This is a genomic window from Paenibacillus alginolyticus DSM 5050 = NBRC 15375 (assembly GCF_000422905.1).
GTDB classification, from domain to species: Bacteria; Bacillota; Bacilli; order Paenibacillales; family NBRC-103111; genus Paenibacillus_E; species Paenibacillus_E alginolyticus.
Window position 1 is genome coordinate 57,672 of sequence record NZ_KE383949.1, and the last position, 57,671, is coordinate 115,342.

44 protein-coding genes and 2 pseudogenes (2 of these 46 cut by a window edge) are annotated in these 57,671 nt (G+C 45.6%); 25 read left to right on the forward strand and 21 right to left on the reverse strand.

Going from position 1 to position 57,671, the window contains the following annotated elements; translation table 11 throughout:
- The 5 genes from G519_RS0139505 to leuB all read left to right on the forward strand — a co-directional run.
- A protein-coding gene (locus G519_RS0139505) for a GerAB/ArcD/ProY family transporter (RefSeq protein WP_029199218.1) crosses the window boundary here: on the forward strand, positions 1-565 show its 3' portion. Its footprint begins 536 nt before the window's first position; the window shows 565 of its 1,101 coding nt (coding positions 537-1,101); its start codon lies beyond the left edge, outside the window; it ends in the stop codon at positions 563-565.
- Complete coding sequence (locus G519_RS0139510) at positions 562-1,680, forward strand: Ger(x)C family spore germination protein (protein WP_029199219.1); 1,119 nt, start codon at positions 562-564, stop codon at positions 1,678-1,680. The genes G519_RS0139505 and G519_RS0139510 overlap by 4 nt, the downstream gene beginning before the upstream one ends.
- Before the next feature lie 32 nt (positions 1,681-1,712).
- Positions 1,713-2,813, forward strand: coding sequence for a GerAB/ArcD/ProY family transporter (locus tag G519_RS0139515; RefSeq protein ID WP_029199220.1), 1,101 nt, complete (start codon positions 1,713-1,715; stop codon positions 2,811-2,813).
- Complete coding sequence (locus tag G519_RS0139520; protein WP_029199221.1) at positions 2,810-3,925, forward strand: Ger(x)C family spore germination protein; 1,116 nt, start codon at positions 2,810-2,812, stop codon at positions 3,923-3,925. The genes G519_RS0139515 and G519_RS0139520 overlap by 4 nt, the downstream gene beginning before the upstream one ends.
- 150 nt (positions 3,926-4,075) lie before the next feature.
- Positions 4,076-5,155: a 3-isopropylmalate dehydrogenase gene (leuB, locus tag G519_RS0139525; protein WP_029199222.1), complete on the forward strand. Its 1,080-nt coding sequence runs from the start codon at positions 4,076-4,078 to the stop codon at positions 5,153-5,155.
- Positions 5,156-5,249: 94 nt separating this feature from the next.
- Here the strand turns inward: leuB and G519_RS0139530 are convergent, their stop codons facing one another.
- Complete coding sequence (locus G519_RS0139530; protein ID WP_029199223.1) at positions 5,250-6,041, reverse strand: DUF2935 domain-containing protein; 792 nt, start codon at positions 6,039-6,041, stop codon at positions 5,250-5,252.
- A gap of 283 nt (positions 6,042-6,324) precedes the next feature.
- On the opposite strand from G519_RS0139530, the gene G519_RS0139535 reads away from it, so the two are divergent.
- The 9 genes from G519_RS0139535 to G519_RS0139575 all read left to right on the forward strand — a co-directional run bounded on the left by G519_RS0139535 (position 6,325) and on the right by G519_RS0139575 (position 16,936).
- Positions 6,325-6,873 carry a peroxiredoxin gene (locus G519_RS0139535; protein ID WP_029199224.1) on the forward strand — a complete coding sequence of 183 codons (549 nt, stop codon included), beginning with the start codon at positions 6,325-6,327 and terminating at the stop codon, positions 6,871-6,873.
- 85 nt (positions 6,874-6,958) lie between these two features.
- A complete protein-coding gene (locus G519_RS0139540) occupies positions 6,959-7,348 on the forward strand; it encodes a glycine cleavage system protein H (protein WP_029199225.1) in 390 nt (129 codons plus the stop codon).
- Positions 7,349-7,497: 149 nt separating this feature from the next.
- The gene (locus tag G519_RS0139545) at positions 7,498-9,243 is read left to right on the forward strand and encodes a sensor histidine kinase (protein ID WP_029199226.1); all 1,746 of its coding nucleotides are present in this window, start codon (positions 7,498-7,500) and stop codon (positions 9,241-9,243) included.
- Positions 9,236-10,921, forward strand: coding sequence for a response regulator transcription factor (locus tag G519_RS0139550; RefSeq protein ID WP_029199227.1), 1,686 nt, complete (start codon positions 9,236-9,238; stop codon positions 10,919-10,921). The genes G519_RS0139545 and G519_RS0139550 overlap by 8 nt, the downstream gene beginning before the upstream one ends.
- A gap of 139 nt (positions 10,922-11,060) precedes the next feature.
- Positions 11,061-12,767 carry an extracellular solute-binding protein gene (locus G519_RS0139555; protein ID WP_029199228.1) on the forward strand — a complete coding sequence of 569 codons (1,707 nt, stop codon included), beginning with the start codon at positions 11,061-11,063 and terminating at the stop codon, positions 12,765-12,767.
- Between the two features lie 118 nt (positions 12,768-12,885).
- Complete coding sequence (locus G519_RS0139560; protein ID WP_409372039.1) at positions 12,886-13,755, forward strand: ABC transporter permease; 870 nt, start codon at positions 12,886-12,888, stop codon at positions 13,753-13,755.
- A gap of 18 nt (positions 13,756-13,773) precedes the next feature.
- Positions 13,774-14,664 (forward strand): carbohydrate ABC transporter permease, encoded by an 891-nt coding sequence (locus G519_RS0139565; protein ID WP_029199230.1) that lies wholly within the window; start codon positions 13,774-13,776, stop codon positions 14,662-14,664.
- Between the two features lie 19 nt (positions 14,665-14,683).
- Positions 14,684-15,943, forward strand: a complete 1,260-nt coding sequence (locus G519_RS0139570) for a Gfo/Idh/MocA family protein (RefSeq protein WP_029199231.1) — start codon at positions 14,684-14,686, stop codon at positions 15,941-15,943.
- A gap of 12 nt (positions 15,944-15,955) precedes the next feature.
- Positions 15,956-16,936: a metallophosphoesterase family protein gene (locus tag G519_RS0139575; protein ID WP_029199232.1), complete on the forward strand. Its 981-nt coding sequence runs from the start codon at positions 15,956-15,958 to the stop codon at positions 16,934-16,936.
- A 309-nt stretch (positions 16,937-17,245) separates the two neighbouring features.
- On the opposite strand, the gene G519_RS0139580 is transcribed toward G519_RS0139575, so the two are convergent.
- Entirely contained in the window at positions 17,246-17,956 is a 711-nt protein-coding gene (locus G519_RS0139580; protein WP_029199233.1) for a TetR/AcrR family transcriptional regulator C-terminal domain-containing protein, read from the reverse strand.
- Between the two features lie 111 nt (positions 17,957-18,067).
- On the opposite strand from G519_RS0139580, the gene G519_RS46905 reads away from it, so the two are divergent.
- From G519_RS46905 to tnpB, 3 genes and pseudogenes are all read left to right on the forward strand, one after another.
- On the forward strand, positions 18,068-18,778 hold the full coding sequence (locus G519_RS46905; protein ID WP_051254151.1) for a DUF6022 family protein: 711 nt from the start codon (positions 18,068-18,070) through the stop codon (positions 18,776-18,778).
- Positions 18,768-18,914 (forward strand): annotated as a pseudogene (locus G519_RS50995) (DinB family protein); the annotation flags it as partial. The gene G519_RS46905 and the pseudogene G519_RS50995, both read left to right, overlap by 11 nt.
- A gap of 202 nt (positions 18,915-19,116) precedes the next feature.
- Positions 19,117-20,219: pseudogene (gene tnpB / locus G519_RS46910) on the forward strand (IS200/IS605 family element RNA-guided endonuclease TnpB).
- Between the two features lie 95 nt (positions 20,220-20,314).
- Here the strand turns inward: tnpB and G519_RS0139610 are convergent.
- The 10 genes from G519_RS0139610 to G519_RS0139655 all read right to left on the reverse strand — a co-directional run bounded on the left by G519_RS0139610 (position 20,315) and on the right by G519_RS0139655 (position 35,534).
- Entirely contained in the window at positions 20,315-21,070 is a 756-nt protein-coding gene (locus tag G519_RS0139610; protein WP_029199237.1) for a YheC/YheD family protein, read from the reverse strand.
- A 99-nt stretch (positions 21,071-21,169) separates the two neighbouring features.
- Positions 21,170-22,315, reverse strand: coding sequence for a cytochrome P450 (locus tag G519_RS0139615; RefSeq protein ID WP_244280369.1), 1,146 nt, complete (start codon positions 22,313-22,315; stop codon positions 21,170-21,172).
- Positions 22,316-22,376: 61 nt separating this feature from the next.
- Positions 22,377-22,955 carry a TetR/AcrR family transcriptional regulator gene (locus G519_RS0139620; protein WP_029199239.1) on the reverse strand — a complete coding sequence of 193 codons (579 nt, stop codon included), beginning with the start codon at positions 22,953-22,955 and terminating at the stop codon, positions 22,377-22,379.
- Between the two features lie 277 nt (positions 22,956-23,232).
- Positions 23,233-25,194 (reverse strand): glycoside hydrolase family 15 protein, encoded by a 1,962-nt coding sequence (locus G519_RS0139625; protein ID WP_029199240.1) that lies wholly within the window; start codon positions 25,192-25,194, stop codon positions 23,233-23,235.
- A 221-nt stretch (positions 25,195-25,415) separates the two neighbouring features.
- Entirely contained in the window at positions 25,416-28,511 is a 3,096-nt protein-coding gene (locus G519_RS0139630) for a 1,4-alpha-glucan branching protein domain-containing protein (RefSeq protein ID WP_051254153.1), read from the reverse strand.
- Positions 28,508-29,065, reverse strand: a complete 558-nt coding sequence (locus tag G519_RS0139635; RefSeq protein ID WP_127528267.1) for a DUF4912 domain-containing protein — start codon at positions 29,063-29,065, stop codon at positions 28,508-28,510. The genes G519_RS0139630 and G519_RS0139635 overlap by 4 nt, the downstream gene beginning before the upstream one ends.
- A 120-nt stretch (positions 29,066-29,185) precedes the next feature.
- A complete protein-coding gene (locus G519_RS0139640) occupies positions 29,186-29,398 on the reverse strand; it encodes a hypothetical protein (RefSeq protein WP_052228876.1) in 213 nt (70 codons plus the stop codon).
- Between the two features lie 66 nt (positions 29,399-29,464).
- Positions 29,465-31,879, reverse strand: a complete 2,415-nt coding sequence (locus tag G519_RS0139645; protein WP_029199244.1) for a sugar phosphate nucleotidyltransferase — start codon at positions 31,877-31,879, stop codon at positions 29,465-29,467.
- A 304-nt stretch (positions 31,880-32,183) separates the two neighbouring features.
- On the reverse strand, positions 32,184-35,018 hold the full coding sequence (locus G519_RS46915; protein WP_051254155.1) for a 1,4-alpha-glucan branching protein domain-containing protein: 2,835 nt from the start codon (positions 35,016-35,018) through the stop codon (positions 32,184-32,186).
- Positions 35,019-35,027: 9 nt separating this feature from the next.
- Positions 35,028-35,534, reverse strand: coding sequence for a DUF4912 domain-containing protein (locus tag G519_RS0139655; RefSeq protein WP_029199245.1), 507 nt, complete (start codon positions 35,532-35,534; stop codon positions 35,028-35,030).
- Between the two features lie 215 nt (positions 35,535-35,749).
- Between G519_RS0139655 and G519_RS0139660 the strand changes: the two genes are divergently transcribed.
- Positions 35,750-36,172, forward strand: a complete 423-nt coding sequence (locus G519_RS0139660; RefSeq protein WP_029199246.1) for a hypothetical protein — start codon at positions 35,750-35,752, stop codon at positions 36,170-36,172.
- A gap of 395 nt (positions 36,173-36,567) precedes the next feature.
- On the opposite strand, the gene G519_RS0139665 is transcribed toward G519_RS0139660, so the two are convergent.
- A complete protein-coding gene (locus G519_RS0139665; protein WP_029199247.1) occupies positions 36,568-37,341 on the reverse strand; it encodes a LytR/AlgR family response regulator transcription factor in 774 nt (257 codons plus the stop codon).
- A gap of 179 nt (positions 37,342-37,520) precedes the next feature.
- Between G519_RS0139665 and G519_RS0139670 the strand changes: the two genes are divergently transcribed.
- A complete protein-coding gene (locus tag G519_RS0139670; RefSeq protein WP_029199248.1) occupies positions 37,521-38,150 on the forward strand; it encodes a hypothetical protein in 630 nt (209 codons plus the stop codon).
- On the opposite strand, the gene G519_RS48325 is transcribed toward G519_RS0139670, so the two are convergent.
- Entirely contained in the window at positions 38,121-38,762 is a 642-nt protein-coding gene (locus G519_RS48325) for a helix-turn-helix domain-containing protein (protein ID WP_051254157.1), read from the reverse strand. The two genes, G519_RS0139670 and G519_RS48325, sit on opposite strands and share 30 nt — an antisense overlap.
- Positions 38,763-38,959: 197 nt before the next feature.
- Here G519_RS48325 and sigI point away from each other — a divergent pair, with 197 nt between their 5' ends.
- Complete coding sequence (sigI, locus tag G519_RS0139680) at positions 38,960-39,739, forward strand: RNA polymerase sigma factor SigI (protein ID WP_029199249.1); 780 nt, start codon at positions 38,960-38,962, stop codon at positions 39,737-39,739.
- A 29-nt stretch (positions 39,740-39,768) separates the two neighbouring features.
- Entirely contained in the window at positions 39,769-41,163 is a 1,395-nt protein-coding gene (locus G519_RS48330) for an anti-sigma factor domain-containing protein (protein WP_051254159.1), read from the forward strand.
- 93 nt (positions 41,164-41,256) lie between these two features.
- Here the strand turns inward: G519_RS48330 and G519_RS0139690 are convergent, their stop codons facing one another.
- Positions 41,257-42,408, reverse strand: a complete 1,152-nt coding sequence (locus tag G519_RS0139690; RefSeq protein ID WP_029199250.1) for a PepSY-associated TM helix domain-containing protein — start codon at positions 42,406-42,408, stop codon at positions 41,257-41,259.
- A gap of 234 nt (positions 42,409-42,642) precedes the next feature.
- Here G519_RS0139690 and G519_RS0139695 point away from each other — a divergent pair, with 234 nt between their 5' ends.
- Both G519_RS0139695 and G519_RS0139700 read left to right on the forward strand, forming a co-directional pair.
- Positions 42,643-43,656 carry an aldo/keto reductase gene (locus tag G519_RS0139695; RefSeq protein WP_029199251.1) on the forward strand — a complete coding sequence of 338 codons (1,014 nt, stop codon included), beginning with the start codon at positions 42,643-42,645 and terminating at the stop codon, positions 43,654-43,656.
- Between the two features lie 183 nt (positions 43,657-43,839).
- Entirely contained in the window at positions 43,840-45,348 is a 1,509-nt protein-coding gene (locus tag G519_RS0139700) for a leucyl aminopeptidase (RefSeq protein ID WP_051254161.1), read from the forward strand.
- A gap of 355 nt (positions 45,349-45,703) precedes the next feature.
- Here G519_RS0139700 and G519_RS0139705 read toward each other — a convergent pair whose 3' ends face one another.
- The gene (locus tag G519_RS0139705; RefSeq protein ID WP_029199253.1) at positions 45,704-46,261 is read right to left on the reverse strand and encodes a hypothetical protein; all 558 of its coding nucleotides are present in this window, start codon (positions 46,259-46,261) and stop codon (positions 45,704-45,706) included.
- A 125-nt stretch (positions 46,262-46,386) separates the two neighbouring features.
- On the opposite strand from G519_RS0139705, the gene G519_RS0139710 reads away from it, so the two are divergent.
- Both G519_RS0139710 and G519_RS0139715 read left to right on the forward strand, forming a co-directional pair.
- A complete protein-coding gene (locus G519_RS0139710) occupies positions 46,387-47,670 on the forward strand; it encodes an MFS transporter (protein WP_307720129.1) in 1,284 nt (427 codons plus the stop codon).
- A complete protein-coding gene (locus tag G519_RS0139715; protein WP_029199255.1) occupies positions 47,667-48,590 on the forward strand; it encodes a Gfo/Idh/MocA family protein in 924 nt (307 codons plus the stop codon). The genes G519_RS0139710 and G519_RS0139715 overlap by 4 nt, the downstream gene beginning before the upstream one ends.
- Positions 48,591-48,663: 73 nt before the next feature.
- Here G519_RS0139715 and G519_RS48335 read toward each other — a convergent pair whose 3' ends face one another.
- From G519_RS48335 to G519_RS0139740, 5 genes are all read right to left on the reverse strand, one after another.
- The gene (locus tag G519_RS48335; RefSeq protein ID WP_051254163.1) at positions 48,664-53,715 is read right to left on the reverse strand and encodes an OmpL47-type beta-barrel domain-containing protein; all 5,052 of its coding nucleotides are present in this window, start codon (positions 53,713-53,715) and stop codon (positions 48,664-48,666) included.
- A gap of 114 nt (positions 53,716-53,829) precedes the next feature.
- A complete protein-coding gene (locus G519_RS0139725) occupies positions 53,830-55,503 on the reverse strand; it encodes an extracellular solute-binding protein (RefSeq protein WP_029199256.1) in 1,674 nt (557 codons plus the stop codon).
- A 66-nt stretch (positions 55,504-55,569) separates the two neighbouring features.
- A complete protein-coding gene (locus G519_RS0139730; protein WP_029199257.1) occupies positions 55,570-56,445 on the reverse strand; it encodes a carbohydrate ABC transporter permease in 876 nt (291 codons plus the stop codon).
- An 18-nt stretch (positions 56,446-56,463) separates the two neighbouring features.
- The gene (locus G519_RS0139735) at positions 56,464-57,405 is read right to left on the reverse strand and encodes an ABC transporter permease (RefSeq protein WP_029199258.1); all 942 of its coding nucleotides are present in this window, start codon (positions 57,403-57,405) and stop codon (positions 56,464-56,466) included.
- A 253-nt stretch (positions 57,406-57,658) separates the two neighbouring features.
- Positions 57,659-57,671: the final stretch of a helix-turn-helix domain-containing protein gene (locus G519_RS0139740; protein WP_029199259.1), read on the reverse strand. The gene runs 2,225 nt beyond the window's last position; only the last 13 of its 2,238 coding nucleotides appear in the window; its start codon lies off the right edge, out of view; the stop codon is at positions 57,659-57,661.

The following is a 57,671-nucleotide window of genomic DNA, read 5'->3' on the forward strand; positions in this document are numbered from 1 at the left end:
AGGCTTTTTTCCCATTCTGTCTACCGTAAAATCAACCATCCTCTCTTTCCTTGGGTTTGAACTGGCTTTCATTCTATATCCGTTTCTTACGGACAAGAAATCCGCGTCCAAAGGAATTTTGATTGCAAATTCTTTATCCATGATTATTTTTGTAACCGTGACCGTAATCAGTTTTGTCAGGTTTTCACCAGATGAGATCAAAGATTACGCCTATCCTACGCTCAACTTATTGAAGCTCATCCAATTGCCGTTCTTGGAGCGGTTGGAAATCATTTTTCTTTCCATTTATCTGTGTACACTATTTATGACGATCATTCCCTACCTGTATACTGCTGCGCTGGGCGCAAGTCAATTATGCGGTAAGCAGGATCATCGAAATGTGTTACGAATATTGATGTGCCTATGGGTCTTGTCGTCATTCATATTCATCCCTTCTTCTTCCCAGATAAATCAAATGGGCAAATCATGGGGGGCTGCAGGTACATATGTCGCGTATGTGTTTCCGATTCTCCTTTGGATCTACGGGAGGCTGTTTCATCACGCTGGAAAGGAACCAAAGCAATGAAGAAGTGGAGGGGCATTTTCTTAACTTGGGCAGCTCTATTATGTATTACAGGGTGCGGTAAGACTGCTTATATCGAGGATCAACGGTTTATTGTTGCTGAGGGTCTTGATCTTGATGACGAAAAGAAGTTGGTCATGTACACAGCATCTCCTATCTTCAGCAGAGAAGCAAAGGATAAATTTAAAATAACAAAAGCTACTGCGGAAACAGTGCGTGAAGGCAAGAAAAATCTTGAGGCAAAACTAAATGGTAAATTTGGGCCTGGAAAATTGCAAAGTATGCTGTTAGGAAAAAAATTGCTGAAGGAAACCGACGCATTAATCTACTTGGATGTCTTCTTTCGCGATCCTAAATATGAAATAAATGCGTATATGATTGTGGTTGATGGGGCTTTGGAAGACGTCGTGCATATGAACATGAGTGATAAAGGCCAAATAGGCGACGTGATCAAATCAATGGTTGAAAGCTCATATAAAAGCAGAATTTCAGTGCAAACCTCCATGCAGAAATACCATAAACAAATGATGGATAGTGCTTTAACGCCAAGCTTAACTGAAATGAGAGTGGAAAAGAATGATCTTGTTATTTCAGGGACCGCACTTTTACATAAAGATGGCACCTATGCTGCTTCTTTGGACAATCAAGAAAGTTCCTTACTGCTATTGCTGCAGCGCGATACGAGTAATCCCATACCGTTAACATTTCACCTTCCTCCTGAGATGTTTCATACGAAAGAAGAAATGTCTTATGTGAGTGTCAATATTAAAAAGGGAAAAGTTGAATTCAAGACTAAACTCGAAGAAAACCTTCTTACGATCGATATTCAGATGAAGGTTCAGATTGATTTAGTAGAACGCATGTTTACTCTAGATATGGCGCAACAGAGTGAACAGCTGGAACAAGCGATTGAACAAGAACTAACAAAAGAGTGCCAGGACTTAATCAAAAAATTTCAAAAGCATCAACTCAGCCCCATCGGTGTGGGGATTCATATGCGGGCACATGATTATAAAAACTGGAGGAAGGTAGCGGATAACTGGGGAAAGGCGCTATCTGAAGCAATTGTAAATGTTTCAACGGAAGTTGCAATCAAAAATATCGGAGTTTCCGAATAAAGCTAAGCTAGCAGAGAAGGGGATGATTAGCCATGAACAAATATTCGTTTAATCAAATCTCCTTGATACAATACATCTTTATTATATTCGAAACCCAGGTAGGGATCGGTGTATTATCCTTGCCTCGCGATTTAGCCTATACAGCTGGTACCGATGGATGGATAACTGTTATATTGGGGGGACTTGTTTCCATGCTGCTAAGCATAGTCATCATACGAATAATGGAGAAAAATCCCGAGTATACCTTATTCGAGCTTTTATCCAAATACTTTGGTAAGTGGGTGGGAAAAGGCTTAGCAGCAGCATGGATTCTGCTTGCGGCATATGCGGCAAGTACGGTTATGTTTTCAGCGATTCATATCATAAAAATATGGATCATTCCGGATATACGGAACTTCATCTTAATGATTCTTTTTTCCATTCCCATCTATATGATTACCAAACAGGGGATAAGGGTGATTGGAATCTTTGCTGAGCTTGTTTTTATTGTTACTTTGTGGATGCCGTTCTTTTTGTTACTAGCACTTAAGGATACTCAATGGACGTATCTTCTTCCCATTGGGAAAGAAGGAGTGCTTCCCATTCTGTCTTCCCTAAAATCAACCATCTACGCTTTCCTTGGATTTGAACTGGCTTTTATGTTGTATCCTTTTCTAAAGGATAAGAAATCAGCAGTGAAGGGAATTGTTATTGCAAATTTATTATCGATAATTACTTATTCAGCGACTACAATCGTTTGTTTTATTAGATTCTCCCCAGCTGAAGTTACAGATTACGTTTACCCTATGCTTAACTTGTTGAAGCTTATCCGATTGCCTTTTTTGGAACGGCTGGAGATCTTTAGTCTGTCTTTTTATTTGTTTATCATATTTATGACGATCATTCCTTACCTTTTCACAGCCGTATTAGGAATAACTCAATTATTAGGAAAGCAGGATCATCGAATTGCTTTACGTATACTCATACTCTTATGGATACTATTGTCATTCTTTTTTATCCCTACTTCTTCCCAAATCACAAGTATGGGCAAATCGTGGGGGATAGCAGGTTTACTCAGCGCTTTTGTATTCCCTATTTTTCTTTGGGTGTACGGATGGATTTTTCATTTCGTTAGAAGGGACCCGCGACAATGAAGAAATTTTATTTTTCTTTGATATTGGCAGTTTTAATGTTTGTAACTGGATGCGGTCAAGCTGTATATATAGAGGATCAACAGTTTGTTCTTACAGAGGCCATTGATTTTGATGAGAATAATAAGTTTGTCGTGTATACGTCAAGCCCTGTCTTCAATAAAGAAGCCGGAAAGTTCTTTAAAATTACATCCTCAAAGGCGAGTACGATGCGCAAATCAAAAGATAAAATTAATAGTAAGACGAGCGGCAACCTTGCATATGGAAAATCGCAAAATGTTCTCATAGGAAAAAAACTGCTGCAGCAAAAAAATGCATTGCCCTATATGGATGTTCTCTTCCGCGACCCCCGGAATGAGATTAATGCGAATGTGATTGTGATTGATGGAAGAGTTAAAGATGTGATGTATACGAACATGAATGATAAAGGCCGAATCGCCAGCGTGATTAAAGACCTGGTAACAAGCACTTATAAGGACAGGAGTACAGTGCAAACTTCACTACAGCAATTTCATCTGCAAATGAAGGATAAAGGAATGACGCCTTTTTTAACTGAAATGAAAACAGATAAACAGGAACTCACCATTACGGGTACTGTTCTTGTACATAAAGACGGCACCTATGCGGTTTCATTGGATCATCAAGAAAGCTCACTGCTCCTATTATTGCAGCGTGATACGAAGAGTCCTATACCGCTAACGATTCACTTTCCCCCTGGAATGTTTCATACGAATGAAAAAATGTCCTATGTGAGTTTCAATATCGTAAAGGCAAAGCCTAAAATCATGGGAAAATTCGAGGACGAGCATTTGACAATCGATATCGATATAAAGGTTCAGATTGATTTGACGGAGCGATTGTTTACCTTAGATTTAGAGGAGAAGAAAAAACAGCTGGAACAAGCCCTTGAAAAAGAGTTGAAAAAACAATGCGAGGCTTTAATCAAGAAAGCTCAAAAATATGAAGTTGATCCCTTTCAGTTTGGCGTCCACGTACGCGCATATCACTATAAAAACTGGAAGAAGGTAGAGGATAACTGGGTGAAAACGCTATCTGAAGCAACAGTAAATGTTTCTCCTAAAGTCATCATCAAAAGTATTGGGGTTCTCGAATAGTCGTTTAGCATTGTTGATAGGTGATACCTATAAATGCGATAGCTTTTATATCTAAAGAGAAGAGTCTACTTATGATACAATAAATGCAGCATATAACGATAGCAAATGCTTGCATGAGTAGGTTGCTAATCTAAGGAGTGAATGGTAGTCATGGCAGATGTGAAGAAAATTGCTGTAATCGCCGGAGATGGTATTGGTCCGGAAGTCGTTGCAGAAGCGGAAAAAGTATTAAAACGTACCGAAGAATTATTCGGTTATCAATTTGAAACAGAACACGCCCTATTCGGCGGTATTGCGATTGATGAGAAAGGGACTCCGCTTCCGGAAGAAACGCTGAAAGTTTGCCAGTCCGCAGACGCTGTACTTTTAGGGGCTGTTGGTGGTCCTAAATGGGACAACAACTCCAAAGAGCTGCGTCCTGAAACTGGTCTTCTAGGTATTCGCAAAGCGCTTGGACTGTTCTCGAACATTCGTCCGGCTTTCATCTTCGATTGCTTGAAAGAAGCTTCCACGTTGAAGCCTGAAGTGCTGGAAGGAACGGACTTGATCGTTGTTCGTGAATTGACTGGCGGTATCTACTTCGGTGAGAAATTCCGTCGTGAAACAGCGAATGGTCAAGAAGCTGTCGATACTTGCGCTTATAATGTTACTGAAATTGAGCGTATTGCTCGTCAAGCATTTGAAATTGCACAAACACGTCGCAAGAAGCTTGCATCTGTAGACAAAGCGAACGTTCTGGAAACTTCCCGTCTATGGCGCGAAACTGTGAACCGCATTGCGGTTGATTATCCGGATGTTGAGCTAGAGCACGTGCTCGTTGATAACTGTGCAATGCAATTGCTGCGCCGCCCATCCAGCTTCGACGTCATCGTGACGGAGAACATGTTCGGCGACATCCTGAGTGATGAAGCAGCTATGCTGACAGGCTCTATCGGGATGTTGGCATCCGCTTCTCTTGGCGAAGGCAGCTTCGGCTTGTACGAGCCGGTACATGGCTCCGCTCCCGATATTGCTGGTCAAGGAATCTCCAACCCAATCGCAACCATTCTTTCGGTAGCCTTGATGTTCCGTTTGACCTTCGGTTACCACGAAGCGGCGGATTCCATCGAGCGTGCAGTGAAAGAAGTGCTGGATGCGGGTCACCGTACAGGCGACATCGCTGTTGATAAGAGATCAGCAATCGGTACTCTTGCAATGGGCCAACTGATCGTAGACGCTATGCGTAAATAATAAAATAAGCTTGCCCGACGAGGCCTTCGAGGCTTCGGAGGGCGAGCTTTTTTTGTAGGTCGACCTCTGACAGATAGAGTATCTAGTGTTAAGTTTATTTTCTTGTTAAGCTGGCTTCAAACATATCAATGATAGATAGGAATCTTTCTGCCTCACGAAACACATGGTCAGCAAGTAACGGATGGATGATACTTTTTATACGACAAGCATCGATTAGATCCCTTGCTGTTTTTTTGAAATCACGCAGAGACACGACAGAAACTCGATTCTGATCAAGGAATTGACCCAGAAGCGGCTCTGTTTGGGACCCAGGACGCATTCCGCTTAAATCAATGGCTTGAAAGAGCAGCTGGTCGAAATCTTGACTAAAGTTGCGAGCTTGCTCAACGAGTTTTCGTTCGGAAGGATCAAGAAGATGTCCGATGAACTTCGCATGGTCAGCCATTATTCTCAAGAAGAAAACATTTTCATCAATGATCGCATCGGGCAGCGGTTCTAATCGACCAGCATTCAATTCCTCTAATCGATTTCTAAAATAATTGGCCTCTCTGCTGGTATGATCAACTAATAAAGGCAAATTGTTGCCGCCAGGAAGTTTACATTGGATAATGAGACCCAAAACCCTTCGTTTAAAAGCCCAAATATGGGTTGCGGCAAAGTGAGCTTCCATGTTAAAGCGTTTGATTTGCTCAGGATCAGTTAGCTCCGTAAATGCATGGGATTTGGCTTCTATTTGTTCAAAAGTATGATAAAAATGGTCGGCTTCTTGGATTAACTGCGTATCCTCACACCGAAATCCCAGCTTCAGAAATAAAGAATGCTCTTTCATAATGCGTGACCAGAATCGTATCTCATCCAACGAACGACTAACAAATTCATTTGACAATTCCGACACACTCCTCCAGAAGTTCTAATACTCTATGTATAATCTTAGGAGATGGCGCTTATGCAGATGTCGTGAAAATAGGACAGCGAGTGACTTTCATCAGCCATGCCGCGGCGAACAGGGCAACCAAATACTTACATAGGAAAGCGGAATCGTTCATGTTCATCAGCTCTCCATATATTATAATAATTATTATGTTGTATCCGATCTAATTATTGACTTTCATCTAGTCCAATGTTACCATTTTATACGAATAAGATAGATTTGAGGAGGAATTATACCCATGGCAGAGCGTTTAGTTGGTAAACAAGCTCCAGATTTTACAATGGAGACAGCTACAGGTGACGGTAAAGAATTTGGTAAAGTTTCTTTGTCTGATTACAAAGGAAAATGGTTAGTATTGTTCTTCTACCCATTGGACTTCACATTCGTTTGTCCTACAGAAATCACAGCTTTGAGTCATGCTGCTAGCCAGTTCAAAGAACTGGACACTGAGATTCTTGGTGTTTCCATCGACAGTATCCACACGCACAAAGCTTGGATCAATACGCCAATCAATGATAATGGTCTTGGCCAATTGGAATTCCCCCTTGCTGCTGACATCACGAAATCCGTAGCACGTGACTACGGCGTTCTGATCGAAGAAGAAGGTATCGCGCTTCGCGGTCTGTTCATCATCGATCCAGAAGGCGAATTGAAATACGAAGTTGTTAACCACAACGACGTAGGCCGCAGCGTAGAAGAAACACTTCGTGTGCTTCAAGCGCTTCAATCCGGCGGATTGTGCCCAATGAACTGGAAACCAGGCGACAAAAACCTGGTTGTAAAATAAGTTTGATATCAAGATGACGAAGCTCCTCTTGCCCTCATGCGAATGCGGGCAGAGGAGCTTTTCCTTAGGCTTGGAGGAATTGGGCGTGTCAGTGTCAGTACAACTAAAATATACAAGAGATCATTACTGGATTCGGCTGGATGGGGAAAAAGCGGTTGTCGGGTTAACGGAGTACGGCATTAGCGAGCTGGGTATGATTGTTTATATCGAGCTCCCAGATCAGGATACGCATGTGAGAAAAGGGGAATTCATTGGCTCTGTTGAGACTGTGGCGGATGACGAACACGATCTCCTAGTCCCTTTATCCGGTCAAATAACAGCAGTTAATCGGCTGCTGGAAAGAGCGGTAATGCTGATTCACGAATCCCCCTATGACAAGGGCTGGCTATTCACGATTCAGTGGAGTCAAGAAGCCGAACTGGAGCAGCTATGGGAAGAGGAAGCTTATACACGAGAGTTTTCGTTGGAAGACTGAGTACGGGGTCTTAAAAGTCAAGAATGCAAGACCGCTTCATTGGGGTCCAGCATTCTTTTTTTATTTAGCATATAAGGTAGACGCTTCCATAAAAATTTTTGGTATGATGAGAGGTGATCGAAATATGAAGTGTCCAACCGGGAGGAAATGTGAAAAAACCAATAAAGCTGCCCAAATTGTACGTTTTTCAAAAAGTCATTATCGTGTTCACCGCATTGATTATTCCTGTCTACCTGGTAAACCTGTTGATGAATATGATGGGGCAATCCTTTATCAAACAGGAATTTTCGAATTCAATCCAGTCCAAAGTACAATTTTACTCAAACCAGTTAGATGATCAAATTTCATTCATCCGAAACCAGCAGCTGCAGGTCATCAACGATTCCGATCTCCAGAAGCTAAACTTTTTATCAGGCACACTTGATGACTATGAAGAAATTCAACTCGTAAAAAGAGTAAAGGAACGATTGGCCACCATCCAGAACTCCAGTGAGTATTTGCTCAATACCGGGGTATATTTGAAATCATTTGGTAGAACGATCTCTACGCAAAGCGGAATCACTGAGCTGCCGAATCAGGAGTATGAGGTGATTGAACAATTTTTTAATTATTCGCCTAAACCATCCTTATACTACAGCAATGGCCGATTGTTTTTTATCGAGTTTGCAAATAATTCAAGTGTCATCGTCTATCTGGAGCTATCCGTTAAAAAATTGGAAAAGACACTGAACCAACTAGTAGGAAATTATGGCGATGCCGGTGCTGTTCTAACAAATGAAACATTTCGTTTCGATATATCACCTAAGCATGAAGACGCCATTGTCCAAAGTATATACAATACCGTTTCTAAAGAGCAGAATAACAAAACTTTGGATAGCAATGTCCTTACTGTCAGAGATCAAAGTTACTGGGTCGCCTACAACCGAATAAGTACGCTCGGACTAACACTTTACTCCTATGTAAATCAAAATGAACTCACCGGGTCTCTCAAGAAATTCAATGTTTGGCTAATCATTATGTCTGTGGTCTCGATGGCCATCATTCTTGTTTTTTCATTTTCAGTCAAAATGATGATTCACAATCCGCTGAGAGAGTTGATTGCGGCGTTCAAAACGCTGGAAACGGATAACCTGAACATTTCGATAAGGCCGAAAAATGACATTGAGTTCGGTTACCTCTATAGAAGCTTTGACAAGATGATAGACAAGCTGAAACAATCGATTCAACAAAATTATGAACAAAAAATAGCGCTGCAGCATTCCGAATTAAAGCAGTTGCAGTCGCAGATCAATCCACACTTTCTCTACAATGGATTTTTCAATATTTACATGATGTGTAAGGCTAGAGATTATGAAACGGTTGCCACATTTGCTCAGAAGCTGGGCAGTTATTATCAGTTTGTTACAAGAAGCGGTGAGGATGAGGTACCATTCGCCAAGGAATATCGACATGCCATGGATTATGTGGAAATCCAACGTATTAGGTTCTCCAATCGGATTCAAGTCATAGCGGATGAAATTCCCGATGCGTGCAAACATCTCATGGTACCGCGACTGATTCTGCAGCCTATTATCGAAAACACATTTGAGCATGCTTTTGAGAACGAACGCAAAGGCGGCAGTATCCATATCACAGTGACGTGTGAGAATCATAGATTGTGCATGTGTGTGGAAGATGATGGAAATAAAATCACGGATGAGCAGATTCATTCTCTGGGAGAAAATCTTGCGAATTCCTTCAATGTGCTTGAGAAGACAGGCATCATCAATGTTTGTAATCGAATCCGGCTGAAATATGGCGAGCACAGCGGGCTATTCGTATCCCGTAGTGAATATGGAGGCCTTAAAGCAGAAATCATTATTCAATTCAATTATGGGGGCGGCAGCGATGCATAGACTATTAATTGTTGACGACGAGCCGGCAATTGTCGAAGGACTTGTCCAGATGTTTCAGGAAAGAGAGGAGCTCGATCTCGACATCTGCAAGGCTTACTCCGCATTTGAGGCGATTGAAATTATCAAAAAAACGAAGATTGATGTCGTTCTCAGCGATATTCGCATGCCGGAGAAGAACGGTTTGCAGTTGATGGATGAGATTTTATTTTATTGGCCTTCCTGTAAAATTATTTTCCTGACGGGGCACAACGAGTTTGATTATGTGTACACGGCCATTCAAAAAAATGTGGAAAGCTATATTTTGAAAACGGAAGAAGACAAGGTTGTCATCGGTGCGGTTACCAATGCGTTATCGAAAATAGAGGATGAGCTCATGAACAATGATCTTGTGGATAAGGCCCGGAAGCAAATGCTGGTCATGGCACCGCTATTGAATAAGGAAATGTTCGAGGCATTACTTTTAGGCGAAAATGTAGCCGATCTTTTATCTGAAGACCTATTTGCGGGACAAGCATTAAAGCTGAAGGGGGATGCCCCTGTATTGATCCTTGTTGGCAAAATGGACTGTTGGCCGGAAGGCATGTCGTACGCCAATAAACGAAACACGCTGTACTCCGTTAGGAACTTAGTTGAGCAATACTTGCCTTCCTCGATGATAAATGAAGATATTGTGTATGAAAATTCGACGATTGTTTGGTTCATTCAGCTGAATTCGGATACGGACAGGTTTCGAAGTGAAGACGATGCCATCGATTGGGGAGGCCTTGTCACCTATTGGAAAGGAATACTCGAATCGGTTCAAAATGCGTGCCGCGATCTGCTTCAAATGGACGTTTCTTTCATCATTTCAAGGGGAGCAGTCGAATGGGACAGTATCCATAAGGAATTTGAACTTATGAAAGCGATGATGAAGAAAAGATCCGCTGCTGGGCTCAAAATGACGATCATGGACCTCGGTATGACGAACGAATTTTTCAAAGTAGAACCTGCGAAGGTTTCCGCTTACTCGGATGAGTTCAGCAAAAAACTGCGATTGCTTGAAAAAAGGCTGGATGAAGGGGACGTGCAGCAAGCTGAAATCGTCAGTAGGGATTTGATCAACAGCTTGAAAGATGAAATAGCTCAAAACTACCTGGTCGGTCTAGAAAGGTACTATATGTTCGTGCTTGTTTTCTTAGCCTATATCAATGGGCAAAACATTACGGAAAGAATCAAGGAGCACAGTCATTTCGAAAATTTTGCCATGATGGACATTCCCGGTGATTGGCTAACTACGGAAGCCTTTTATTTAGAGCTGGGTAAACAGATATGCATGGAGAAAAAAGAGCAAGTTGACAAGGGCGAGAATTTGTTAGTTGAGCGCATTCACAGGTTTATTAACGAAAACTTGGGTGGCGATCTTTCCCTTGCGAGAATCGCTGAAGTGGTCTATTTTAATCCTTCGTATCTCTCACGATTTTATAAGCAGCTTACCGGGCGGAATCTTTCCGACTACATCAATTCAGCCAAAGCGGAAGCAGCGGTGAGCATGCTTGAGGACATGCAGGTGAAAATCAATGAAATTGCTTTGAAATTGGGATTTGAATCTCCTTCCTACTTCACGGCATTTTTTCGGAAAATGAAAGAGATGTCACCACAGGAATTTCGGGATGCAATCATTCATAAAACGAGGAAGTAAACAAAACAGAACGATGTAAATAGTTTATTATAGCGGCTATTCGCCCCACGGCATTACAATAAAAGTGTAAAGCTCGAGCCTTTACCATAGATCGTTAACAACATTAGTTCTCAATTCGCGAAAATATGGGGGGTAAAACATGAAAAGAAAGCTGGTCAGTTCTGTTCTCATGACTACACTGATGGTTACATCGTTAGCGGCTTGCAGTACCAAAAATGAAAGCGCTTCAAGCTCTACAAGTACGCCGCAGCAAACTGCCAATACCCAAAAGAACGAAACCGTAGATCCGTTGGGTAAATACGCTCAACCAGTCACCGTTACCGAAGTGCTAGGTTTCCGTCCTCCGGAAGACCCTAAGACGCCAAAGGGAATTACGCCCGATCAGAATGCTTATCTGAAAGATTTGAAAGAAATGCTGAATATTGATTTGAAATATTTGTGGAGCGTACCGACCGAACAATACGAGCAAAAGTTTTCTCTTGCTCTTGCTTCCGCAGATTTGCCGGACATCTTAGATTTGGATGCACTGCAATTTGAGAAATTGAAAAGTCAGGGCATGCTTGCAGATCTGACGGATGTTTATAATAAATACGCTTCGCCTGCTTTGAAAACGTATATGCAGGTGGACGGCGGGTTTGCTATGAAGACCACAACAACCGATGGCAAGCTTTTGGGTATTCCTGGTTTCGAGGATCCGTATTTATCGACACAGCTATTGTGGATTCGAAAGGATTGGTTGAATAATCTCAACCTGCAGCCTCCAAAAACAATTGACGATTTGGAAAAAATAGCAGATGCATTTGTCAAAAATGACCCTGGCAAAACCGGCAAAAATGATCGGTATGGCATTGCGATGCAGAAAACCCTCATTGGTTGGGGATTTGATGCGCGGGGTGTTTTTAACGGCTATGGTACGGCTCCAAAAGCTTGGATCAAAGGAAAAGACGGCAAGCTTGCAGCGGGTGAAATCCAGCCTGAAACGAAAAATGCTTTGGCCAAGCTTCAGTCCTGGTATCAAAAAGGGCTAATTGATAAGGAATTTGCGCTGAAAGACGAGAACAAGGTTGTGGAAGATATCGTTGCCGGCAGGGTCGGTATTTCGTACGGTGAATGGTGGTACCCGAACTGGCCGCTCAATATAAACAAGGATAAGGATCCCAATGCGGAGTGGGAAGCTTATCAAATTCCTTCGCTGGATGGTCAGCCAGGGAAATCGATGGTGGGCAAAGTACGGATGAGCCACATTATTGCTGTAAACAAAAAAGCGAAAAATCCGGAAGCTGCGCTCAAGATGATAAACTTCTACCTCGAAATGGGTAAAAAGCAGTATCTGGAGAAAAACAAAGCGGAAAACGGGTATGTCTATAACTGGTTCGTACCTAGAATCTACAATCCTGCTCAAATTGAAACCATTTACACAGAGGTTAACAAGGCCTTGGATGCCAAACAAGATGCGATTACACTCAATGATGATAACTATAAAAATGTCGCGGACGTATTTAAGGCAACCAAAGAGTTCCTTGCAGGCGATACGACGAACGCAACCAAAGGCTCCAACTGGGGTCAATACTACAGCCGTGCAGCCAAAAATGGCGGTTGGGGCATAACGCGCCAAATTCGTGACAGCAAGCAAGTGTTCTTTAACGAGTTCTACGGTGTTCCGACGGAAACGCAGGTCGAAAAGGGAGCGCAGCTGGATAAACTTCTCGACGAAACGTATACCAAAATCATTATGGGTGCACCTGTAAGCGAGTTCGACAAATACGTTGAGAGCTGGAAGAAGCTTGGCGGAGACGATATTACGAAGGAAGTCAACGAGTGGTACACGAAGAATGCCGTAAAATAAGGTGAACCATAGAACGGGGGGGAGAGGAGTGTCTTATAATCTCTCCCCTATTTTATGAAAAAGGAACGTTTGAATTTGTATGCGATTGGAGGCTTCACAGTTGAGAATAAAAACAGAAATGCCGCTGCATCTGATGCTGCTGCCCGGCGTGTTGGTAACACTTGTATATGCTTACGGCCCTATACTGGGCGTGGTGATGGCTTTTCAAAAGTTTGAGCCCGTGCTTGGTTTTTTTAAATCGAAATGGGTCGGGTTCAAAAACTTTAAATATGTATTCAACCTGCCGGACTTTCATCAGGTCATGTGGAATACGATACTCATATCATCTTTGAAAATTGTATTTTCCTTACTCGTTCCGCTCGTATTGGCGCTTTTACTGAATGAAATTACAAAAAAATGGTTTCAGCGAATGATCCAGACGAGCATTTTTTTACCATTTTTCCTCGCGTGGACCGTGTTGGGCGGGGTCATTCTTGAGTTATTTTCTTTAAGGGGACCCGTTAATGACCTGATGTCAAGCTTCGGTCTGGAACCGATTATGTTCATGGGCAGCAACAATTGGTTTCGAGCTATCATGGTCGGTTCGGATGTTTGGAAAGGTATGGGCTATAATATGATCATTTTCCTGGCTGCTATTACAGGCATCAACGCAAGTCTTTACGAGGCTGCAGAAGTAGATGGCGCTGGCAAATGGAAACAAATGATCCATATCACTTTGCCGGGAATGATGCCTATCATTATTCTAATGAGCACATTAAGTTTGGGCAATATTTTGAACGCAGGATTTGATCAAATCTTGATCATGTATAATCCAACCGTTTATCAGGGTGCTGATATTATTGACACGTTCACTTACAGGCTCGGTCTATTCAGCCAACAGTTCGCCCCTGCTGCGGCGGTGGGGTTATTTAAGTCTGCCATATCCGTCGGATTGGTATCGTTATCGTACTATCTTGCGTACAAATTCAGCAATTATCGAATATTTTAGACGGCTGGGGGATTTCATATGGTTTATAAACCATCGCTAAGCAGGAAGCTTTTCGTCGTGATGAATGCTTTGGTACTGACATTCATAACAATTATAGGGATTGTGCCGTTCATTCACCTTTTGGCCGTATCGTTAAGTTCCAATACGGCGGCGATGGCCGGCGAAGTTAAGCTGCTGCCGATCGGATTTACACTCGATGCTTACATTTATCTCGGACATAAGGTGGAGTTTATTAGGTCTCTGCGTGTTTCGGTGGAAAGGGTCGTGCTTGGAACGGTAATCAACATGTTTCTGGTTTTCATTACTGCCTATCCGCTTGCCAAAGAGACGGAGCAGTTTCGCTCCCGAACTGTGTATGTGTGGTTTTTTGCGGTTACGATTTTTTTGGGCGGAGGACTTATTCCGACGTATATGATCGTGAAGTCGACAGGACTGATTAATACGATCTGGGCGCTTATTTTGCCTGGAGCACTGAATGTATGGAATATGATTATGATGCTGAACTTCTTCCGAGGCATTCCGAAGGAAATGGAAGAGGCGGCTACGATCGACGGGGCTAACCATTGGACGCTGCTGTGGAAAATATATTTGCCTGTATCGTTGCCAGCGATTGCAACCATTGGGCTTTTCACCATAATAGGACACTGGAATTCTTGGTTTGACGGCATTCTCTATATGAATTCGCCGGACAAATATCCGCTGCAAACGTACCTTTCCACCTTAATAACAGCCATGAACGCACAAATGCAGTCCGTTAATGTCGAGCAGCTCAAGCAGCTGGAGAATCTCAGCGAGAAAACGCTGCGAACTGCACAGATTTTCATGGGTGCGCTGCCGATTCTCATGGTTTACCCGTTTGTGCAAAGATATTTTATCAAAGGAATGACAGTAGGCAGTGTGAAGGAATAACAATAAGGCGGGATAGACAATGGGGAAAATAACAATTGCATTAATCGGCGCTGGGCAAAGAGGCGTCAATTATATGGGGTATGCGCTGGAACATCCGGATGAGCTGCAGGTAGTTGCCGTTGCGGAACCGAACCAGCAGAGAAGCCAGAAGTTTAAATTGCAGCACGGATTATCGGATGAGATGTGTTTTGAGAGCTGGGAGGATTTATTGACGGGACCTCAACTGGCGGATGCCGTCCTTATTTGTACGCAGGACAACATGCACTATGAACCGACGATGAAAGCGTTGGAAGCGGGATACCACGTACTGCTCGAAAAACCGATGTCTCCCGATCCTCAGGAATGTATCCGTATGGGTGAGCGTTCGGAACAATATGGGCGAGTATTTTCGATTTGCCATGTTCTCCGCTATACCGATTTCTTCGGAACAATCAAAAGGTTGTTGAACGAGGGAACGATTGGCCAGCTCATGTCCATAGTGCATAATGAGAATGTCGCGTATTGGCATCAGGCGCACAGCTTTGTCAGAGGCAATTGGCGCAAAACCGCCGAATCGAGTCCTATGATTTTGGCCAAATCTTGTCATGACATGGATATTATCCTTTGGCTAGCAGGGGCGGATTGCACCAATGTTTCATCTTTCGGATCGTTGTCTCATTTTAAAAAGGAGAATGCCCCGGAGGGAGCGCCGCAGCGATGCTTGGACGGATGCCCAGTCTCGGATCAATGTTTATACTATGCGCCTAAAGTGTATCTTACGGACGATATAGAATGGCCTACTTCTGCGATCAGCGATGATCCTAGCTTAGAAGCCCGCACAAAGGCACTGCAAGAGGGGCCGTATGGAAGATGTGTCTACCATTGTGATAATGATGTCGTTGACCATCAAGTGGTCAATTTGGAGTTTGCTAACGAAGTGACGGCTGCTTTTACGATGAGCGCATTTACGAATGATTGCAGTCGAACCCTCAAGTTGATGGGAACGAAAGGCGAAATTCGCGCCGCTATGGAGAAGAATGAGATTGAAGTGATTGATTTTGAAACAGGCACGACAAAGCAAATCTCACTTGAAAATCCGGGAGGGCACATTGGTCACGGAGGCGGTGACTTCGGCCTGATCCGCGATTTTGTGAAGTTGGTTCAGCAGGGCGGGCAAGGAAATGGGTTAACTTCAGCAGCTCAATCGGTGCAAAGCCACCTAATGGCATTTGCAGCGGAGCGGTCAAGGGTAGATCGAAGAGTGGTCAATATGAGAGATTTTACATATGACGGAGCATAGGTGAGGCTGACGATGAAAAAACGATTAAAATTCCGAGACGATGGTACGTTTGTTATCGTACAATTTTCCGATGTGGAATTTCTCGACGAATTTGATTATGACCCGGAAACACCGAAGTATGATTCACAGACAAGAGCGCTTATGGAACGAATCATCGAAGCCGAGAAGCCCGATCTCATTGTATTTGCCGGTGATGTAATCGCGAGTAACCGGGCGAGAGATCCGATTCACTCATTCCGCCAAGCCGTTGATGTAGCAGAGATGAGCTGCATTCCATGGGCAGCTGTGTTCGGCAATCACGACTCGGAGGGCGAAGTGCCGAGGAAAACGATGCATGAACTGCAATTGCAGCATGAATATTGCGTGGCGGAACCGGATCCAGAAGGCGTTAACGGGGCCGGGAATTTTGTGGTCACTGTGGCAGGCAAGAACGATGACACGGCTGCGGCGCTATATTTCGTGGATAGCGGCGACTACTCATTAATCGGCGATCGGGTAGGCGGATATGACTGGATTCGCAGAGATCAAATCGACTGGTATGTGGGCAAGTCGCGAGAGCTGACAAGGGGAAGCGATGATCAACCGCTGCCTGCGCTCGCCTTCTTCCACATTCCCCTACCAGAGTACAATGATGTGTGGGATTTTCAAGTATGCTATGGGCATCGTTATGACTCTTGCTGCTCTACTCCTTCGATTAACTCGGGTATGTTTGCGGCAATGGTGGAGATTGGCGATGTCATGGGGACGTTCGTCGGTCACGACCACGGCAATGATTTTTGGGGAACACTTCATGGTATTAGGCTTTGCTACGGACGGTCGACGAGATATGTAAGCTACGTGGATGGTGTGCGTCACGACCTGGTGCCTACAGGAGCGAGAATCATTCGATTGATAGAGGGTGAGCGCCGGTTCGATACGTGGATTCGTCAGAATGACGGAACTGTCGTTGTAGAGCAGCCGGAGCATCGGCCGGAAGGCAGGAAAGCCCAGTGAGTACTTTTCGGCTGTTACGGTAGGGATATCAGGTCTGAAAAAAGAGGCTGACTCAAAAGGTTAATAACCTAGCGAGCAGCCTTTATTTTGTTTCGATATGGAGCGAAATCTAACAGGAATTCCTCCAGTTCATTTGGCGTTAATTGCTCTAAATGGACATCTAACTGCAAATCTCCCTCTAATTTAGGGGGGAATCGCTATTCAACGAGAAACATCAGAAATAACGGGAGATTTTCCATGTAGTGCAACAGTGAAAACAGAGGCACTGTACACGTCCGGAACAGCCAATCTTGTATTTAATAACTAGTGTTAGCCGCTTGCAAGCTTATCAACGAAACCTGCAAGCAGCACATCCAACCCGAACGAAAACTCTTCTTCCCAATTAACAGAAGTCGTATAAGCGGCTAGGCGGATAAAGTGTGGATATCGCTCCTTGGGCAATGCATCAATCTCTTTGAATCTTGTCTCCGATTCTTTCTGGTTATCCTCCGAAAACTTCGTACGATCCCGCAATCGGCATTCTTCATCGACAAAGCCATAGATGAAGTTCTTGAGCATGGATGCAAGCCACGGTACTTGGTCATCCTTAAATCCAGCTTCGACGAGCGCACGAAACAGAAATTCGATATGGGCCAAACGGTTAGGGCTTGCCGCATGTGTCGCGTTCATGATGTGCACGGCGTCTGGGTATTGCAGCAGACTTAGGCGGAAGCTCATCGACCAGAGGCGCAACTGCATTTTCCAATCCAAAGCGGTATCGGGAAAATCAATCTTGGTGCTGATCTCTTCTGCCAAGAGATGAAGCAGCTGTTCTTTGTCCTTCACATGGTAGTACAAAGATGAGGCTTTCACGCCTAGTGAGTCGGCGATTTTGCGCATGCTGATGCCATCCAAGCCCTCGGCTTTCAGCAGTTCCAGCATAATCCCGACAATGCGGGCACGGTCGAGAGGCGTGTGAAGCGGCTCACTTCGATTCGTGGCCTCATCTGTCGTTAAGGGATGAATTCTTCTTCTTGCCATGTCAGGTCACCTTCCATTTTATCTCTTGACAAGTATAACACAAGAGTTTAATCTAACGGTATTATATTATTATTTATCACTGTTAGATTAAATGAAGGGGAGTGCATAAGCATGCAAACGACCACAATTGAGTCCATTGCCCGTACCGCCGGGGATATTTTATCCCATGCATGGAAAACAGTCTTTGACGAAGAGAAGGATGAACTGACCGAGATGTTCAAGAAATTTGGCGATCGCGCCTATGGCGCGTGGATTCAACAATTTATGGCGCCGGTCGCAGAGCGGCTTGCCGCGGATGGCTTCATCATCAGAGGCGGATTCAACTTAAAGGATTCCATTGAAAACTGGGGACCGCCTGAAGAAAGGGAACGCTGCGTATGGTATGTCGTGAAGACAGCGGAAGGTGAAGAGCTGGGCACATTGGTGCTGCAGGTCTATCATTCGCACCACTCGTTCTTCATGCCAAGAGCACCGAGGCTGCTGGCACTTGAAGTTACGGATCGGGAGGCTATTATCGCCGCACTCTCGGATGCTTCAACCCGAATTCGCTGGGATTTAAGGGAGGAACGAATGCCTCAACCGCAATTACAATCCTTCCCTAGTCAGCAGTTCGAATACGCGACAGATACTTCAATCGGAGATGGACTAAAATCCACAGCAGACGGTCAGCTGTACAGCTGGAATTTGGACGATACGCTGGGCCATTGGGGGCGATACGGCTGGGAACTTGTAACCGTCGTTCCGGTTGGAGGCAAAATGATTGCGTACTTCAAACGCCCGCTGAATGACTTAATCAAAAAAGGGGAGTGGTGTAAAGATTAATCGAAGCGACGCGGGGTATATTCGTACTTTAGGAGATATGTTGATGAGGATTGCTTACCACGAATCTGTTCATACCGGTCAACTACTGGATTATATGAGAACAGCAGGAATTGAACGTCCAAAGGTATGGGACTAGTCTTTCGGCCTAAAACGATAGCTTCATAACAAAGATCAAGCAGGCTGCCGCTGATAAACGCGGTGGCCTGCTGCACTGCATTTATGAACAGCCGAGAACACTCGTTACTTTAGTGATGAGATGAATCGGCGGTATTGTCACTCAAGCACGAACATATGTGCTATAATGGTTGTGCTGCTACTATTGAAAGGAGGTTGCTGTTTTGCTATACCATAAAGCGTTTAGCTATCGCATCTACCCTACAAAGGAGCAGGAGAACCTCCTTCGCAAAACGTTTGGCTCCTGCCGTTTTGTTTTTAATCGCTTCCTTGCGGAATGGAATCAAGCCTTTACGGAAACAAATAAGGGATTGTCGTACAACACGTGTGCAACACAGCTCCCTGCTTTAAAACAAGAATTCGAATGGCTCAAAGAAGTGGACAGCATTGCTTTGCAGTCTGCTATCCGTAACCTGGCAGACGGCTTTGACCGATTCTTTAAAAGGCAAAACGCGGATCCGCGTTTCAAGTGTCGTAAAAATCCTGTTCAAAGTTTTACACTAAGTATACCAACGGAAACATCGCTATTGAAGGTCACTTTCTCAAGCTTCCGAAGCTTGGACGTATTCGTTTTGCAAATTCAAGACCACTGAATGGACGCATCCTCTCTGCAACGGTTCGCCAAAATGCGGCTGGCAAATATTTTGTATCGATCCTTTGTGAAGCAGAGATACAATCGTTACCGGAGATCGCTAAAGTAGTTGGCATTGATTTGGGCATCAAGACGTTTGCAGTTTGTTCCGATGGTCAGGCGTTCGCCAACCCGAAGCATCTTAGCAAATACGAAAAGCAGTTGGCGTTCTGGCAACGACGATTGTCTCGCCGAACCAATGGCGGCTACAATTGGAAGAAAGCTAAAGTCAAGATTGCCCGCATCCACGAGAAGATCGTCAACTGCCGCAAAGACTTTTTACACAAACTGTCAACGAAGCTAATTCGTTAAAACCAAACGATTTGCCTCGAAGACTTGCAAGTGTCGAACTTAATAAAAAATAACAAATTGGCAAAATCCATTGTAGAAGTCTCCTGGTCGATGTTTCGCACCTTTCTAATGTACAAAGCTGACTGGTATAATCGCAAGATCAGCGTCGTTGCGAAAAACTTTCCATCCAGCCAGCTTTGTCATGTGTGTGGAACCCGTAATTCGGATGTGAAGGATCTTGCCTTACGGGTATGGACATGCATGGGATGTGGCAGCCTCCATGATCGGGATCACAATGCTAGTCAAAATATTAAGCACGAAGGCATTCGTCTGCTTGTCGGATAAGAACCATCCCGCAGGAAATGCGGATTACGCCTGGTTTACTTCTCTATAGTAGTGGAGACGATCCAGGAATCATGCGAATTCATTCGTGTGAGCTTTCAATTAGACCTTCCATACTGCTTGGAAAAAGATAAAATACGACGATACATGCTTTTATCCTTCAAGTACTTTAAAGGATAAATCGCGGGCTTGGTGTTAACCTCGAGGATCCAAGGTTTTCCTTTAACATCTAAAGCAACATCCAAGCCTAACTCTCTAAAGCCTTTCTTATAACTATCGAATTGATTTCCGACGATACATCCCAACCATTCTAGTTTTGTTTTCTTTCTTCGGATAGACGCGCTTTTAAATCCTGCTCCGGCCATTGTTTGAAAGAAATAACCAAGTTTTCCGCCTTGATGATAGTTCGTAGCGACCTTACCAGCCCGGCCTATTTTCGTGAATGTAGCGCTGCTTACCCATTTTCCCTTTGTCGTCTTCTGAACCATAACACGTACGTCAAATGGTCTACCACTAGTCCTGACCAAGAGTATACCCTGCTGAAGCAAAAATGATCTTTTTTTTGAAATTCGGTGAAGCTTGATGTATAAACTTTTCCTGCTTGAATAGTACGATTTAACGGATTTAAGTTGAATTTGATACCCACTATCTTTTCTTTTGATCCGAATGATGTCTGCTCCACCTGTACCGTCGGTAGGTTTGAAATATATGGTAGAAAAAGCCGACAGCATCAAATCAAGATTTTTACTGTTGAATAGCATAGTACGAGGGATGAATTTTTTGAGCTTTCTATGCTTAATTAACCATTTAGTTTTAATCCATTTGCTTTTGACTGATAGGCTCTTGTATTTCATAGCGATAACCTCCCATGTCACAGAATACGCTTTATGATAATTGCTTGTCACTCCATTGGCCTAGACGTGTTTGGCGCAACCTTTGAGTACCATCTAAATCTATGATCTCCGCAAAACAATAGGCATTTGTTTGATTCCAAACATCATCCAGCTGTCAATCCTCTCCAACACATGGGAGCGATCGAGGTGGAACTCTGGGAATCGTTTAAGGAGAGTTTGAATGGCAATTTTACTTTCCAAACGAGCTAATTGCGCTCCCAAGCAGAAGTGTATGCCGTGACCGAAAGCAAGATGGGGATTAGGATTCCGGTGGATGTCGAAGATGTCCGAACGCTCAAAAGTGTCTTCGTCATGGTTGGCGGAGCCAATCCAGATGTTGACCATTTGTCCGGGAGTTAGTATTTGCTCGCGTAGAACTGTGGTCTTTTTTACCGTGCGAATCATCGTTTGAACAGGTGAACAGTAACGAAGAACTTCCTCCAAAGCCTGTGGAACCAAGGAGAGATCCGCCAAAAGCTGCTCTTTTACATCTGCATGGCTATCGATGAGGAGCAGTGCCGAGGAAATCAGGTTGGTTGTGGTTTCATTTCCTGCGACAAGCAGCAGGATGCAGAAGCCGATCACTTCGAGATCGGTTAATTGTTCGCCATCTGCCTTCACACGGACGAGACGACTAATCAGATCATCCTGCGGTTCAAGCCGTCTCTGATCCGCTATTGCGGTAAAGTAGACACTCATCTCTTGTTGGCATTGATAATATCGCTCGGAGTTGTTTCCTACCAGCGCATCGGACCACTCTTTGAAACGCTCTCGATCTTCCTGAGGAATACCGAGCATTTCGGCAATAACAATAATCGGTAACGGACTTGCAAAATCATGAAGCCCATCCATCTTTCCGCTCGCTTCGATTTGGTCACATAACGCATTCGCTATGGCCTCAATCTTAGGCGTTAGTACTTCGATGACCCGAGGCACAAAAGCTTGAGAAACGAGCATCCGCAATTGCCGATGTTTGGGCGGATCCTGTCTTAGAACACTCGCCTCAATTGGATCTTTCATCGTTTTTGCACCTTGCGAAGAAAAATGCTCGTGATCGGAAAAAATCGCTTTGACGTCTTCGTATTTGAAAACGTCCCAGGCATCGTACTCCTTTTTATACGTTACGGGGGAGGAGGCACGCATTTCTTTAAAATAAGATAAAGGGATCAATTCATTAACCGTTCTCCAATCCATAGGGTTCACCATCGCTTCCATCTTAATTATTTGAACTGACTAGTCAGTATGAAGACCTCAAAAAAAGAGGCGGTTACTCACCGCTAGTCAAAAACAAACCTGACGTAATGATCGTATAAAAGAATTGTTCAATCTGATCACGAGACCCTTCATGCTTGTTGTTCAAAAAATAATTACATGCACTGTCGAGCATCCCAACGATCCCCGCCGCGGCCAAATTGCAGTTAACATCGCGAAGCACACCTTCATGCTTTCCTTCTTCCAAGACGCTGGCAAGAAAATGAATGTAGTCGATCCTTAGTTTCTTCAGTTCTTCCAGCACTTCCTGATCGATGCCGTTAGATAGTTCATTGAAAACGATATGCGCTAAACGGCTTGATTCCAAAAACAGATCGAGATTGTGCCTGATGATCCTTTTGATTTGTTCTTCCAAAGTAAAATTGGCTTTAAGATCGGCCTGAACTTTATCAATAATCTCCTGAAAACCATCCTTAACAAGCGTCTTAAACAATTGGGCTTTTCCTGGAAAGTGATAGTACAGCGTACCTTTGGCGACATTTGCTCTCAAGGCAATTTCATCCATACTCGCCCGATGGTAACCGTTTTCTGAAAATACTTCAACCGCTGTTTGGATAATTTTCTCTTTACTCAAGGAGATCCGCCTTTCAACACTCAAGTTAAAACTGACTGGTCAGTACAACAAAAGTGTAACATAATGGAAAAAGAAATGTCAATTGAGAACACGAGGAGATTTTGCGCACAAAATGAAACAAGGATAAACGACTCCGTCGTCCTTCAGGGACGAGCGCGTTTGTCAAGTTAGATGCGAAGCAAAAGTATAAAACTTTTACTTTCTTATCTAATGAAAAAACCTCCCGGAATGAACAAGTGTTCAAATCCATGGGAGGTAGAATACGTTAAAGCTTAGTTCACTTGGCAAGCTGTTTGTACTTGTTCAAGTATTTCACGACGGTCAGCACATAAGTAGCATGTGACCATGTAAGTGGAGCAACGGATACCGGTTCACCTGTGAAAGGGTCTAATTGTTCCGACAGAACGCCGCTTTCCATTGCGTGTTTGACGACCCATTCAAGCGTTTGACGCGGTGCTTCAAGATCCGCCAGTGACTTGGCGTACTCGATTTCCCATTCGGCAATCCACAATGTACAGATGATCCATGGGTTGCCTGGCACGTTTTCAATATCCGTGGAGCGTTGGAAGTAATAGTCGTGATGATAACGAGCGGAGCCCCCGACATCGGTTTTGATCATGAGTCCAGCCTTGTTGGCTTTCATCGTGCTCACTACACGGTCATCGTCAGCAGGCAGTACGCCGAATTCAAAGATGCCGTAAACGGAGCTTTCCAGCGTCATATCCTTGACCCATTCGCCATCTTCCATGTACAAGCCGCGAACGAATCGTTGTTCTTCTTCGTCCCACAGATGCTTGAGAATGCCAGATTTGATTTTCTCCGCTGTATGCTTGTAACGATTACTTCGCTCTTCATCTCCGAACAGGTTGCTGAAGTTGGAAGCGGCAATAAGTCCGCCATAAACCGCTGAAGCTGTAAACGTAAATATACCGTAACGCTCTTCCCACAGATCATAACTTGGCTTCGGCAAGTTCAATTCCTGATCAATGTAAGTGGACATGAATCTGGCCGCTCTGCGAATGAGATTGCGATAGAGGGATTGAGCAAACTCGAGGCTTCCATTTTTCTGGAAATCCTGCCAAAGGGCAAATAACACAAGGGCAGTTTCATCTTCTTGAATAGGAAGCTGTATCCGTCCGGAATGAATGTATGGATGCCAACTGGAGCCTACGGTGCCGTCCGGATTGTATTTATGATGCAAGTAACCTTCGGGTGACAGCACGTTCGCACAGAAGTTAAAGAAAGGAATAATCATACCTTGGTAGCCAGCCATGGACATCGAATAAGCGATTAAAGCACCGTCACGAGGCCACATGTAACTGTAATGATCGCGGTTGCTTTGCATAATATCGGAATCGTTCGCAGCAATGATTGCACCGTTTACATCCGTTTGGGTCCTGACAAGCAGCAGACTTTGTTTGAAAAGCCGTTGAACTTCGAGCGGCAGATCGCCGTAATCGCGTTCAATTTTGTTTGCCCATCTTTGCCAGTACACGGTTACGCGGTCAAGGAGTTTACCGGGGTGGCTGTCTTTCACATAGGCATCGAGCTTCTTGACTTCCTCCAGCGTTTTGCCTGCACCCATCCAATAGTAAAGCGTTTGATTGGCGCTCGGTGGTACGAAAAGTCGGAAAGAAATGGTGCTATCGACAGAGCCTTGAGCAATGGCATTGCCCATCAAATGCCCATCTTCCGCGTCGCGCCAAGTCCCCTCGGCATTATAAAACCTTTTGACACCTGTAGAGTATTGATAAATGCCTTCGGTTCCTGTACTGCCGTTAAACATAAAATATCGGTCTTTCTTATAATGGAATACCGTATTATTCGCTGGATAGTAAGCGGCTGTATCTCCAACTTCTGTCTCATTAATGAGCAAATCTTGATTGAAGAACATCCGAACTTCGCGAACGGTACTATTGTGATTCGTAATTTGGATACGTTTGAGGTAAATATCCTCGCGCTGATGAACCCCGTCATTCATGAGCAGAGTGACACCAAGACCGGGATGCGTAGCTGTCACTTCGGTGACGAGCGAATCCTCGACATAGGCAAGTTTAAATTGCCATTCAGGGGCATTCAGCCAGGCGAAGGAACCATCCACCCATATACCAACACGGCATTGATAGCCGCCAATATGGTTAAGCTGGCCTACGAAAGGATAATACAGATCTCGCATGTAGGAATGCTGATCGAGGTTAATAAGAAATTTTCCGTTTCCGATGACCAGATGTCTAGGCAATAAAATCACTTCCCCACTCGTTTGTTTGATCGCGCGATTCAGAACCCGTCCTTGAGGTATCCAGCTTGGGATATCGCGTCCTCTTTCGCTAGTGACTAGGACATAGTTAGCACAGGGCTTGCCAATAGGTTACCTAATTATTACCAAGGAATCAATGATTGTTTGAAGAAATTCTGAAAATTCCCACTGGTCACGCTTACAAACTGGCATAGTTATCCATATTATTTCATTATTTCCTTTTGGTTGGGGAATATACCTGACCTCTGTGGGTGATGGAGAATCAATTTTTCGTAAGTTTCTGTTGTCAACGTGCTGATTTGGTCCCAATGAAAGGTCTCACTGACTTTGCTCAAAGCGGCCGCAGCGAGTTCGGTTGCGTCGTCAGGCTTTTCAAAAAATTGGGCAATCTGAAAAGCGAGTGCGTTTGCATCCCCCGGGGACACTTTGCAGCCGTTAATGCCATGATCGACAATCTCAGTAAGCCCGCCAGTATCCGATACGATGAGTGGAGTGCCGCTTGCCATGGCTTCCAAGGCTACAAGACCAAACGGCTCATAGAGACTTGGAATGACACAAAGCTCCGCGGAAAGCAAAAGCTGACTTTTGTCGGCCTCATCTAGGAAACCTGTAAAGCTGATCCGGTCACCTAACGGAGCAGCTAATCTCTCTAATGCTTCAAGCTCAGGTCCTGTACCCGCGATAATCAGCTTGGCATCGGGGTAACGTTTGAGCACAAGCCGCATGGCAGCTAGGAGGATATGCACGCCCTTTTCATAAACAAGCCTCCCGAGGAAAGCAATCGTTCGATTCTGATGAGCACCGCTAAAAAGAGCTTTTGAAAGAAGCGGATTAACATGTTCGATAGATACAGCAGTTGTGCGAAAAGGAATAACACCATTAGGTATATGTGTAATTTTATGGATAGGTACATGAAATAGGCGAATGACCTCTTGCTGCATATAAAGGCTGCAGACAACGAGCTGATCAGCTTCGTCGGCTAACTTATTTTCTAAGGCATGGATCCGTTGCTGCACCGGGGTATCCAGCTTCCCTTGATTTCGGCCGTACTCGGTGGCATGGATCGTTGCAAGGAGCGGGAGTTGAAGCGCATTTTTGGATTCTTTGGCTGCATAAAAGACAAGCCAATCATGAGCATGAATGAGATCGAATTGCATGCCTTGCAAAGTTAGGCGATGGATGGCATCGGTGAAAGCCATATTCATTTGAAATACCCAATCCAAGAAGTGAATGGCACCAGCAGACTGGAGTACCTCTACACGATGAATATGCACCCCATTAGACTGTTCATAGGGGAGACAATCTTGAGCAAGACAAGTAATGACATGAACTTCATGGCCGAAGGCAGCAAGATGCTTAGATAAGTCGCAAACGGCTCTGGCGAGACCGCCGATGACACGCGGCGGATATTCCCATGCGAGCATGAGAATACGCAGAGGTGTGGACTTGGCATTGGGTGAGAATTTTAATGAAGTACTATCCAAAGAGCTATTCATAGAGCTATTCAAAGAGTAATTCAAAGAGCTATTCAAAGGACTATTCAAACTTATAGAAGGGCTAGTTTGGAAAAGACGGTAATGGAGCTCCGGTAGAAAAGGGGATCTCCGTTCTAAGGAAATCACGATTTCGGATAGCTCTTTGTCCGAAGCTGCTGTTTCTAGCCCGTTAAGTAATTTATGAAAATGGGATAAATGCGTTTCTATTCGGTTAGCCGCATAGGTGGTTACCGTTTCCGCATCTAGGATGAATGTCCAGTCGCTGCTTTGCGCGAGCATAAGCTCTCTCGCGGCTTGGTTCAGTGCACGCTGCTGCATCTTCGTGAGCAGCTCGGGGTTCGGGTGCTTCTGCGCAGCAAGCACCATCCGATCCTCCGCCGCGTGCAGCAGCGGATGAACCCACTGGCTGCGCGGCTGCAGCCAGACCTCGGCGTAGCCGCCTCGGCCCCAGCTCGACACAGGAAGCGAAGCTTCCGTGGTCGGCGCATGGGCGGCGGCATAGCCGCCTAACGTAGTCGTATCCACGACTACGCCCTCAAGGCTGCGCGCGGCAGTGAGCCCGCGCAGCACAGCTTCAAGCCACTGGTGGCCTTCGTACCACCAGTGCCCGAACAGCTCGGCATCGTATGGACATACGATGACCGGCGGTTCCGCCGGCCGCGCATCGCGGTCGCCGGCGGCGAGAGCTTGCGCCTCGCGCTCCTCAGCGAGGCGGCGCAGCTGCGCCACCCGGCTAGCGACGAAATGCTCAGCATCCTGCTGAGCTTTCTGAGCGGCCCGCGTCGGGTGGTAGGGCGCTTTGACGTCGTCATCAGTGGCTGCACCGGTGACGCTGTAGTACTTGAAGCCCGTATGGATGCGTGCGCCGTCTGGCAGCACATAGGGCTTCAAGTATTCCCACTCGGCCCCGCCGTCTTGGCCGAGGTCATAGCCGATATCGCGATAGTATTCGCGATAGTTGGCATCGCTCGGGTACCCGACTTCGGCGCTCCATACTTGCGCGCCGGCTTCGAGGTCCCGAGCAAAGGCGCAGACGCCGCTCGGCGTACGCAGCGGCGTCCCCACTGCGCTCTTCACCTTCGCTTTCGCCGCGCCTTCCTGCGGCGCGATCACAGCCTGCGCGTGCGCATGAGCGTCCACTACGAAGTAGCGAAGGCCAAGTGCCTGCAGGTGGGGCTCCACCGCAGGCGTATAGCCGCACTCCGGCAGCCAGATGCCAGCCGGAGCGGACCCAAAATGCCGCCGGAATTCCGTTACGGCGGCTTCGAGCTGCGCGCGAAGCGCGGCGTCGTTCTTGACTAGCGGCAAGAACGCATGTGTCGCGGCGCACGTGATTATTTCTAAGCAGCCTGTGCTTCTTAGGCTGCGGAACTTACCAATCAGATCGCCCCTTAGGCGATCGTACAACGCCGTCAGCCGATGATACTGGTCGGCATAGAGCTTCGCCGTAGGGCCGAAATCGGCATGGCCCCAGAGACGAATAACTTCTCGCTGAGCCAGTTCACACAGCGATGCCAGATGTCTGCGAAGCCTCTGTTTTAAGCGTGAATCCTCTAGCATGGCAAGCAGAGTCGGGGACAATGACAATGTGAGTTGGAAGGGTACTTCATCTTCGAGAAGCCGCTCCATCATGTCGATCAATGGAAGATAACTATCCACAACGGCTTCGAAGAACCATCGCTCTTCAAGGGTGATGTTCTCCTCCTCGTGACGCACATAAGGGATATGGGCATGCAAAAGCAAGGCAACGAAACCTTCTGCATGAGAGTTGGTGTTCGCGCTGGCGTTAGGGTTTGTACTCAATCAGTATCGCCTCCAGATTCCGTATCTGCTGAGTATGCGTTCTTCGGTGAATAGACCGAATAGGCAGAGAAATGCTCATTAGCTTCAGGCGTTATTAGCTGAAAGGAAACGGCAGTAGGCCGGTATGTATGTAGTTGATCATTCGTTATTTGTTGAGAAGGAAATGCTTGATTTGTATCTATAGGGGGAGTCTGAATCGTATTGGAACGCAGAAGCGGGAGAAACTGCCCCTGTTCATTCACAATGCCAAGATCCGCGAAGTAACTTTGGCCTGGGTGAAACCCGCTCAGAAAGCATGAATCTCCTGGGGGGAGATGAAGTTCTAAGATGCTTTCAGCTTGGCTGCTATCAATAGGTAGATTGGTTACATGATAAAATCGCAATGTAGGCTGAAGCGCTTTCCAGTCTTTATCGAAATGTTCCTGTACCATGCTCATTTTTCTGCTAGAGAGCTGCCAGTAGGCAAAAAGAACAGTTGGGGACTGGATAAGCAAGTAAAGTGTATCCCGATCCATTGGATCAACAGAGAGAGCTTGGGTAGGTATCGGACTCACCTTTTCTCAGGTAGTTAATGGAAATAAACTGCAAGGATCTTGAGCAACATTGTAGCATATGCACCGTACAAACGAAAAATCTCCACCTTATATCCAAGGGGGAGATCACATGTATATCCTTTACTTGGTTGGATTTTGCCCTTCCATGTACCGGTTTTCCGTAAGTCTCATTAAGGAATCGTACCGATTCACCGAAGAAAATATCAAGAGGTATTCATCCTGTTTGACATTGGTATAAGATGCTTTGAAACCGGTATGATATTGTACGGTCATGCTGGAGGATTGATCGTCATACTGCACGAAAGCAATTTGTCTAGAAACGCTTGGAATCATATTCACGCCGCTCTCTCCTTCATCATAGGTCTTCGGAATCCACGTATCGGATATATCTCTACATAATTATGCATACCCAAGGGCGTTTAGAATGTGTCCGCGATAGGAATGTACAAGCCGCTCAGCAAGCTCAGGATCCGCCGATTGCGCAACGAGCTGAAAGACAGGATCATCCGCATCAGGCAGCAGCAGGACAGACCCATTCTCATGATAAAACTTAATTCCATCGATCAGATCCACTTGTACATCTTTTGTCCGCTCCATCATGCTCCGCATAACCTCCCCTTTGGAATTCCAAGGACAATCAACACGTTCACGAAGAAGATGAAAGCTAGGAAACAAGGCGAGCAGATCCGAGAGCGGAATGCCGGTCCTTTCCAAATGGAGAATCACCAGGCCAATGGCAAAGAGAGAATCGAACAAGGGGTGTATCCTCGCTTCTTGTGTAACCTCCATGATGGCTCGTGACCATTCCTTCGTACGGACGATCTTCCCGCCAAGCCCCTCGGCCATGCTTTCTAGAAGCTGGGGTGCACTGACGGGAGCCCCAATCGTTGCTCCTGGACGGCAGTGCAGGTAACAAAGATAGAGGAAAACGGTTTGTAAATCGCTGTCTACGAGTTCGCCTTTTTCCGTTAGTAACTGCATGGTTCGTCCATCATCAAGAAGACGTAAACCCAGACTCGCACCAGATAAAGGAATAAAGACGTGAAGCGGATCCTGCCTACTTGTAGATGTAACATGGATAGCTTCAAGTCCCAGCTTTTCGAAAAATGGAACAATGAAAGGCTGCAGCCAAGAACTCGCTTCAATGACGACGCGAAGAGGGGATACAGAGAGAGAATCCCGTTCATATGCGATTTCTTGGGCCAAAGCATGGATATAAGTCTGCAACCAGTGGGCTTCCTCTTTGTAGCTGCCAATCTGCTTCATAGAGGCCCGTCCATAATCTTCTTGCCAAAAGCTGTTTTCCACTTTACGCTCGGCTGATTTCGGAATAGGCAGTCCTTCAGCATCTAGACAGAGAAGACTGCAAGCATCATTCTCTTTGCCTGACCATTCGAGATGGATTCCACCGGCAGCACCCAAATGACGAATAGCAAAGGAAGATGCAGGGGCAAAGCAATCTCCCAAATCAATGACATGTGTTCCAACGGACTGCAGGCTAGCCGTCAGAGTACGCTTTAATAAACGAGTGAACGTATGGGGGGCACAGCTTACCATGAGCGTTTTGCTAGGGGCCAAGGTTGCTCCGTATGCTGTGGCGAATTTAGCGACTAATTCCGGTGTTAAATCGAGATTAGGAATACCGCTGACACCGCTAGTTTTGAATAACGTTTTGGTTGCATGATCTCCCCAAATATAGGAGGTATGAAGCCGGGTCTTATCACGAATTTGTTTATGGGGCCAAATTTTCACGTTGGATTCAATGCGGCTTTTCGCACCGATGACCACATGGTTGCCGACAACGGAGCCATCACCCAAATAGGATGCCTCTTTGCATATAATCCGACTCGTCAGTGTGGAACCGGCCAATTCGTTGTGCTCAGCAATATGGTTGTGATCCCACAGTACGCTTCGCGTTAATCTGCTCCCTCTGGAGAGTCGATTATTTTGCCCGATGATACAGTATTCGCCTATCTCCACTTCGTCTTCCAGCTTGCTCCCTTTCCCAATGAAAGCGGGTCCGATCACACGAGCGGTAGCACTTGTTTCTACATCATCTGCGATGTAGACGCCGGGGCGGATCTGTGTTCCGTGTATGTCGAGCTTCACTTTCCCATCGAGCATGTCAAACTGGGTTTGACGATACTGCTGCAGGTTGCCGATATCCGTCCAATAGCCGGAGCTGATATATCCATAGAGCCCTTGGTTTTCTTCGAGCAAGGCAGGGAAAAACTGCTGGCTGAAATCAAACTCTTGCCCCAGCGGTATGCGGTCTAGCATCTCAGGCTCCAAAATATAAATACCTGTATTTACCGTGTCACTGAATACTTCACCCCAGCTTGGTTTTTCCAGAAAGCGAGTAATTTGCCCCTCTTCATTGGTGATCACAACACCATATTCCAAAGGATGGCTGACACGAGTCAGGATTAGCGTAGCTTTGGCTTGCTTTTCTTTATGAAAAGCGAGTGCTTGCTCCAAATCGAAATCCGTTAATGCATCCCCGCTAATTACAATAAAAGTATCGTCCAGAAACTCGTGCGCATGTTTGACACTCCCAGCTGTGCCTAAGGGACTTGTCTCTTCAAAGTAATGAAGATTGACGCCAAAACCTTGCCCATTGCCAAAATAGTCGCGTATCACATCAGGTTTATATTGCATAGTGACAGCAATGTCCTGAATGCCGTGATTTTGGAGCAGTTCAATGATATAGGCCATGCAGGGCCTACCGAGAAGAGGCACCATGGGCTTGGGGAGATGACAAGTAAGGGGACGAAGACGCGTTCCTTTGCCTCCGGCCATAATGACAGCCTTCATTGCGGTACCTCCTTAGAGTTTTGGTAAGAGCGGTTTCCCGTAATTGTTGCTAGCAAAGGGAACGTCAATCCGCTATTTGGATGTTTTCCCCCATAATGCTGTGCTTTGAGGAACGACGTGCCGCTATTTCGTATAAATAGAGCTAATTTCCCCTTATTTGGGCTAAATAGCGAATCGTCGTTCCCTCAACGAAAGAAAATGAGCATTTTGACAGAAATAGCGTCCTCTAGTTCCCTCCCATTCATGAGGGGCAAAGGCTCAGCTTGGTGCATTGACCTGAATATCTGGTTGCTAGGGACTAACGTTAAATCGTTGCTTTGACCTGAATGACAGGTTGATAGTGGGTAAGCTTCTGGTACTCATTTTGGATATTTTGAGCGATATGGCTCCACTCATAGTGCTGTTGAAGCAGCTGGTAGGCGCTATCTGCCATCTTGGCGGCATGTTTTGGCTGCAGCAGCATATCCGTAATGTGCCAAGCTAATGAATCGACATGACCTGGGAGAGCTTTGTAGCCGTCCACACCATGCCTGATAATTTCAGCTAAACCGCCTGTATCGGAGAGGACCAGAGGTTTACGGTTAGCCATGGCTTCCAGCGCAACGATACCGAAAGGCTCATACAAGCTCGGAATGACACAAACATCCGTAGATTGATAAAGCTGTGTGCGATAAGCATCATCCACAAAGCCGGTAAACATGACGCGATCTCCAAAAATGGCAGCCTGGGCGCGCAGCTCACTTTCCATAGGTCCAGAGCCAGCGATAATAAGCTTAGCCTGCGGGACTTGTGACATGATTTTCGGCAGGGCTTCCAGCAAAATTTGAATGCCTTTTTCATAAACAAGTCTTCCAATGAAGAAAATGACCTTGTCTTCTTTTGCTACGAAATCAGGTCGATTTAATGCCTTTGTGTTTGGTTTTGGGGTCCGAATACCATTCGGATGTACACTCACTTTATCTAAAGGAAGATTAAAGATACGCCCTACTTCCTCTTTCATATAGGAGCTGCACACAAAGACACGGTTAGCCTCGTAAGTCAGCTGCCACTCCAAATGATGAATCTTGCGCTGCAAGTCGGAGTAAAGATTTCCTTGATTTCGTCCCCATTCGGTTGCATGAATTGTGGCTACTAAAGGGATGTTGTAGCTGATCTTGATTTCTCTTGCCGTATGAGCAACCATCCAATCATGTGCATGCAAAAGGTCGATTCGCCCGCCGTTTTCTTTCCATCTGACAAGATGATCGATCATGGCAAGATTCATTTCGAACGTCCAGTGGTAAAAGTGAGTATCACTGGAATGGTTAACAGGGAGCCTATGTACGTAAACGCCATTCATCTTCTCGAAACAAGGAGCACCATCATAGGAGGTTGTGATGATATGCACGATTTCATCGCGATCGACAAGAGCTTCCGATAGTTCGTGGACTGCTCTTGATAAGCCGCCGACATGTTTGGGCGGGTATTCCCAAGTCAGCATGAAGACATTCGGACGGTGCTTGGTTTCCTCCAGTACGTTTTCCCATTCCTTCAAATTTGGAAGAATAGGGATAGGGGAAAGCCGCTGTATGCTTACGTAATCTTGAAATTGGATAGCTGGAAAGCAGTTGTCTTTCTCTTCTAAATCGGCAAGATGATCTTCGTCAATCTGTTCCAGGTCTACTTGATCGCAGAGATGGTGGAAGCAGCCTAGATGATCCTTCGTTCGGCGAATGGCAAGATCGACGTCACTCTGTGCATCCATCATGAACGCCCAATCACTGCTCTGAGCTAGCATGAATTCTCTTGCAGCTTGATTCAAAGCTCGTTTCAGAACGCTGGCGCTTAATTTACCGTGGCGAGAGAGATGCTCATGTCTTGTTGCCAGCTCGATCATACGTTCTTCGGCTTGATGCAGATGACGATAAACCCAGTCGTTACGTCCCTGCAGCCATATTTCGGCGGAGTGGTTACGGCCCCAACTAGATTCGTTCAAATTGCCGACATCAGCTATTGGATATTCCTCAAGATATTCACTAGGTGTAATCATTTTAATTGCTTGCTGATCGAGAAACATGTTGCGACAGAGCTGCTCAAGAAAGTGCGGACCTTCATACCACCAATGTCCAAAAAGCTCCGCATCATAGGGGGATACGATGAGGGGCTTGCGATCCAGCCAGCGCTCCCAATGAGCAGCTTGCTTTTGGCGATTTATCAGGAAATGACCGGCATGTTCAGCAGCTTTTTTAAAAGCCAGATCTGGTTGATAGGGCTCCTTGTGGCTGCCTTTGCCTGTGTTGCGATAATATTTAAGCCCCGTGTCCTGCCCGAAGTCACTGTAGTATTCACGGTAGTTGAAGTCTCCTGAGTAGCCGTTCTCGGCATTCCATACTTGATGGGTGGATTCCGGTTCGAGAGGAAAGGCAGTGACTCCATAGGGGGTCATGAGCGGAGCAGCCAATTCTCGAGCGGGCGGCGGTGAAGCGAAAGCGATAGCCGTGGAATCAGTGAAATAATAGTGGATCCCAGCCTGCTTCAAAATGCGGTCAATACCAGGCGTATAGCCACATTCAGGTAACCAGATGCCGCGCGGCTTTTGATCGAAATAACGTTCATAATCCCGAACTGCGGTCATTATCTGTGCTTTTATTGCCTCTTCTGTTTTCATTAGCGGAAGAAATCCATGCGTAGCGGCCGATGTAACAATTTCAATACGACCTAAATCTTGAAAGTGTTTGAATGCTGCAATGACATTTCCCTTGCAGTTTTCATATAGCGTAAGAAGCTCACGGAATCGTTCTGCATAATGTGCGGCAAGAGGAAGAAAAGAAGGATTTTTTTGTAACCGCGCCTGTTCCTTATCTGCTAGCCCAATTAGCCTACTAAGGTAAGCGTGATAGTTGTCCTGTAAGTATGGATTGCTGAACAGGGACAAGATAGTCGGGGTTATGGAGAAGGTTAAGCGGAAATCTATCTTATCACTCGTTAGACGATTCATGACTTCAATTAGGGGTAAATACGTTTCTGTCATGGCTTCGTAAAACCATTGTTCTTCCAAGTTGTTGTTCTGATTCTGATGACGAATATAGGGAAGGTGAGCATGCAGCACGAGAATAAAATATCCCTTGAGCTCTGGCTTCGGTTTGATGCGATTGATCAAGAGATAACGTCACCTCACATAGGGAGAATAGGCTTGTATATTTTCAAAAAAATATGGCTTGATTCGATTGTAAACTCGCTCCGCTTCGGCTTCTGGTACAACCGTTTGCACCGGTTCTCCCCATTTGGTTTTGGCATCCTTAGGTGTAGCGACACAATTGGAACGAAGCAGAGGAATGAACTCGCGCTCCCAAGTGTAAGTACCAATATCTACAAGGTAAGTACGGCCTGCACCTAAATGGTGAAGATACCAATTGTTAGCTTCAGACGTCATTGTTACATCCCAGAATCCATGTGCATTACTGCCATTGAAATATAGGCTGGTCACATCGTACAAACGTATCACTTTGGGCATTGACTCATAGCCGCATTCAAAATGCTGAGAAACAAGCCATTTCCGCCTATCGCTGATTTCCCAATATACATAGAGCGAATGAGCATCCACGATCATAAGATGGAGTATGTCCTTGTTATATCGATCGGGAACCTCGAACCCTGCGATAGGTAATGCCTTCAAGGTGAATTCCTCTTTTCCAATGCAATTTACAACCTTTTCACTGTAAAAGCATGCGCTTTTGCAAAGAAAAATATGCGTAGATTGCTAAAATCTAACTGTCCTAAAAAAAAGGAATTTCACACTTTTCTGACGAATATATTGGACTAATCCGGGTTAAAAAGTTTATGCTTACGATGCAAGCTTTCCTTACGGAAAGCTCTAAGGGAGGGATATCCATGAGTTTTTGTTGTGGAGCCAGTATGATTGGAACAAAAGGTACCTTGAAGCACATTCGCACACAAATTCACAATGTACCTATTCTTTTTTGCCCGGTTTGTCACCGCATTGAAGTTCATTATCTGGTGGAGAATGAATACGAGATACTAGCGGAGTATGCGCACGGAGACGGTGCTCCTGAGGTGGATTTTACGGAATATGTAGATGGTAAGGATCATCTTTTGCATGATAATTGTGTCAACCATGAGGGTGAAGAGCCCTTAGATATAGTACGCTGTCAAATTGATATGGCCCTTGATCTGCTTGGGGTTGCGAAATCGATTGGTGATAATGAATGGGAAGATCAGCTTAAGAAACGATTGAAAATGCTGAGTATCCGCCGAGATAAACTGAAAAATAAAAAAACCTCCAAGCATACGTAGAGGTTTTTTGACGAGACAGGTGTCGCAAACAGACAAACAGAAAATTTTTTTTCTCAATGCTGCTACTCTAATCTAGTCTAGGCTGGCGGGGAACGAGGAGCCGCTATTTCAGCGATTATGCCAATACGGAGCTGGTACGCGGAACGTAGGAGCGCTATTTTGGTGTTTTCACGGCTTTTACACCTCGAAAACGGGAAATAGCGGATCCTCGTTCCGCGAAAACGGGAAATACGCGGTTTTGAGCAAAATAAAGTCTCTACGTTCCGCGAGCATAATGGTAGTGTCAGTTAGATTCGATAAAAAAGAAGACGGTAGGGTCACGGTAAAATGTGCCCATAAAGTCTTCTTTTTTTGTTAGATACATCCCTAACTCTAGTATGGTAAGTACTCGGTGCTTATTGAAGATCCTGTAGAAGCTTTGCAAAATCCTTCTGTAGATTCCTGCTAAGTGGAACCTTAACAGGCGTATGGTTCAAATGAATTAGAAATCTTCTCGAAGTAGGGAATCCACTTTCCTTTACATATGATACCACGTGGCGCAAATTGACCAGAAAACCTTTGAATGGACTGAACATATGGGGGGAGCTCTGTGCCAGTATATCCGTTAAATTCGTGCTGGATTCCATATGTGCTCCATTCATGAGATGGATTCTGGTCAAACGCTTATCTTCCTTCTCAATGAAGAGGATGGAGTCCTCGGATATAGGCAGCTCTGACTTTTGATTTTTGACAGTAATCCATGTTGTCGTTCTTGGCTTCGGTGCTTCTACCAATTGACTGCGTTCTAGCTGAATCTCCGCAATGGCCTTCCGAATAGCCGCTTGAAACTTTGGCAGCATCACTGGCTTGGACAGAAAGTAGAGGGATCCTAGATCATGGAAACTCGTCAAAACATGGTCAATATTCGTCGTACCGCTAACCATAATGACTTTCTGCTGATAGCCAGCGCTTCGCAAAGATTGAACCATCGTGATGCCATCTAAATTCCCTTCCAATCCTATATCCACTAGCATAATGTCTGGCTGAAGCTGATCGTATACTTGTATGAGCTGCTCGCCTTCCGAAATGATAGAGATGACTTTCAATCCGCATTGTTGGCAATAACTTTCGAGTAATTTGCCTGCCCAATAGTTATCTTCCACGATGGCCACTGTGAAACGGTGTCCCATACGTTCATCGCACTCCAATCCTCTCACCTATGGCCCTTTGCATCCTGTCACCTTATGCTCAGAAACAGCCAACTTAGTCCACTTTGAAGGCAAAAGAACGGTTATCTTGTATAGTTCTAAGTGTGGATTCTAATAGGTAGGCTGCTTAAGAGCAGGCATAGAAATGAGGGAACGTGTATTTGTTTACATGGGTGAAATTTATCCTAACCTGTATTGATTTTGTTCCTATGATTTTGTTTGCATTGCTGCTATTCAGACAAAGAGTGAAACCATATTGGATACAAATAACGCTCGCTGCGCTCGCAGGAACGATGGTCGCCTATTTCGATAATTGGCCTTTATTATACGTTTGTATTATTTGTACACTGCTTATGGCGGTTTGGAAATTTAGCCTTGTACCGACTTTAATCATAGCATTATCCGGGTGTATTCTATCGGTCATCGTATCTACGATTGTCCTCTTTTGTTGTGATTTAACCGATCTCGCTGCGTATACAGTCGTCCAGGATGACTCATTAACGTCTATTTTGATATTACTTTTGACCGTTATGGTGAAATGCGGCGTTCTTCTTGCCATTCATAAGCTTCGGCTCGGATTTACTTTTCTCTCGAATTATACGAGAATACCGCTAACTAAGGAAAATGCAGGCTTCTATCTCTTCATCGTTGTTGTTATTATAGGAATCACATACCGTCATTCCTATCCGGATAGCGTGTTAAGCGCGCTGATGCCGATCCAAATGTTAAGTATGGCAACGGTTCTTTTCGTCTATGTCATGTTAGGTAAGGAACTTGGCTTTCAAAGATGAATGCTGGGGGTTAGATTCAGCTTCCACAACAAACCCTGTATTGCGAGCCTCATAGTCAAGAAGAGTCTGGTGATATTTCTTTTGCGGCAAAGCGGCGATGGTGACACTAGGACCCACTTCATAATCATTAAAATAAAGTTTGCCTTCCAAGGGGGCATACTTTTTTATTTTGTTCAGATTAACGAATAGATGCATGTCCAATTTCACAAATTGGTGATCCGTTAATGCTTCTATGAAACTCGTAAACGCCACAAGAGATTCTACATTCTCTTCCATGATGCCATCAGGTGTAACATATTGAATCGATTTGATACCAAACTCAACGTACCAGACATGATCTAGACGGATTTGAAAAGAAGCTTCCGAAGACGAGGCTTCTTCTAAATATCCTGCTTTTATTAGTAAATCGGTGTAAGGATATTGGTATGCTTGTGATAGCTTTCTCAAGGTGTCAGGGGATGGCTTGATGACATCATTCGTGGTACGATTACGTCCGAGCTCTAGATCCCTAATATAGGCATGAGACAAGCCGCTTTTACTTGCAACTTTCCGCAAGGACAATTTACCTCGTAACGTCTCGAGAAACTTGCCAAAGTGATTGCCGGGTTCCAAATGAAACACCTCCCATGCCTTTAATTGTAAAGGATTCAAGGTTAAAATGAAACCTTACATGAGGTTTAATTTGCCATTAGGTGCCCAATTGGACATCTATGGTATAATAAATTTACTTTTTATTTGTGATTGCATATAATTGTACCCCCCGAATTGTTATACATAGGGACGAAACTACTATACTGTGAGGTGGAACGGTGCTACTGGTACTATTCAAAAAGTTCCTTGGAAAGAAGGAACCCCAGGGACAAAGTGAACCGCATGCCTCTTCCCTTGAGGTAACCATACATCAAATACAAGCAGGAGACCTAAGACTTAGGAACCAATTTATTGCTGACTACCAGCCTTATGTGGCTAAAGTTACAAGTAGGTTTTGCAAGCGATATATCGACCCTGCACGAGATGACGAATTTAGTATCGCATTAGCAGCGTTTAATGAAGCGATTAATCAATATTCTTCCGTTATGGGAAGGTCTTTCTTAGGCTTTGCAGAAACGGTCATACGGAGAAGATTAATTGATTTCTTACGTAAAGAACAGCGTTTCAAAGGTCAGATTCCTTACAGCTCGTTCGATCAAGAAGATGATGAAGATAACCTACTCAATCCAATTGAGGTTCATCAAGCGATTGAAGCTTATGAAAAGCAAAAGGGACTTGAAGAGCGGCGAAGTGAAATTATGGATTTTAGCCGATGTTTAAGTGATTTTGATATCGATTTCTCTGAATTGACAGAAGCATCCCCTAAACACGACGATTCCCGGCAAATGCTGTTCGGTATCGGCCGCACGCTAGCACAGGATGCAGAGCTTATGCGTACTCTTCTGACGAAACGGCAGCTGCCGATTAAAGAGCTGCTGGAGCAAGTTCAGGTTTCCAGAAAAACTTTGGAGAGAAACCGTAAGTATTTGATTGCGATAGCTCTCATTTTTAACGGACCCTACCCTTACTTGCGAGATTATTTGCATATTCGAGAATGAGGAAAGCATAAAGAAAGGAAGAACAGCGCATGAACAAGGGAATCGTAATGGAAATAAGCGACAGCTCCATTATTGTCATGAATCCAGAGGGTCGGTTCGATAAGCTTCCGAGGGGAACGCGGAATTGTGAAGTTGGGGAAGAGATACTGTACGCGCCTGTGAAGCGGCGAATGCGTGTACCGCAAATAGCTATTGCATCAGGACTGGCGGCCGCAATTGTACTATGTTTTGTCTTGGTATCAACGTTGACTGGGACCGCACCAGGAGGCCAAGTGGTTGCCTACGTAACGATAGATATCAATCCTAGTGTTGAAATAGGAATTGATAATGATGAAATTGTTCAGGATTTAACTGGATTAAATTCAGATGGCAATGACTTAATTAAAACGTTAGTCTATAAGGGGAAGTCATTAGAAGCTGTCACATCTGATATTTTAGACAAAGCCGAGCAGGGAGCGCTTGCTAGAGGTGAAGGAGATATCATCATCAGCTCTACGATTGTTGGACAAAAAACGGATGTGGATGATCAAGCCATTGCTACGAAGCTGAAAGCTCAGGTTAATAAGCATATAGAGCAATCGCATCCGGATCAAGTGAAGAATTATGAAGTGACCGCGTTCGCCGCCCCTCAAGAAGTAAGACAAGAGGCGAAGGCCAACGGTGTATCAGCCGGGAAGTACGCGATATATTTGAATGCGGTAGACAATGGTGCGAAAGTATCTCTCGACGACATCAAGACGGTGTCGATTCATCAACTCGCGAAGGATAACGGCGGAATTGATAAATTGGTAAAACCGGATAAGCCGATCGATAAATCGTCTCTGCAAAGGCTAATCGCAGATGAAAAATCCGGAAAGCTCAGCGAGAAGATTCAGCAAATTCAGGAAGAGAAATCGGCCGAAGACAAGAACAACGATAAGAACGATAAAAATAACAATAGTAAGAATGGCAATAATGGCAAGGCTACGGTGAAACCAACACCGACACCTACTCCGAAAAATGACAGGAACGACAACAGGAACGACAATAATAATAAAAATGACAAGAACGACAATAAGAACGATAACAAGAGCGACAATAAGAACGATAACAAGAGCGACAACAAGAACGATAACAAGAACGACAATAAAAACGGCAATGATCGTAATAATGACAACAAACCAACGCCAAAGCCGAGCCGCTCGGGTGATGGTAATGGGGATGATTCAAAGAATGAATCATCCTCAAAGCCTAGAGAGACATCAACGCCAAAGCCTACTGTAAAGCCTTCCAGTAAGCCAACAAGCTCAAGCAAACCGACGGATAAGTCATCTGACAAGCAAACGCAGAAACCCAAATCAGAAAATGATAGAAGCACCATTTTTCCTTGGAGCTGGAGCGATCGGAACAAAGATTCAAACAATCACGATGATAATAGGGATTAGTAGAAGTTAATAGAATAGAATAAGTACATAATATATCACCCTAGGCATACTTCACTTATATGTGAAGACTTGTCTAGGGTGTTTGTGTATGTTTTATTCGGCAGGGCTCATCGAAGGAACCATGGTTGTTGGAGGAGATTCCTTGATGCGGGAAGAGCTTCTACTTCTGCGGCGAGCTTTAGCTTTGAATTGCCAAATGACCAAGCCGGTAATCATGAGGAACAAGGGCATCATGCCCATCAGGAAGCTTCCGATTCTTACGGGTGTACCGCCCCATGCTGCGAAATGCAAGCCCCTTTTCCAAGCACTATAAAATGCCATTGGAGCATTCGGGTTGGTTTTACCTAAAATTTCACCCGTATAAGGGTCTTCATAGACGGTAACATTGCTGGTACCACTCGGACTATACCCTTCTTTCATCGCTAACTGATAAGTTTGATCAGGCTTTGTGGGCAGTTGAACTCGTACCAGCTTGTGGTTAGGAAAACGTTCTTGCGCTTTTTGAACGATGGTGTCAAGAGAAAGTGGTGAACCGTTCATCTTTGTTGTTTTGCTCCAAGAGGCAGCTGCTTCGATTTTGGTCGACAATCCGAACCATCCAAGCACATATTTATCAAGTTGATATGCCGTACCTGTAAGAGCGAAGACGAGAAGGAAAGGAATGGTTATGATACCAACTGTTTTATGTAGTCCTAAATTGAGGGCAAGCTTACCTTTGTTTCGAATAATTCGGAAGCCAAGAGCGAATTTGCGAAGGCCAGGCCACCATAGATAAGCACCAGTGACTAGAATGATGATGAGACCGATACCCATGAAGCCGACGACAATGGAAGCATTAGCTTTGCCAAGTACATCCTGGGCAAGTAGATAACGATGTATTTGCAGAACCTTCGTAAAGAAGACATTTCGATTAGGTCCTACAGGCCCAAGTACATGGGCGGAACCTGGATCAACGTAAACATTTTGAGTAGATACTTTGCCATTCACGTCCTTGGATAGTCTCACCTGATAAAGACCATCTTCTGTCGAAAGCTCGATACGATCCATTTTGAACCCTGGAAAAGCTTGCTCCGCACTATGCTGAACATCTTGTAATCCCGATGTAGGCTGATAAAGTTGTGGATGCATCCATTTCTCTACATCATTTTCGATGACAAGCAGACTGCCTGTCGTACAGATGACAACAATGAATAAGCCTAGTATTAAACTTATCCAAAGATGAATTTGTAACAATAATTTACGCATAATGGCCCCTTCCATAACTGAGAATGATTATCATAATCATGAATCTGTTTGTAATGATAATGATTATCAGTTTCATTGTCAACACATTTATAGCCGTTCAACTACAGATTTCTATCATTGAATATTGTGACAGCGTTTACAATTGCCTGCTTCATGGAAACTAGGACCGAGTTGTATTACAATAGTTGTAACCGCAATTATGATTGATTTTCTTAGTTGGAAGGAGATTTTGGCTTGAGATATTCGACTTTCGGTAAATCCGGCTACAACGTTTCATCACTTGGATTTGGTGCTATGAATCTTCCAGGTGTACCTCTAGAGCAGGCAAGAGAAGCATTGAATTACGCCTTGGATCACGGCATTAATTATATCGATACGGCAGCAGCCTACCGGAACAGCGAGGAAATTATCGGCGAGTGCATCTCCCATCGCAGACAGGAATATTTCTTAGCGACGAAGACAGGGGCACGTGATTACGAGACGGCGAAAGCAGAGATTGAGCGAAGCTTGGTTCGTATGAAAACAGACCATGTAGATTTACTGCAAATTCACTACGTGAACTATGTGAGTGAGTTTAAGAAAGCAATGGATATTGGCGGCGCCTATGAAGCTGCTCTTGAGGCACAACGGGAAGGGAAAGTGCGATTTATCGGCATTTCCGGACATCGCCCGGATTTACTTGCGAAATGGATCGCCAAAGGGCAATTTTCGCAGATTTTGTTTCATCTCAATTTGGCACAGCCGTTTGCACTGGATGAGCTGATCCCAAAAGCGACTGAGATGGATTTAATGAAAGTGGCGATGAAGCCTTTGTCCGGCGGATTCATTCAACCGGTTGATCGTGCCATCCGCTATCCGTACAGTCAAGACGTGCATGTGACGATTTCTGGGATGGTGAGTGTCAAAGAAGTGCAAGAAAACTTGGCTGCACAGGAGCAAGAAGTAGGAGCCGAGGAGCGCCAGGAACTGGAGCAATTGGCGATAGAGCTGGGTCAACATGATTGCAGACGCTGCAATTATTGTTCTTGTCCGCTCGAAATCTCAATTCCGGATGTGATGATTGCAAGTAGATTTAGAGAGAAATTCGGGTTGCTGCCGAAGGGTGACGGATTTTTCCAAAGACAAAAGGATAGAATAATAGGCTGTGCAGACCATGATCCATGCAAAGAGAAACCGCTTTGCGAAGAGAAGTGCCCTTACCAGCTGCCGATGCAGTCGGTGGTGCAGAAGGCCGCATCTTATTATTAATTTGAGAGAACGATAGAAATTATAGATACTACAGAAACAGAAACAGAAACAGAAACAGAAACAGAAACAGAAACAGAAACAGAAACAGAAACAGAAACAGAAACAGAAACAGAAACAGAAACAGAAACAGAAACAGAAACTACGGAAACTACAGAAATTACTTGAAGGTAAGGAGAAGTATTTATGTTTGATAAAATTACGGATGTAACAACGGGCGTATTTACGTCGTTGATTGATAATGAAACGGGGGCAGACGCAATTCTTGTCTGCCTAAGTGAAGCTGAGCTGCGTCAGGACGCTGTCCTGGGACTACCGCAGCTCGATCAGGCCCTTGAGCGCATGCGCGCAAAGGGCCTATTCACGGGCGCCTCAGGTGAGCTCGAGGCGCTGCCGACCCACGGGCTGCTGCCGTACGCGTACGTGTTCGTTGCGGGGCTCGGCCCCGCAGCGTCACGCGATACGCTGCGCGCAGCCGCGGTGTTCGCAGCGCGCAAGGCGCTCGCGCTGCAGTTCGAACGCTTGGCGCTGAAGCTGCCAAGCGGGTTCGACAGCCGGTCAGCCGCCTCGGCGCTGACCGAAGGGCTGCTCCTCGGTACGTACCGCATCGCGGCGTACCGCAAGAACGAGCCTGCGCGCGCGGAGCTGCGTCAGGCGGTACTGCTCACAGAAGCGGCTGCGGATGCAGCGCTTCTGGAGGGGGCGATCGCTGCCGCTGAGGCGGTTGCGGAGGGCACGAACTATGCCCGGGATCTCACGAACCTCCCGGGCAATAGGCTCATTCCGGCTTCCATCGCAGAGGAAGCCGTTCGGCTCGCCCAGCACTACGGCTTCGACTGCGAAGTGCTGGACGAGCACGAGATTGCCGCCCGCGGGATGGGCGGTCTTACCGCGGTTGGCGCAGGCAGCGTCAACCCTCCGCGCATGATCACCCTGCAGTATAAGGGTGATCCGGACTCCGCCGACGTGCTGGGCCTTGTCGGCAAGGGTGTGACCTTCGATACTGGCGGGATCTCGATGAAGAAGCCCGATGGCATGGAAGAAATGATCAGCGATATGGGCGGAGCCGCTACACTGCTCGGTGCCATGCATGTCATCGGTCAGCTGAAGCCGAAGGTGAACCTGGTCGTGGTTATCCCTGCGGCAGAGAACATGACGTCTGGCTCTGCCTATCGTCCTGGTGATATCGTGACAATGCTTAGCGGACATTCCGTGGAAGTGTTGAATACAGATGCGGAAGGCCGCATTATTTTGGCCGATGGCTTGACCTACGCCAAGCAGCTGGGAGCGAATCGTCTGATTGATGTCGCGACACTAACAGGAGCCATCTTAATCTGTTTCGCTGATGTAGCGACTGGCGCTGTTACGAACGATGACGAGTTTCTGAAACCACTGCTCCAAGCAGCTTCGACGGCTGGTGAAAAAGTATGGCAGCTGCCAAACTATCCGGAGTATCGCGCCATGCTGAAAAGTGATGTCGCCGATATTAAGAATGCGACTTCATCCGATCGCTGGGCAGGGGCCATTACAGCTGGTCTGTTCATCGGCTTCTTCGCCGAAGAAACGCCTTGGATCCATCTGGATACAGGCGGCACGGCTTGGTTATGGTCGGCCAAAGGCATCGAACCTAAAGGTGCAACAGGTGTCATGGTTCGTACTTTAGCGACTTATTTGTGTGGGAACGAACATAAATAGCAGTCTTTAGGAGCTCTTATTTGTCTCAAATAAGCTTGCTTGCAGCAAATAGAAGCCCCTAAAGGCTCTAATCTACAGAAGAATGGAAGAAATCGGCATCATCTGATGAGGATAGAAGTCTCTAAAGACTCTTATTTGGAGGTTTTCACACGATTTTCACTAAATAACAGCCTTTGGAGACTCTTAATTGGGAAGTATCACTAACATAAACGTACAAAAGCTCCCCTCAGTCTAGAGCTTACCGGGGTTTATCTATCAAACTCAAAAAAAAATCACCCGCCATCGAGTTACTGTCATCCAACCACGAAGGTTGAATGACGTAATAACGCAAGGCAGGGTGATTTTTTTAATCTTTCTACGCGCCGATACTTTGTCCAGCTGAAGCTGGCTGATTAACAGGCTTCTGAAGCAATTCATTCACATCGGAAATCCGAAGGACTAGACGGTTGATTTCATTTGTCGTATAAGAGAGATGCTCGGTGCGCTGTTCAAGCTGCGTTAAGGAAATGCCGATCCAATTTTTCTTGTTCCGACGTAGAAAAAGATCATATTTTAACACCGTCATTGTAGCGGCGAGGGGATCTGGCTTGATATAGACATCTTTCATGACATCATCCATGTTGAAAAAGAGTTTCCCACGCTTCCATCTGACATACCCCGGCTCAAACAAGATAACAAGAAAATCAGAATCCGTCTTGTCCATGTTCTCCATTGTAATCAATCTTACAGCACCTTTAGCTTGATTCGGCTTAATGTACTGACTGGATCGAATATCGGGAAGGAAAGGAACAATGAGAAGCGGACATACGCTGGCGATATACAAATAAATGGTTGACTGGAACATGAGAGAGAGTACAATGAAAGTCAAAAAGAGTAATGAGCTTGTGATAAGACCAAAATGTTTTGGTTTCATAATAGTTGGGTGATCCCGCCTGACATGGTAGATTAGGTAGTCAGTCCTATTTTAACATAAGCGCTCTATAGTTTGTAAACTTTAAGATCAGTCATTCATCATAAGAATTACAGCAGGAGGCGAGTATGGCGATGAAGATTGCGGGTTTTTTACGAAAACCCAGAAAAAAAGTATCCTCCTACCGAAGAAGTTTGCTAATCGCAACATTGGAGGGGTTCCCGGCGGTTATTATTTTTCAGCTCCTTGGCGGTCCGTTTCTAACGGGTTACTTGCTTTATTTAGGAGCGACTTCAACCGAAATTGGTTTGGTGTTGGCCATAACAACCGTCGTCAATATCATTCAAATTGGGATGGCTGTGGTCATGCAAAAATTCAGAAACCGCAAACGGATGCTGCTCATATTTGCTTCCTCACACCGATTGCTCTGGACATCTGTGGGCTTGATCCCTTTTTTATTTCCTAAAGATCTGTGGGTTGTGATGTATATTGTGCTTTATACGGCTGCTCATCTGGGAAATGCCGCGGGTGGAATCGTTTGGACCTCACTGATTAGCGATGCGGTGCCGGGTCCGGTTCGAGGTCGATATTTTGGACTTCGCAACACGATATTAGGCGGGGTAAGTTCTCTGGCTCTTTTCATTGGCGGACAAATATTAGATCGATATCCAGGCGGGCAAGGCTTTAACTATTTATTTATCATATGCAGCGTTTGTGTGGTCTTGAATATATTAGCCTTCGGTTTATATCCGAATCCGCCCTTCGAGCCATCTACGGCATCGAATCCGGTAGGGATGATTGGGAAGCCGTTGAAGGATCGCGCGTTTCTTAAAGCGATTCTCTTTTTGGCTGTATTTTTATTCGTGCAAGGGGTGACCGTGCCGCTCTTCTCATATGTCATGCTCAAGCTGATGAAAATTAATTATGAAACTGTCTCGTTAATTACGGTCGTTCACACCGTGGTTATGATGGCCAGTTACTACGTATGGGGCAATCTGAATGTGCGTTACTCGGCTCAAACCTTGCTGCTGTGGTCCTTACCGATCATTGCGCTAGCTTGTTTATTATGGGGAGCGATTGCTTTCATTCCAGCCGTTGTTGTTCTGTATGCGGTTCATATCGTTCTTGGCGTTGGGCTGGGTGGGTTTAATCAGATGGTGTTCACGTTTACGATTGGCGACACACCAAAGAGCGAACGTCCGATGTATATTGCTACTTATTCGGCTATCACTGGCTTTGCCGCTTTCTTGGGACCTATTTTTGGCGGAAAAGTATATGCACTGATTACGGATGCCCCGATGTGGGTGCAAATATATGGTGTTTCTACGGTGGTTGGCGCTGTTTTACTTGTACTTGGCCTGTTGGTTGGACGTATGGTGCTGGGAAAACAAATGAGGAGTGAAGCATTATGACTAAGAAAAGAATTGGATTAATTGGTCTAGGTGATATCGCACAAAAAGTGTATCTGCCTCTTTTATCGGTCAACGAGCAGGTGGATATCGTAGGCATCATGAGCTCAACCCAGGCGACGGTAGAACGGATGAAGGCAAAGTATCGCATTCCTTACGGGACAACAAACTTAGATGAGCTTATTGCACAAGGGCTGGATGCTGTTTTCGTCCATAGTCCGACATCTACCCATTACGATATAGCTATGAAAAGTATAGAAGAGGGTGTAGCTGTTTATGTAGATAAACCGTTGTCCTATGATTGGGCACAGTCCGCCCAGATGGCTTCTTATGCGGAGCAAAAAGGTGTTTTGCTGGCAGCAGGGTTTAACCGCAGGTTTGCTCCCCTCTATATGGAGGCTAAGCAATGGCTGCAGGAAGCAGGTGGCTTTGATTGGTGTTCAACCGTCAAGCACCGTATCAAGTTGCAAGGTCATAGCGCCAAAGAGACATTGTATGATGACCTGATTCACATGCTGGACCTATTGCTATGGCTTGGAGAGAGCCCGTATGAAGTGAGTACATACAACCAGCAAGTCGATGAAGCAGGCAAACTGCTCCACGCGTCAGGGACGTTGGCATTCGGCTCTTCCCTAGGCAATTACAGTATGGTTAGACTTGCTGGTGTTGATTTAGAAAAAGTGGAGCTGCACGGCAGCGGCCGATCGGTAGAAGTAACGAACCTGGAGTCAGCAGTCTTTTATGAAAAAGGTGCCGCGCCACGCGTGCGATCCTTCGGCAGCTGGGACACGGTGCTTGAAAGAAGGGGCTTTGCTGGTGTTGTTCAGCATTTCCTGAACAGCTTGGACAATCCGAATGCCTGCAGCATCCGTGGAGACCTTGTCCTGGAGTCACATCAATTAGTGGAACGATTGTCTGTATAGACAGGTACAGAAAAGGGTAGAAGGGGCATATCATCCAAAAGTGATTTTGGATGATATGTCCCTTCCTTACTGTTCACTTCCCTGACTTTTGCTGCAAATATAGAATGGCATCCTGAAGCAGCTTGGCGGTACTGCTATCCGTATACTTGCCATCTTTGACTACAGCATCAAAGATAGTCTGATCTTTAAGCTGACTTTGGTTCAGCAGTTTCTGGAGCTGAGCAACCTTGTTCTGCAAGCTGTTGTAAGTGCTTTGATTTGTGAAATATCCTAGATTCCATAATAAACGGAGCAGATCGTCCAAATGATCGAGATCCATAATCACTTTCAATACAAAGGTACGCACGATCGTATTGCCCGCGCTATCTGCTGCCGTTACTTCAATCGTGTGCTGACCTATCCACAAGCTGAGCGGTTGGAGGTTAATATTAGGGCTAACAACGGCACCGTCAAGTTTGACGACAGATGGGGCAACTCCACTCAAAGCATCCGTTATAACGACATTCAGTACAATCGGATCCGTCCAAAATACAGTTAAAGGACCAGTAATGTTGATTTCAGGAGCTTGCGGATCGAAGCGTACCTCCACAGTATGACTAGCTTCCTGATTGCCTGCCGCATCAACACTGTAATAGTGTATCGTGTTCACACCGTAAGTGTTTACCGTAACCGAGGTTCCGGCAGTGGCAGTTCCCCCGTTTAGCATGTAAAAGGTCTGCCCAACACCGCTCAAAGAATCATACGCTGCTAATGTGACGGTTTGTGGTGTGCGCTGCCATCCCTCTAATGATGTGTGTGTGGTTGTAGGAGCCGTTTTATCGATGCCTATAATCAAATCTTTAGGTACTTCTTCGTTATTCGTCACATCAATCGAGCGGTACTGGATTTGATGCACCCCTTCATCGCTGAAGGTGACCGGCTGCACTGTGACAGGTTGCCATGTTCCACCCTGAATTCGGTACTCCGTTTGCTTGATTCCAACGCCAACAGTCGGATGTGAGACTGTAAACGTCACATGCACATCTTGTTTGTTGAATGAGCCAGCCCCCGTTGCCCCGTCCGCTGTCGCTGTTGTCACAGGAGGGGTGACATTTCGCTTCTTCACTTCGAAGGTAATCTCCTTGGTGTTGTTCGTACGATCCATCTCAGTGAATCGTCCGATATCATTAATATTGACGCTTAATTGGTAGGTGGCTTCTCCATTGGGCACTTCCCAATATCCGTTCTCACCGCCTGCGTTTGTATAGAGTGTTGCACTGCCGCCTACAGGGATGGATTGATTATACGTATCCGTATAGCCGAAAGAACCGCCGTTCAAACCAAACACGGCTCCGGTTATTTTGCCGGCAGGGGTCGGGAGAATACCGACATTTTTCACCGTGACATAGAATCGAATTCCCGTTTGCCCAGCATACGGATCTGCTGGATCCGTTCCAAGATCTGTTACGATAAGATCGGGACCTGGTGTTAAGGGCTGGCGTTCCAAACTCAAAAACTCGAACGATTGGTGGATGATCCGGCCGTTCTTAGCGACAACTTTGATGATATGGTTTTCCATAGGGAGACCCGACTTTTCGAAAACCAGCTTCTTAGCGCCTTGTGTGTTTGCTGTTTTCAAATCCACAGTCATTTGCAGGACGTCATCGATATACACATCAGCCTCGCCTAAGGAGGACTCAATATCGGAATACCAACGGATTCCCGTCCCCTTAAAGCCCATAGCTGCGTAATCGCCCGGCGTTGTCGTTTCATGAAGATTGGCTCCATTGGCGCCGAGAGCGAAGGTAGGAGCGGAATAATACATATTCGTACTGGAATGAATGACATTTGTCCAGAGTGCTTGAGGCGTTTCATCCAAGAGGCCTTCTTTCAGCTCGAACCAATCGAAGTAGGCGAAAACATTATCGCTGCTTTTGACAATGGACAGCACAAGGTTGCTGATATCCGCAGGCATCATGACGTTATATTCGACGGTTGTATAGACATTCGGCTCCGTTCCCGGCAAATCCAGCGTCCGAACCAGCTGATTGTCGATCGCGAGGTTTACCTTTTTGTTCGCGGCCGAGCTATATTTAAGCTTAAGAATGTAATTGGTATTTGCTTTGACAGGCGGTTTCAGCATGTTCATCCGTCCTTGTGTAAAGTACATGCCGACGAATGTGCCATGATGTGTCACTCCTTCCAGCTCCGTTTGCTCCGCTTCAACATGCAAAGCTCCCGTAGACGTAGTGGTAAAAGGAGAGGTCGGCAAGGATAAGGAGGATATGGCTAAAGGGTCACTCGGTACAGATTCGTTCCCCGAGTCGTCATAAGCGATCAGCGTATACGAGTGTGCGCTTTCCGGTCTAACATCTTGGTGCGAATACCGGGTTACGGCTTTCGGTAGCTTGGCGAGCAGTACGCCGTTATCATAGAGCTTATACCCGGCTACTTCTGCATTATCCGTAGAAGGCTGCCAAGTCAGCTTGATTTGTTTGTACGAAACGGCCCGTGCTTGCAGCGTTGGCTTGCTTGGTGCTGAATGTTCTAACGGGGTTAAAATAAACTGCACAGCTTCGCCCGGCTGAAGTGTTTCTGATAATTGTGCGCCCGAAGCGGCGTCAATCGTCGTAAAACTGCGCGCAGCGGCATATGTGTTGCCTGCGCCAAAGCGTTCTGCCGCATACTGGGCGTTAGTAGGCAGCGTGACATTGACGTTCATAGTAACCGGTGTCGTTTCAAAATTAACAAAATTGAGCAGAATTTTATTGGATTTTGCTCCAGTGCTGCTCACACCAAGACTAGATGTATCCACCGCACGGAAGTAAGTTTTTTTCCCGGCAAGCTCGCTCTGATTTGTATACACATAAGGGAGCGGTTTGCCATGCGTACTGTATGCGAGCGCTAAGCGGCGAAAAACCTTCAAACGCGTTTCATCGGGATCGCTCGTGTTGATCCATGCCTCGGCATCGTCAGCGGATTTCATCTCGATGTCCTCTTTGAGCAAGCTGTACTCTCGGAAGTAAGCCGCATGCTGCATAATGTAATCGAGATAGCCGATGGTACTGCGCGTTTCCCGATCAAAGATGGAGGCGAAACGATGCGTGAACGTATCGTAACGGTTATTGTCGGTATGAAAATCATCAGCTCCTGTTTCACTCATCATCATCGGCTTTGCCATTCCGTCACCCTGATATTCAGGGAAAGTCTTTAACGTCTCAACGACTGCGCCTCCCTCACCACTCGAAATCCCGCTTAAGGTGTAGCTGTGACCGTTCGTCATATCAGTATAGTTTTCAATCTGTCTGCGATACGCAGGATCACGCTCCCAGCCATCGGGAATTCCTTTGGAGGGCCAGTAAGCCCAGCCTGGAGAGACCGCTTTCAACCAAGGGTTTAGCAAAGGCTTCTGCTCACTAACATACTTAGCAAGAGCCAAATCGGCGGCAAAAGCATTGTTGAACACGCCGGGTTCATTATCAAGCTCCATGTATTCGAACAAATCCCCATTTTCTGCAATGAGATTGCTGTAGTACTCTTTGAGCTTCTCAGGAACGACCCCTGATGAAAGTTCAGGATCCTTGATATAGGTCCCGAATGGCAGCAGCACCGGCGCCAAATTCAAATCGCGCAAAGCAGTCAGCCATTCCCGTGAGAATTGACTGGAACGAATGACGTTCCCGCTGTAGGCGAGTCCAAGCCATTTCGTTACTTCCATTGTTTGCAGATCACGATCCTTCAAAACATGAGAGACAAGCGCTGTTCCCAAATGGGTATACCGCCCATGAATGGGTTCCGCAGCCGGAGCTCCTAATGCCTCAAGCTTGGCGTAATCCCATTCAAACCAATGATATTCATCGCCTTCAGTTCCCGCATACAAGCCTCGATCCAAAGACAGCTTCAATTCATTAGATCCAACCTTCAGCATTTCCTTAGGAATATAAAGCTCGTAAGTTTCTTTAAATTTCCGAGTCGTATTCCCGCCGTTCAAGCCGACAATTTGGATTAAACCAGCCATCGTATCATTGGAAAATACAGCTAATTGCGGAACGGATACATACACGTCCAAGCTCCTGAAGCTGAACTGCACCCCATGCTCCGGGACCTGCGGCAAGTTGTAAGTAATAACCATAGAACTGTTGCGGTTAAGCTTCAGTCCTTTAGACACTGAACTCCAATCTGTGCGAGTGGCCCAGTCAGAAGGAAGGTTGAAGGACTCAACGGGTGTTGATTTATAATCGCTAAATTCAGTCGATAGCTGATTATCAAGCCCGATTTTCCAAATCGTTGTATAAACCGGCGCAGGCTGTTCCAAGGTAGTTAGCGTGTAAAAGGAGGTTGAATACAGGATCTTTCCGGCAGGCTGCGCTGTCGTTTCTTTCAACCGAACTTGTATTTGTCCCGTCGTGTAATTGACATTGTCCAGTTGAAGCGGGTTCATTGTTACGGTTTGCCAGTTGTAACCGCGATCTGTGCTGTATTCATAGGCAGCCACACCCGGATAACCGGAAACGGGCGTCCATCCGAAAGTATTCGCTGTGTCGTCCTGCACAGGATTTGTTGGCGCATCAGGCAGCACATAGGGTGTCAGGTAAGTGCCAGGTATCACCTGTTGAGCAATTCCCGGCCCTTGCCAGGCAACAGCCAAATTGTCATTAGAGGTATTTTCTTTATGCAGCGCCTCGATGTAATATCTTTTCCCGCTGGATAGCGGAATGATCACGGATTTCTGAGTTGGGGATTTCTCCCACTCTCTGGGCTTAGCGAAGACGGTATTAGACGCTATCTTCTCTTTGTGCGCAGGATCGCCATCCGGACTTAGCCATAGCTCGGAGCTGTCATCCGCTGCAATCCAGAAGGTGTAGCCTCCGCTGACCGGCGGCGTCAGAAAACCGTAAATGCGTGACCCATAAAGATCCCCCATATTGTTCGGTGTCTCGAAGTTAGCGAGCAACCTCGAACCCGATGGAGGCGTCTTTACAGGAATTTGTTCCACCTTACCTCCAGGAACGTTGTTCCAATAGTCTTGGGTAATACCTGCTGCAGCCGCAAAAGCACGATGCACAGGAAAGATAGGAAGCAGTGAAACAATGATCGCCGACAGAAGGACTGAAACAAGGAGTTTTGACTTGTGTAGGGATCTCATAATTACCTCCATGAACGAGATTATCAATAGGATTCCCTAATCCTATCCGGGGTCCACGTCATGTGTAGAGGGCGCTCCGATCCTTCTAACTTGGAGCGCCGCTCCTCCTTCATTCTATTTCAGCTCTTTCTGAGATTGTTCAGCAAATTTGTACAGATCATCGATACTAAATGCTTTGGTTTTGTTGTTCTCGTACCATTTGGCGTAATAATCGTCGACTTGCTTGCCGCCTGCTTTTTCCCATACCTCCTTGGCATCCTTCACAGCTTGCTGTGCCGTGTAGCCAGTGCCGCCTACCAAAGCTTTCAACCAAATATCGCCTTTATCGATGTTGTTGGATTTGCTTGTGCTTTTGACAATCGCTTGCAGATCATCAGGCAAGACCGGTAAGAAGTCATAGCCGAGCGAAGGAATAGGACGATCCTTATTAATATAGATTTCTTTGGATTTGAGGTTGATATCGAGCAGTTCTTTCTGGGTTGGCACTTCAGGGCGCAAGTTCACCAGATACACTTCCGCGCATTTGCCCAGCAGCAAATCGGATCTCATCATATTCAGATCGTCGGTGTACAGCTCTTTCTTATTTTTCTCCGTATCGATAGGCTGCAAACAGCCATTCGAGCCTTTTTGCGAGTGGGTACCCTCAATTCCGTTTTTCAGTAGGCTTGCATTTTGGGGATCCACCATCCAGTCAATATATTGCATAATTGCTTTCGGATCCTTCGCTTTGGCATTAACGACACCGACCATTTGCACAGGTGTGCTGATAATCGGGCTGAACTGCCCAAATTGACTCTTTGGTAAAGCCATCGGAATGACCTTAGCCGTAGGGTTGTTCTTCTTCAAAGTTTCATAGTTCGAAATGGTAAACCAAGCGCTGTCGATCGCGAAAATCCCCAATTTCCCATTCATAAAATCTTGGATGCCTTTTTGTCCGTTTTTATCTGTGAGAAAATCCTTATCGACTAAACCGTCGTCGAACAAACGCTTCTGGAATTCTACGGATGCCTGGAGGCGTTCCCAGTCATGTACGAATTGGCCATTTTGCTCGGCCCAATCGATCGAGCGTCCGAAAATGTGGCTGATCACGGAGAAGCCGACGCCGCTCAGGTTGATACCGAACGTATCCTTTTTACCGTTGCCGTCCGGGTCCTGGTTCACGAATGCTTTGGCTACGTTGTACAATTCTTCTGTTGTTGTCGGAACAGGGAGGTTCAACTTCTGGAGCCAATCCTCGCGGATTAAGAGACGATGATGCGGGGCCACAACATTTAAACGCCCGATTTCATATAGTTTGCCGTCTTCCTTCGTTCCAATCTTGCGCAGCAGCGGGTATTTCTCTAGAATTTGCTTGTAGTTTGTGCTGTATTTGTCAACCATCTCATCAATTGGCATCAGCAGCTTTTGTGAATACCAGCTGTTCCTGTAGTTGGCGTCATACTCCAGAATCAAATCCGGTGCGCTTCCAGAGGCAAGCAAAGCATTAAATTTCGGGAACGATTCCCAGCGGGGAACGGGTGTATATTTAACATCGACAGGACCGTTCTTGTTGATCCACTCCACCCAACGGTTTTTATCCCAGTTACCTTCCTCCGGAGGAACATTGCCCCGATCATAGACGGAAACGTTAATCGCTCCTCTTTTAGCCGGTTCGGCTGCTGGGGTCGCATTCGGACTTGACGATGTCCCTGGATCGTTGACTTTGGCTGTAGAGCAGCCTGCTAATATTGCGACTAAAGCTAGTGTGGATAGTAGAGCTTTCCGATGACCTCTGTGTAACATAGACATGGATATACCCCCCTTAGATTATTCATTTCCTAAAACAGCTCAAGTTAGGTTGTGTTGACCTTCGTGTTATCCTTTAATCGCGCCGATCATGACCCCTTTAACAAAATACTTCTGCAAAAAAGGATAGACGATCAGCATAGGCACAATGAGTACGATCACGCCGGCCGCTTTGATGGATTCTGGTGTCATTTGTTGCAAATCATCCGGTCTTACGGAATTAAGCTCTTGAAGAATCGATTGGCTGGCGACCATCTGTTGAATCATAACCGCCAAATTCATCCGTGTGCTGTCATTGATAAACATGAGTACATGTAAGAATGAATTCCAATAGCCGACGCCATAAAATAAAGTCAATGTAGCCAAGACAGGCAGGGATAAAGGGAGAATAATTCGGGTGAGAAGTCTCCATTCTCCACAGCCATCCATGCGCGCTGCCTCTTCAAGCTCTTCAGGCACATTCATAAAGAAAGTCCGAAGCACAAGCATATTGAACGCACTGATCAGTCCCGGCATCCATATGGCACCGTAAGTATCCAGTAAGCCGAGACTTTTCACAATCAGGAACAGAGGAATTAACGGAGTTCCGAACAGCATGGTAAATACGATAGCCAGTGTCAAAAAACGACGCGCATAGAAATATTTCTTCGCTAAAGGATAAGCCGCCATGATCGTAAACCACATGCTCAGCGTGACGCCTACAACGGTAATTACGACACTATTACGAAAGGCTTTGACCATATTCGTGCCAACATATAAGGCTTTGTACGCTTCTACAGTCCAGCCTTGCGGCCACAGGGTTACATGCCCCGATACAATTGCCTGATAGCTGCTTAGGGATAAAGATATGATATGCATCAAGGGAAGAACGCAGCTTAGAGCTGCAAGGCCAAGGAACATATAATTGATTGTGTAAAAGATTTTCTCATCCCATGTTGGTTTCATGACGGGGAGGCTCCTTTCTTACCACAGTCCTTGATCGAATTTACGGGCAAGTTGATTCGCAAGGACGACGAAGAAGAAGCCGACCAGAGATTCAAACAACCCGACCGCCGTAGTTAAACTGAACTGTCCTCCCTGGACACCCACGATAAAGATATAGGTGCTGATGACATTCGAGACATCAGAAACAGCTGCATTCTGGAGCGTGTACACATGGTCAAACCCGACTTCCATGACAGTACCCATACTCAGAATCAGCATGAGAATAATCGTGCTGCGAATGCCGGGCAGCGTGACATGCCAGATCTGCTTCCATTTGGACGCACCGTCGATGCTGGCAGCTTCATACAGATGCGTATCGATCGAGGTAAGCGCAGCCAGGTAGATGATCGCTCCCCATCCGGCTTCCTTCCAAATCCCAGATCCAAGGAAGATAGCTATCCAGCTATGCTCCTGATACAAGAAGGCAGTGGTGTGACCCGTCCATAGCTCCAACAGCTTGTTAACGATACCTGATTGTTGGGAGAATATCGTAACGACAATGCCTCCGACAATGACCCATGAGAAGAAGTGAGGAATATAGATTAGCGTCTGTACAATCCTTTTGAACCGCATGGCGCGAACTTCATTCAGTAGGATGGCAATGATAATCGGAAATGGAAATCCTGCTACAATGCTTAATAAGCTCAATGTGACGGTGTTGCGGATGATGGTCAGTGTCTGGGGTTGGGTGAAAAGTGCCTTGAAATACTTTAGGCCAACCCATGGGCTTCCCCATATGCCATCCATCAAGTTATAGTTCTTGAAGGCAATCGCATTACCTAATATTGGAAAATATCTAAAGATAATAAAGTAAGCGATAACCGGTACAAACATAATCAATAGCGGCATATTTTGCTTGAAACGACGACGGGGCTGCAGCGACTTGGCGGCATTGTGGGTAAATCTTCGTGTAGTAATCATGGGGGCTGATTGAATGTTGTCTAGCGGTGTATGTGGCATCGTGTGTCACCTCCTTTCGTGTAAAAGTTGATCCATCTTTTGCTCCCTTGCCGTCGATGGAATCAATTTACCTCAGAGGTGCAATTCTTCTCAATATACATGAATTAGCGAATAAACTCTTTTGAAACCCCTTGCTGTACAAGGCTTTAGCGGATTTGATGCAGAAGTGAATAAACATCAATTAACAATATACTTTTCTTGAAAAATGGCATGATTACTCTTGCTTC

Bases quoted from the DNA above. Each gene is read 5' to 3' on its own strand.
- G519_RS0139510 (WP_029199219.1), top strand. From the start codon at position 562: ATGAAGAAGTGGAGGGGCATTTTCTTAACTTGGGCAGCTCTATTATGT.
- G519_RS0139515 (WP_029199220.1), top strand. From the start codon at position 1,713: ATGAACAAATATTCGTTTAATCAAATCTCCTTGATACAATACATCTTT.
- G519_RS0139520 (WP_029199221.1), top strand. From the start codon at position 2,810: ATGAAGAAATTTTATTTTTCTTTGATATTGGCAGTTTTAATGTTTGTA.
- leuB (WP_029199222.1), top strand. From the start codon at position 4,076: ATGGCAGATGTGAAGAAAATTGCTGTAATCGCCGGAGATGGTATTGGT.
- G519_RS0139535 (WP_029199224.1), top strand. From the start codon at position 6,325: ATGGCAGAGCGTTTAGTTGGTAAACAAGCTCCAGATTTTACAATGGAG.
- G519_RS0139550 (WP_029199227.1), top strand. From the start codon at position 9,236: ATGCATAGACTATTAATTGTTGACGACGAGCCGGCAATTGTCGAAGGA.
- G519_RS0139555 (WP_029199228.1), top strand. From the start codon at position 11,061: ATGAAAAGAAAGCTGGTCAGTTCTGTTCTCATGACTACACTGATGGTT.
- G519_RS0139560 (WP_409372039.1), top strand. From the start codon at position 12,886: ATGCCGCTGCATCTGATGCTGCTGCCCGGCGTGTTGGTAACACTTGTA.
- G519_RS0139565 (WP_029199230.1), top strand. From the start codon at position 13,774: ATGGTTTATAAACCATCGCTAAGCAGGAAGCTTTTCGTCGTGATGAAT.
- G519_RS0139570 (WP_029199231.1), top strand. From the start codon at position 14,684: ATGGGGAAAATAACAATTGCATTAATCGGCGCTGGGCAAAGAGGCGTC.
- G519_RS0139575 (WP_029199232.1), top strand. From the start codon at position 15,956: ATGAAAAAACGATTAAAATTCCGAGACGATGGTACGTTTGTTATCGTA.
- G519_RS0139580 (WP_029199233.1), bottom strand. From the start codon at position 17,956: ATGGCAAGAAGAAGAATTCATCCCTTAACGACAGATGAGGCCACGAAT.
- G519_RS46905 (WP_051254151.1), top strand. From the start codon at position 18,068: ATGCAAACGACCACAATTGAGTCCATTGCCCGTACCGCCGGGGATATT.
- G519_RS0139610 (WP_029199237.1), bottom strand. From the start codon at position 21,070: ATGAAATACAAGAGCCTATCAGTCAAAAGCAAATGGATTAAAACTAAA.
- G519_RS0139615 (WP_244280369.1), bottom strand. From the start codon at position 22,315: ATGGTGAACCCTATGGATTGGAGAACGGTTAATGAATTGATCCCTTTA.
- G519_RS0139640 (WP_052228876.1), bottom strand. From the start codon at position 29,398: ATGATTCCAAGCGTTTCTAGACAAATTGCTTTCGTGCAGTATGACGAT.
- G519_RS0139645 (WP_029199244.1), bottom strand. From the start codon at position 31,879: ATGAAGGCTGTCATTATGGCCGGAGGCAAAGGAACGCGTCTTCGTCCC.
- G519_RS0139660 (WP_029199246.1), top strand. From the start codon at position 35,750: ATGAGTTTTTGTTGTGGAGCCAGTATGATTGGAACAAAAGGTACCTTG.
- G519_RS0139665 (WP_029199247.1), bottom strand. From the start codon at position 37,341: ATGGGACACCGTTTCACAGTGGCCATCGTGGAAGATAACTATTGGGCA.
- G519_RS48330 (WP_051254159.1), top strand. From the start codon at position 39,769: ATGAACAAGGGAATCGTAATGGAAATAAGCGACAGCTCCATTATTGTC.
- G519_RS0139690 (WP_029199250.1), bottom strand. From the start codon at position 42,408: ATGCGTAAATTATTGTTACAAATTCATCTTTGGATAAGTTTAATACTA.
- G519_RS0139700 (WP_051254161.1), top strand. From the start codon at position 43,840: ATGTTTGATAAAATTACGGATGTAACAACGGGCGTATTTACGTCGTTG.
- G519_RS0139705 (WP_029199253.1), bottom strand. From the start codon at position 46,261: ATGAAACCAAAACATTTTGGTCTTATCACAAGCTCATTACTCTTTTTG.
- G519_RS0139710 (WP_307720129.1), top strand. From the start codon at position 46,387: ATGGCGATGAAGATTGCGGGTTTTTTACGAAAACCCAGAAAAAAAGTA.
- G519_RS0139715 (WP_029199255.1), top strand. From the start codon at position 47,667: ATGACTAAGAAAAGAATTGGATTAATTGGTCTAGGTGATATCGCACAA.
- G519_RS48335 (WP_051254163.1), bottom strand. From the start codon at position 53,715: ATGAGATCCCTACACAAGTCAAAACTCCTTGTTTCAGTCCTTCTGTCG.
- G519_RS0139725 (WP_029199256.1), bottom strand. From the start codon at position 55,503: ATGTCTATGTTACACAGAGGTCATCGGAAAGCTCTACTATCCACACTA.
- G519_RS0139730 (WP_029199257.1), bottom strand. From the start codon at position 56,445: ATGAAACCAACATGGGATGAGAAAATCTTTTACACAATCAATTATATG.
- G519_RS0139735 (WP_029199258.1), bottom strand. From the start codon at position 57,405: ATGATTACTACACGAAGATTTACCCACAATGCCGCCAAGTCGCTGCAG.